At 47.6% G+C, this 57,671-nt stretch carries 48 protein-coding genes (2 of these 48 running past the window's edge); 21 read left to right on the forward strand and 27 right to left on the reverse strand.

Annotated elements, in window-relative coordinates:
- A protein-coding gene (locus tag GO755_RS26010) for a serine hydrolase domain-containing protein (RefSeq protein WP_157588231.1) crosses the window boundary here: on the reverse strand, window positions 1–381 show its 5' portion. 1,164 nt of this gene lie to the left of the window's left edge; the window shows 381 of its 1,545 coding nt (coding positions 1–381); the start codon lies at window positions 379–381; the stop codon falls past the left edge of the window.
- Between the two features lie 148 nt (window positions 382–529).
- Here GO755_RS26010 and GO755_RS26015 point away from each other — a divergent pair, with 148 nt between their 5' ends.
- Window positions 530–934: a BlaI/MecI/CopY family transcriptional regulator gene (locus tag GO755_RS26015; protein WP_157588232.1), complete on the forward strand. Its 405-nt coding sequence runs from the start codon at window positions 530–532 to the stop codon at window positions 932–934.
- 6 nt (window positions 935–940) lie between these two features.
- Window positions 941–2,785 (forward strand): M56 family metallopeptidase, encoded by a 1,845-nt coding sequence (locus GO755_RS26020; RefSeq protein WP_157588233.1) that lies wholly within the window; start codon window positions 941–943, stop codon window positions 2,783–2,785.
- Window positions 2,786–2,863: 78 nt separating this feature from the next.
- Here GO755_RS26020 and GO755_RS26025 read toward each other — a convergent pair whose 3' ends face one another.
- The 6 genes from GO755_RS26025 to GO755_RS26050 form a co-directional block, all read right to left on the reverse strand.
- A complete protein-coding gene (locus GO755_RS26025; RefSeq protein ID WP_157588234.1) occupies window positions 2,864–3,325 on the reverse strand; it encodes a VOC family protein in 462 nt (153 codons plus the stop codon).
- A gap of 91 nt (window positions 3,326–3,416) precedes the next feature.
- On the reverse strand, window positions 3,417–4,565 hold the full coding sequence (locus GO755_RS26030) for an Ig-like domain-containing protein (RefSeq protein ID WP_227687088.1): 1,149 nt from the start codon (window positions 4,563–4,565) through the stop codon (window positions 3,417–3,419).
- Window positions 4,522–5,634 (reverse strand): hypothetical protein, encoded by a 1,113-nt coding sequence (locus tag GO755_RS26035; protein WP_157588235.1) that lies wholly within the window; start codon window positions 5,632–5,634, stop codon window positions 4,522–4,524. The genes GO755_RS26030 and GO755_RS26035 overlap by 44 nt, the downstream gene beginning before the upstream one ends.
- A 94-nt stretch (window positions 5,635–5,728) precedes the next feature.
- Complete coding sequence (locus tag GO755_RS26040) at window positions 5,729–6,025, reverse strand: Dabb family protein (RefSeq protein WP_157588236.1); 297 nt, start codon at window positions 6,023–6,025, stop codon at window positions 5,729–5,731.
- A gap of 155 nt (window positions 6,026–6,180) precedes the next feature.
- The gene (locus GO755_RS26045) at window positions 6,181–6,756 is read right to left on the reverse strand and encodes a YceI family protein (protein WP_157588237.1); all 576 of its coding nucleotides are present in this window, start codon (window positions 6,754–6,756) and stop codon (window positions 6,181–6,183) included.
- Between the two features lie 54 nt (window positions 6,757–6,810).
- Complete coding sequence (locus GO755_RS26050; protein ID WP_157588238.1) at window positions 6,811–9,441, reverse strand: TonB-dependent receptor domain-containing protein; 2,631 nt, start codon at window positions 9,439–9,441, stop codon at window positions 6,811–6,813.
- A gap of 255 nt (window positions 9,442–9,696) precedes the next feature.
- Here GO755_RS26050 and GO755_RS26055 point away from each other — a divergent pair, with 255 nt between their 5' ends.
- From GO755_RS26055 to GO755_RS26100, 10 genes are all read left to right on the forward strand, one after another.
- The gene (locus GO755_RS26055; protein WP_157588239.1) at window positions 9,697–10,764 is read left to right on the forward strand and encodes a sensor histidine kinase; all 1,068 of its coding nucleotides are present in this window, start codon (window positions 9,697–9,699) and stop codon (window positions 10,762–10,764) included.
- The gene (locus GO755_RS26060) at window positions 10,761–11,522 is read left to right on the forward strand and encodes a LytR/AlgR family response regulator transcription factor (protein WP_157588240.1); all 762 of its coding nucleotides are present in this window, start codon (window positions 10,761–10,763) and stop codon (window positions 11,520–11,522) included. Before GO755_RS26055 ends, GO755_RS26060 begins: the two co-directional genes overlap by 4 nt.
- A gap of 191 nt (window positions 11,523–11,713) precedes the next feature.
- On the forward strand, window positions 11,714–12,817 hold the full coding sequence (locus tag GO755_RS26065) for a zinc-binding dehydrogenase (RefSeq protein ID WP_157588241.1): 1,104 nt from the start codon (window positions 11,714–11,716) through the stop codon (window positions 12,815–12,817).
- On the forward strand, window positions 12,817–13,629 hold the full coding sequence (locus GO755_RS26070; protein ID WP_157588242.1) for an alpha/beta hydrolase: 813 nt from the start codon (window positions 12,817–12,819) through the stop codon (window positions 13,627–13,629). The genes GO755_RS26065 and GO755_RS26070 overlap by 1 nt, the downstream gene beginning before the upstream one ends.
- Before the next feature lie 154 nt (window positions 13,630–13,783).
- Window positions 13,784–14,434, forward strand: a complete 651-nt coding sequence (locus GO755_RS26075) for a hypothetical protein (RefSeq protein WP_157588243.1) — start codon at window positions 13,784–13,786, stop codon at window positions 14,432–14,434.
- Window positions 14,435–14,447: 13 nt separating this feature from the next.
- The gene (locus GO755_RS26080) at window positions 14,448–15,161 is read left to right on the forward strand and encodes a hypothetical protein (RefSeq protein WP_157588244.1); all 714 of its coding nucleotides are present in this window, start codon (window positions 14,448–14,450) and stop codon (window positions 15,159–15,161) included.
- 140 nt (window positions 15,162–15,301) lie between these two features.
- Window positions 15,302–15,493, forward strand: a complete 192-nt coding sequence (locus tag GO755_RS26085) for a hypothetical protein (protein WP_157588245.1) — start codon at window positions 15,302–15,304, stop codon at window positions 15,491–15,493.
- 145 nt (window positions 15,494–15,638) lie between these two features.
- Complete coding sequence (locus GO755_RS26090; protein WP_157588246.1) at window positions 15,639–18,002, forward strand: TonB-dependent receptor; 2,364 nt, start codon at window positions 15,639–15,641, stop codon at window positions 18,000–18,002.
- Between the two features lie 13 nt (window positions 18,003–18,015).
- Window positions 18,016–19,212: a sialidase family protein gene (locus tag GO755_RS26095; protein WP_198174934.1), complete on the forward strand. Its 1,197-nt coding sequence runs from the start codon at window positions 18,016–18,018 to the stop codon at window positions 19,210–19,212.
- A gap of 18 nt (window positions 19,213–19,230) precedes the next feature.
- A complete protein-coding gene (locus GO755_RS26100; protein ID WP_157588248.1) occupies window positions 19,231–19,977 on the forward strand; it encodes a DUF5602 domain-containing protein in 747 nt (248 codons plus the stop codon).
- A gap of 126 nt (window positions 19,978–20,103) precedes the next feature.
- Here GO755_RS26100 and GO755_RS26105 read toward each other — a convergent pair whose 3' ends face one another.
- Both GO755_RS26105 and GO755_RS26110 read right to left on the reverse strand, forming a co-directional pair.
- A complete protein-coding gene (locus tag GO755_RS26105; protein WP_157588249.1) occupies window positions 20,104–21,375 on the reverse strand; it encodes a glycosyltransferase in 1,272 nt (423 codons plus the stop codon).
- Window positions 21,376–21,506: 131 nt separating this feature from the next.
- The gene (locus tag GO755_RS26110; protein ID WP_157588250.1) at window positions 21,507–21,998 is read right to left on the reverse strand and encodes a cupin domain-containing protein; all 492 of its coding nucleotides are present in this window, start codon (window positions 21,996–21,998) and stop codon (window positions 21,507–21,509) included.
- Window positions 21,999–22,340: 342 nt separating this feature from the next.
- Here GO755_RS26110 and GO755_RS26115 point away from each other — a divergent pair, with 342 nt between their 5' ends.
- Window positions 22,341–23,678 (forward strand): sensor histidine kinase, encoded by a 1,338-nt coding sequence (locus GO755_RS26115; protein ID WP_157588251.1) that lies wholly within the window; start codon window positions 22,341–22,343, stop codon window positions 23,676–23,678.
- A gap of 9 nt (window positions 23,679–23,687) precedes the next feature.
- On the opposite strand, the gene GO755_RS26120 is transcribed toward GO755_RS26115, so the two are convergent.
- From GO755_RS26120 to GO755_RS26135, 4 genes are all read right to left on the reverse strand, one after another.
- Entirely contained in the window at window positions 23,688–24,458 is a 771-nt protein-coding gene (locus GO755_RS26120) for an MBL fold metallo-hydrolase (RefSeq protein ID WP_157588252.1), read from the reverse strand.
- A gap of 51 nt (window positions 24,459–24,509) precedes the next feature.
- Window positions 24,510–27,698 (reverse strand): efflux RND transporter permease subunit, encoded by a 3,189-nt coding sequence (locus GO755_RS26125; protein ID WP_157588253.1) that lies wholly within the window; start codon window positions 27,696–27,698, stop codon window positions 24,510–24,512.
- Between the two features lie 92 nt (window positions 27,699–27,790).
- Window positions 27,791–28,963 (reverse strand): efflux RND transporter periplasmic adaptor subunit, encoded by a 1,173-nt coding sequence (locus GO755_RS26130; protein ID WP_157588315.1) that lies wholly within the window; start codon window positions 28,961–28,963, stop codon window positions 27,791–27,793.
- 104 nt (window positions 28,964–29,067) lie between these two features.
- Window positions 29,068–30,408 carry a TolC family protein gene (locus tag GO755_RS26135; RefSeq protein WP_157588254.1) on the reverse strand — a complete coding sequence of 447 codons (1,341 nt, stop codon included), beginning with the start codon at window positions 30,406–30,408 and terminating at the stop codon, window positions 29,068–29,070.
- Between the two features lie 456 nt (window positions 30,409–30,864).
- Between GO755_RS26135 and GO755_RS26140 the strand changes: the two genes are divergently transcribed.
- Complete coding sequence (locus tag GO755_RS26140) at window positions 30,865–32,604, forward strand: glutamine--tRNA ligase/YqeY domain fusion protein (protein WP_157588255.1); 1,740 nt, start codon at window positions 30,865–30,867, stop codon at window positions 32,602–32,604.
- A gap of 114 nt (window positions 32,605–32,718) precedes the next feature.
- Here GO755_RS26140 and GO755_RS26145 read toward each other — a convergent pair whose 3' ends face one another.
- The 5 genes from GO755_RS26145 to GO755_RS26165 all read right to left on the reverse strand — a co-directional run bounded on the left by GO755_RS26145 (window position 32,719) and on the right by GO755_RS26165 (window position 37,679).
- A complete protein-coding gene (locus GO755_RS26145) occupies window positions 32,719–33,159 on the reverse strand; it encodes a putative toxin-antitoxin system toxin component, PIN family (protein ID WP_157588256.1) in 441 nt (146 codons plus the stop codon).
- The gene (locus GO755_RS26150) at window positions 33,152–33,385 is read right to left on the reverse strand and encodes a hypothetical protein (protein WP_157588257.1); all 234 of its coding nucleotides are present in this window, start codon (window positions 33,383–33,385) and stop codon (window positions 33,152–33,154) included. The genes GO755_RS26145 and GO755_RS26150 overlap by 8 nt, the downstream gene beginning before the upstream one ends.
- A gap of 82 nt (window positions 33,386–33,467) precedes the next feature.
- Window positions 33,468–33,965, reverse strand: coding sequence for a YybH family protein (locus tag GO755_RS26155; RefSeq protein ID WP_157588258.1), 498 nt, complete (start codon window positions 33,963–33,965; stop codon window positions 33,468–33,470).
- A gap of 107 nt (window positions 33,966–34,072) precedes the next feature.
- Window positions 34,073–35,827, reverse strand: coding sequence for a M14 family zinc carboxypeptidase (locus GO755_RS26160; protein ID WP_157588259.1), 1,755 nt, complete (start codon window positions 35,825–35,827; stop codon window positions 34,073–34,075).
- A 271-nt stretch (window positions 35,828–36,098) separates the two neighbouring features.
- Window positions 36,099–37,679, reverse strand: coding sequence for an amidase family protein (locus GO755_RS26165; RefSeq protein ID WP_157588260.1), 1,581 nt, complete (start codon window positions 37,677–37,679; stop codon window positions 36,099–36,101).
- A 295-nt stretch (window positions 37,680–37,974) separates the two neighbouring features.
- Between GO755_RS26165 and GO755_RS26170 the strand changes: the two genes are divergently transcribed.
- From GO755_RS26170 to GO755_RS26185, 4 genes are all read left to right on the forward strand, one after another.
- On the forward strand, window positions 37,975–39,567 hold the full coding sequence (locus tag GO755_RS26170; protein WP_157588261.1) for a serine hydrolase domain-containing protein: 1,593 nt from the start codon (window positions 37,975–37,977) through the stop codon (window positions 39,565–39,567).
- A 244-nt stretch (window positions 39,568–39,811) separates the two neighbouring features.
- Window positions 39,812–40,594: an alpha/beta hydrolase gene (locus GO755_RS26175; RefSeq protein WP_157588262.1), complete on the forward strand. Its 783-nt coding sequence runs from the start codon at window positions 39,812–39,814 to the stop codon at window positions 40,592–40,594.
- A 277-nt stretch (window positions 40,595–40,871) separates the two neighbouring features.
- Entirely contained in the window at window positions 40,872–41,375 is a 504-nt protein-coding gene (locus GO755_RS26180) for a hypothetical protein (protein ID WP_157588263.1), read from the forward strand.
- Between the two features lie 41 nt (window positions 41,376–41,416).
- The gene (locus GO755_RS26185; RefSeq protein WP_157588264.1) at window positions 41,417–42,343 is read left to right on the forward strand and encodes a hypothetical protein; all 927 of its coding nucleotides are present in this window, start codon (window positions 41,417–41,419) and stop codon (window positions 42,341–42,343) included.
- Window positions 42,344–42,439: 96 nt separating this feature from the next.
- Here the strand turns inward: GO755_RS26185 and rhaM are convergent, their stop codons facing one another.
- The 4 genes from rhaM to GO755_RS26205 all read right to left on the reverse strand — a co-directional run bounded on the left by rhaM (window position 42,440) and on the right by GO755_RS26205 (window position 46,857).
- Window positions 42,440–42,754, reverse strand: a complete 315-nt coding sequence (rhaM, locus tag GO755_RS26190) for an L-rhamnose mutarotase (protein WP_157588265.1) — start codon at window positions 42,752–42,754, stop codon at window positions 42,440–42,442.
- A 96-nt stretch (window positions 42,755–42,850) separates the two neighbouring features.
- Window positions 42,851–44,002, reverse strand: coding sequence for a glycoside hydrolase family 88/105 protein (locus tag GO755_RS26195; RefSeq protein ID WP_157588266.1), 1,152 nt, complete (start codon window positions 44,000–44,002; stop codon window positions 42,851–42,853).
- Between the two features lie 93 nt (window positions 44,003–44,095).
- Window positions 44,096–45,499, reverse strand: coding sequence for an FGGY-family carbohydrate kinase (locus tag GO755_RS26200; RefSeq protein WP_157588267.1), 1,404 nt, complete (start codon window positions 45,497–45,499; stop codon window positions 44,096–44,098).
- 83 nt (window positions 45,500–45,582) lie between these two features.
- Entirely contained in the window at window positions 45,583–46,857 is a 1,275-nt protein-coding gene (locus GO755_RS26205; protein ID WP_157588268.1) for a TIM barrel protein, read from the reverse strand.
- Between the two features lie 139 nt (window positions 46,858–46,996).
- Here GO755_RS26205 and tnpA point away from each other — a divergent pair, with 139 nt between their 5' ends.
- Window positions 46,997–47,440, forward strand: a complete 444-nt coding sequence (gene tnpA / locus GO755_RS26210) for an IS200/IS605 family transposase (RefSeq protein ID WP_157588269.1) — start codon at window positions 46,997–46,999, stop codon at window positions 47,438–47,440.
- 140 nt (window positions 47,441–47,580) lie between these two features.
- Here the strand turns inward: tnpA and GO755_RS26215 are convergent, their stop codons facing one another.
- The gene (locus tag GO755_RS26215; protein ID WP_157588270.1) at window positions 47,581–49,686 is read right to left on the reverse strand and encodes a bifunctional aldolase/short-chain dehydrogenase; all 2,106 of its coding nucleotides are present in this window, start codon (window positions 49,684–49,686) and stop codon (window positions 47,581–47,583) included.
- 355 nt (window positions 49,687–50,041) lie between these two features.
- Here GO755_RS26215 and rhaT point away from each other — a divergent pair, with 355 nt between their 5' ends.
- The gene (gene rhaT / locus GO755_RS26220; RefSeq protein ID WP_157588271.1) at window positions 50,042–51,094 is read left to right on the forward strand and encodes an L-rhamnose/proton symporter RhaT; all 1,053 of its coding nucleotides are present in this window, start codon (window positions 50,042–50,044) and stop codon (window positions 51,092–51,094) included.
- Between the two features lie 282 nt (window positions 51,095–51,376).
- Window positions 51,377–52,126: a hypothetical protein gene (locus GO755_RS26225; RefSeq protein ID WP_157588272.1), complete on the forward strand. Its 750-nt coding sequence runs from the start codon at window positions 51,377–51,379 to the stop codon at window positions 52,124–52,126.
- A gap of 56 nt (window positions 52,127–52,182) precedes the next feature.
- Here GO755_RS26225 and metF read toward each other — a convergent pair whose 3' ends face one another.
- The 4 genes from metF to GO755_RS26245 all read right to left on the reverse strand — a co-directional run.
- Window positions 52,183–53,142, reverse strand: a complete 960-nt coding sequence (gene metF / locus GO755_RS26230) for a methylenetetrahydrofolate reductase [NAD(P)H] (protein ID WP_157588273.1) — start codon at window positions 53,140–53,142, stop codon at window positions 52,183–52,185.
- A gap of 36 nt (window positions 53,143–53,178) precedes the next feature.
- Window positions 53,179–54,033, reverse strand: a complete 855-nt coding sequence (locus GO755_RS26235) for a phosphatase PAP2 family protein (RefSeq protein ID WP_157588274.1) — start codon at window positions 54,031–54,033, stop codon at window positions 53,179–53,181.
- A 23-nt stretch (window positions 54,034–54,056) separates the two neighbouring features.
- A complete protein-coding gene (locus GO755_RS26240; protein ID WP_157588275.1) occupies window positions 54,057–57,392 on the reverse strand; it encodes a UvrD-helicase domain-containing protein in 3,336 nt (1,111 codons plus the stop codon).
- An 83-nt stretch (window positions 57,393–57,475) separates the two neighbouring features.
- Window positions 57,476–57,671 carry the 3' portion of a hypothetical protein gene (locus GO755_RS26245; RefSeq protein WP_157588276.1) on the reverse strand. It continues 335 nt past the right edge of the window, so only the last 196 of its 531 coding nucleotides appear in the window; its start codon lies beyond the right edge, outside the window; its stop codon occupies window positions 57,476–57,478.

Genomic DNA, 57,671 nt, shown 5'->3' on the forward strand with positions numbered 1-57,671 from the left:
GACAGCTGGATATGGAAAGTCAGGGAAGTAGACCGCAAAGGGGTCTTCCAGTTTTAGTTTCCCTCGTTGCACTAATTGTAAAACAGCAATAGCGGTAAACGGCTTGGACAGCGAAGCCAGATTAAAGTGGGTCGTATCGGTATTGGCGATGTGCTTGCCGAAATCAAGATATCCGAATGATTTTTTATAGATAACCTGCCCCTGCTCAGCCACCAATACACTCCCGTTTAGTAGCCGATGATCGGCTAGTGTTGTTAAAAATGAGTCGATGCGCGCTACCTTAGGATGCACGGCAGGCGTTGGACTCTGGGCAAACCCGGCCTGACATAAAATGACCAACATTAGGATTGCCAAGCTGCTGCGATTGATGATTCTGCGCATAGTATGTGTTTGTTAATACGTTAAAAATTTATGATCCTGGACACCTAAGTAAGAAAATATTCTTATGTTTAGTGCGTTGATATCCAGAAGGCAAGGCAAACATAAATAAATTTTCAAAAACATAAGAAATATTTCTTATGTTTGTTTCATGAAATCGACAAAAAAAGAAAAAGGTGATCATCCAGAGCCTACTAAATCGGAACTGGAGATCCTGCAGGTGCTCTGGGAATTTGGTCCGTCAACGGCACGCTTCGTGAACGATCACCTGAATCAGCATAACCGGAAGGTCATTTATATGTCTACGCTTAAGCTGATGCAGATCATGGTAGAAAAGGGCTTCCTCAAAAAGGACGAAAGCCAGATGAAGCACATTTACTGGGCAGCTGTAGAAGAGGGGAAAACGAAAGGATACCTGCTGGACCGAGTCGTGGACACGTTGTTCAACGGGTCGGCGGGTAGTTTGATGATGCAGTTACTAGGCAACAAAAAAATATCGCCAACCGAAATGGAGACGTTCCGGGAACTGATAAAAAAAATAGACCAAAAACAATAGACCAATATGGAAGCTCCATTTTTAACCCACTGGATTTCAGGGGCGCTACTAAATGCCATTTGCTGGACACTCATTCATTCGCTATGGATAGGCTTTCTGATTGCGGTGCTTACCGGAGGGGTAATCATCGGCACCCAAAAAGCGTCTTCCCGGCTCCGTTATCAGCTTTTGTGTAGTTGCCTGTTGCTGTTTGCCGGAACGATGAGTTTCGTTTTCTACCAGGAACTAACGACCTATCATTCAGGTCAGTCGGCAAATTACACGCCGACCGTACTAACGCCCGACTTTACAGCTGCTTTGGCGAAAGATAGTAGCACTGGGACTATTACCGAGGACTCTCCTATTCTTAGCCAGCTTACGGCGTTCATCAATCAACAGGCAGGTTGGATTTTTGCTATTTGGCTCCTGTTTTTTATCATCAAAAGCCTGAAATTAATCAGTGGCCTCTATTACGTTCATCGGATTCGGTATCATAAAGTCCATGCACCGACCGATGAGTGGGAACGTAAAGTACTGGACTTTAGTCGCGTTCTGGGCATTCAGCAGACAATCACACTGGTACAGTCAGAATTAGTGAATATACCAGTCACAGTTGGCGTATTAAAACCCGTAATTCTGTTGCCGATGGGTTTACTTTTCCAATTGCCGCCCGAACAGATCGATACGATTTTGTGGCATGAGCTGGCGCATATCTGGCGACGGGATTATCTGATCAACCTGCTGCAAAGTCTGGTGGAAATCGTGTTCTTTTTCAACCCAGGCTTATTGTGGCTATCGGCCTTGATTCGGGAAGAACGGGAGGTTTGTTGTGATGATGTCGTACTGGCCCATACCGCTCAGAAAACTAATTACCTGGAAGCTTTATTTGCCTTTCAAACCTATAGTGCTCAGCCTGCCGGATACACAATGGCGTTGGGTTTCGGGAATCAGCAGTTGATGAATCGATTAAAACGGATGGTTTCTCAGGAAAATAAGCGACTAAGTGTCGTTGAGAAAATCGTGCTGCTTTCAGGCCTACTTCTGCTGTCTGCCTTTGCCTTTACTCCTACCGTAACGCCACCGATTACGCAACAGGTGGTAACTCCAACAAAGGACGCCCCAGGGCAAAAGACTGCTAAATATGCAGCCACGCTGATTCAAAAAACGACCAATTCTAAACTGGCTAAAGTTCTCCATCCAGGCCAAGACCAACGAGTTAACGCACCCATCGTATCCAGTATACCAAGCGCAATACCGAAGGATACTGCCCGCATCTTCACTAGCATTCTGTTTGTGAATAACAACCACGATATGGCTAACCGGGAGATGATGGTACGTGACGACAAAGGGAATCGCTACCATCTAAAAATTGCCAATAATCAGTTACTCGCGCTGGAGGTAAATGGAGTTAACATTCCAGAAAATGAGCGAATTGAATACAGCGAGCTACTTCCTCAAATCGACCGATCAATCGCGGAAAAATCGCGGGCAAAGCAGGAAACGATTGCTGAGTTTAAAGCGAAGTCGATTGAGGATCGTCGGCAACAGCTTAGCCAATTGATACAGAGTAAACAGGCAAAAGCAAATAACCTCCAGAAGAAACTACCTCCGTTGCCCGACATTTCCAATGATCAGGAACGGGTACGCGGCATCATTGCCACGCTGGTACAGGAGAACGTCGTTACCGATCCGGCTACCGTCGATTGGTTTGGTTTAAGCGATGATGAGCTAGTCGTTAATGGCAACCGACAACCCGATGCACTACATAAAAAACTGAAAGCAGCTTACGGCATCAAGCCTCAATATGGGCTGTATTACGGCCCGGTAAAAATGGTGGGAACAGGCGTATTTCTGGATAAAGGCGATTTGTGAGACGATCTTGATCTGTCAACTAACTCAACAGCGCTGCAGAATACTGCAGCGCTGTTGAGTTAGTTGATAATAAGTTTCTTACGCTTCCTCTAACGCCTTAATATCGAGCTTAGACATTTTCATCATGGCAGCCATTGCCCGTTTAGCTTTTTCGGGGTCTTTGTTGCTTAACAAACTCCCCAGTTCCGAAGGTACAATTTGCCATGACACGCCGAATTTGTCTTTCAACCAGCCACAAGGGCCTTTTTCCCCTCCCTCAGAGAGTTTCTCCCAATACGTGTCTATTTCTTCCTGTGTTTCGCAATTGACGAAGAGCGAAATGCCGTCCGAAAACTTAAAATGAGGACCTCCATTCAAGGCCATAAACTCTTGCCCATCGAGCTGAAACGTGACCGACATAACGCTGCCCGCTGGTACAGGTGCACCCTCACCGTAATGGCTAATCCGGCCAATTTTTGAGTTTTTAAACAGGGAGGTGTAAAGGGTAGCCGCTTCTTCGGCCTGATTGTTAAAGGTTAGAAATGTCGTGATCTTTTGCATGTTGTTTACCGGTTGTTATTGAAACAAATTTACCGCAAATCGACGCCAGGCAAGGTGGGTAAAGACGACAAATGAAGGGTGGAATCCGACTTTAATACACGCTAAAGGCTAATTCAACAAAAGACCGCGACTTTTTTTGCAACTCCTTTCGGGTTATATCCCGATCGAATGGACGATTTAGATTATTACCGGCGAGGTCTTCCAATCGTCCCTCGATTCGCAGTCGATACTGCCCTTTTTGCCAGGCAGCATCTGGTTTAAACAAACTCAATTTTTCGTTATCCCCGATTTGCCAACTGCCTGAAACAGGTTTGCCAGTCTCATTAAAAACATGCAGTGTTTCGGCCAATAAACTGTAGTCGAGTGCTTCGCCAAAAGCTACTTCCAAGGGTTGCACACTTCCCGAGGCCGGTGGAGCTAACGCCCATTGTGCAGGAGCGGGCGATAAACTGTCCCGTTGAACTGCCAGAAATGATTTTGTCGTTGGTTTCGCCAACGTAGCGCCCTGCTGATCAGGCCAGGCGGACGAAACAACCAGCTGATATTGACTACCGGCCTGCAAGGGAGCGCCTAATCGTTTATTCGGCAATAAATCGCGCTTGATTCGTCCGGGGTCCAGCCAGAGAGTAAGTATCGTTCGATCTGCATTCCAAAGCTCGGGCTGGAGATCGAGGAAGACACCAGGCAGCGTATCCGCCTTGTTTTTTATCAACGAGACATAATTAAGAGATTGGCCTTCCCGCATAGGCCGGGAAAAATGGAGATAAATTTTCAGCAGGTTATCCGGCAACGAATCCTGAGATGGGTAAATAGCCAGTAATTTCGGATTGTCGCCCGACGACAGGGTTGGGATAGTCATTTCACTCAAACGCTGGTTTCTCAGCCAAACATCGTAGCGGAGCCCACGCGTGAACGGAATCAACGGCTCAAAAATAGCAACATCACCAGTCAGGCTGATCGTACCGGCAATGGCTGTCTCTTTACCAGCCAGCCGTACCGACAGCAATTGATTCAACGAATCGGCGGGAACAGTTTTCAGTAACGGGCTAGCAATAGAAATACCCGTAGCGCGCTTGTCGGCCCACTGGATTTTGATGCCCGTATCTTCTGCCTGGTGACAGGCAACAAACAGCCCACAAACAAAAAAAATCAGGCTATACGTCGCGTATAACCTGATTTGTCCTGATTGAAAATTTTTATAAATACCGCTCACTGGATGTCCAAAGATCAAGATTGCCATTGGAACGACGTTGTAGTAACACCATCCGCGAATCATCGAGTTTGTCCAGTTGAATCACGTTTGTCAACGGCAGGGAGACAAAATCTACCCCGGCTGTCGCAAAATTTTCTTCAACGGGCGTGGTTAGTGAGCCCTGGTAAGCTTCTATATTTTTGTATTTCACTTTAAATACCGGCCGACTCGAATTAGCCATCATTAAAAAGGAGTCGCTGCCTTTCTTCAGAATGACCATATCCAGGGGCTGATTGCCGCTACCCATTTCCGCAACAGTCCGGCCTTTTACGTGGCTTCCGGCCTTTAACTCATCAAGTGGAAACAGAACCAGTGGTGTGCAGGTGTAGCTGGCCAACAGGTATTTCTTGCCTTTAATTTCGGTTGTCGTAAACGTCTTGATTGGGGCCATTGTCTCGTATCTACCGTGCGCTGCATGGTAGATTTCGAGCGAAGCCTGATCCTGAGCGCTTGTAAATGGAAATGGAATGCTGCGGAATGTAGAGCCAAACTCCTGATTCGATAATCCACTCACCAATAGCTTGCCATCGGCAAAGCCCATGTCGGAAATGGACGCAATGCGCAAGGACTCTCCACGCCCGTCTTTGGCATCTTCAGCCGGGGCATTAGTTAAGGCCAGGGTCGAGAAGGGTACCTCTTTCAGGGAAACGGGTGTAAGTTTATCACCCTCTACTTTAAGCAGCACTGGCGTCCCATCGCTATGCTGAACAGCGCAATAGACATTTTTCGATTTCGGGTTAACGGCAATATCCTGAATCGTGATGTTCTTCACCTCAGTTCCTAACAGAGCGGCAATTTTCTGATCGATGTTTTTAACATCAACCTGACCAGGCTTTTCGACCGCGCTGGCATCTTTGGTATCGATGGCGAACACAGTGGCGCTCTTTCCGTCACCAATGAACAAGATTCCATCAGGACCAAAAGTCAGGGCGTTGATCGACTTAATGGCAGGTGTTCCAATCACCAATCCGTACTGATTTTTGGGTGATCGAGTCGTTGTAGCCAGCAATAAAAGGCCAGCAAAGCCAACGGCCAGTACAGAATATATTCTTTTCATGTTGGTAGAATTTAGTTTAAAGACCACGTTGATTAGGGAAACGAATGTAAGTATAATGTCCTGAATTTCAATCGAATTACCAAGAATTCCTGTACTAGTTCACTAACGGTTCATAATCTATTTCCAGAAAATCCTGCACTGACTTTATCCAATGCTCCTGCACAAAATGAACATGGCTTGGGTGATTGTTATACTGCTCATAAAGCTCCGCATTTTCGAACTCCATTGATAATCCAAAATCGAAGTTATTTTTTGGACTGATTTGCTTCATGCATTCAAATTTTTGCACACCGGGTATAGCTGTCAATTCCTTTACAGCATTGAAAAATGCCTGCTCTCCCAGCGAATCAACTTGATCCTTCAGTTTAAAAACAACCGTGTGTCGTATCATAAATACAGTTAAAATTGCTTTATCCAGAAGAGGAAAAAGGACGGTGTTTACTTATTCTGGCTTAACCTGACACGAGTGAATGCGCCCTATTGAATCAAAAAACGCCCTGACTTGATGCGACACAAATCAGGGCGTTTTTTCGTCATATTTGTTAATTACTGCTTGGTGAATTCGCCAGTAACTTTAAGTTCAATCTCATCGCTGACAACCACGACAGGAATCGTACCTACGCCAAAATCAGAGCGTTTCAGGGTACCTGTCACTTTAAAGCCAGCTTTTTCCTGCTCCTTGCCACCCATGCCTTTCGCCGTTATGGGACCATTCATCGTAACAGCCAGCGTTACGGGTTTCGTTACGCCGTGCATGGTCAGGTCGCCCGTTAGGCTGTATTGCTTGCCTTCTGTTTTCTTGAACGATGTGCTCTTGAATGTCAGCGTTGGAAATTTGGCAGCATCAAAGAAATCAGGGCTTTTCAGGTGGTTATCCCGGCGTTCGTTATCGGTACTGATGCTATTTACATCGGCAGAAAACGTAAAAACCGCGTCCGACAAATCGGCCTTTGCCGATGTAATTGAGGCATCGAAGGTTTTGAATTTACCATCTACTTCCGATAGTAGGTTGTGGGTAACGGTGAAGCCAACACCAGAGTGAGCTTTATCAACCGCCCAGGTTTGCGCATAGGAAGTTGAAAGGGTAATCAGGCAGGCAACGGTGAACAAAATTGATTTCATGTGTGATTGGAATTGGATTGGTGAAAATTGAATTTAAGCAATATAGTTAATTATTTATCTTGGACGACCACCCGCTGGGGCTGCCTGTTGCTGTCCACCGCCATCGCCACCACCTTCGCCACCTTTCACGTCGTCGTTACTGACCGACTTCTTCCGGCGTTGTTCTTCGAAGGTCATTTTGCCGATACGATAAGTGAACGTCACTTTCAGGTTCGCATTGTACAGGTGGTTAACGTTAACCTGCGAAAGCAGGGGAGAATTTAGCGTAGTACGCATCGTTACGCCGTTACCAGCGAAGTTTTCGGCTGCCAGACCAATGCTGCCCCGCTTACTGGCCAGATCCTTCCGAACACCCAGCGAGTACATATAGAAACTACCCATCGTCCCCTGTAACTGAGGGTTTGGTCCCCGGAAGAAGCTGAATACCTGCGCACTCCAGCCTTTATCGAGTTGTAACTGACTCATCAACCGACCGCCAATACTAACACCTGTGTTACTGATTGTTACAGTTTTACCATCGGCACCGGGTGTTGTTCCCTGCATGTATACGTAGTAGCCATCCAGACCACCATTGAGGCTCCATTTCGAGGTCAGGTTGGTATTGAAGAATACGTTAGCGCCAACGGTACGCTGCACACCAATATTCTGGAACGTCGTGATAATGGCTCCAGCCGGATAGCCCATCAGCGTGTCGGCAGGAATACGAACCTGGGTAATCGCGTTGTTGGTCAACCGTCCGAATACAGACGCGTTCAGGTACGTTTTCTTGATAGTCGTACTCAGACTTACCTCACCATTGTCGGTTAATTCAGGGCTCAGGTTTGGATTCCCAGTCATGATCATCAATGGGTTGGCTGTATTTACGTTCGGGTTCAATTGTTGCAGACCTGGACGTTGAATGCGTCGGTTGTAAGCCGCTTTGAGCGTGGTACCACCTTTCAACCCCTTCGATACGTTAATACTTGGCACAAGGTTGCTATAGGCAGGAATATTTAATGGAGTATTTTCATTTGCCGTAGCGGTAATGCTCGTGTGTTCGTAGCGTGTACCTACTTTAAAAGTGTATTTGCTGGGCGTTACATAGGTATACGAGATATAACCTGCGCCAATATTCTGGCTATACTTTAGCGAGCCTGCCGGATTGTTGGGATCTAAGGCAAGTTCGCTCGAACTACTTCCAACCAGGTACTGGTAACGACTATCTACCTGACGCATGATGGCCTTACCACCAAATTCCAGCAATTGATTTTTCCGGATCGGCGTTTGATAGTCGCTCTGAAGAGTTACCTCCTGGTTGGTATTGTTGTTCAGGTTCTGCTGACGCCCCGTTAAGGCTCCGGTGCTGTTGTTCAGCAGGTCGGCGTAAAAGTTGTTCGTCAACCCCGTGCGGCTATATTGAGTAGAAATGCTCCACTCCTGCTGCGGCTTGAACGTACGAATGTAATCCAGGTTCATATCGACCGAATTAGACAGATCTTTCCGGTTTACGTCCCGATTGGTCATACTCACCAGCGTCTCATTGGAAAAGGTGCTGGTCAACTGCTGCTGTTGCTGAACGAAATTCCGGGTACCGTAGCGAACGTTGGCCGACAGTGATTGATTCTTAGCCAGATCATAGTCGAATCCCAATGTATACTGACCAAATATTGGCTTATCAAAAGCTGTACCTGTCTGGTTAGTCCGCAACGCCTGTCCACCTACCAACGTTGTCTGATCTAAGGTTGACGAGGCATGGTTATACATAGCCCGACCAAAGCCACCAAGTGTAATGCCTAGTTTCCCCTGCCGATACGATCCGTTCAACCCTAGATTAGAAGCTCGTAAACCAGCTCCCGCATCTACGTTTAGGGTTAAGCCGTGTAGTGTATTCTTTTTGGTGACGATATTGATAATGCCAGCGGCACCTTCCGCATCGTATTTGGCTGAAGGGCTTGTGATCACCTCTACCGACTTAATCATGTCGGCGGGCAACTGTTTCAGTGCGTCGGCTACGTTGGCCGCTACAATTGTCGATGGTTTGTTATTGATCAGCACCCGAATGTTGGAGCTTCCCCGCAGGCTAACATTGCCATCCAGATCGACCGACAGCATCGGTACGCGCTTCAATACGTCCGAAGCATCGCCCCCTTTGGCTGTCATGTCTTTATCGGCATTGAAAACCAGGCGATCTACTTTCTCTTCGATGAGCGCTGCATTTCCCGTTACGACCACCTCGCCCAGCATGCGTACATCTGCCGGAAGTTTTACTGACCCAAGATTGAGATCTGTTCCTTTCGCAATGGTAAAGGATTTGGAGTCGCGGGTTTTGTAGCCAATGAATGAATATTGAAGCCGATATTCACCTGGTGCTAATTTAGCGAGTGAGAAACTTCCTTTCGCATCGGAGGTGGTACCATCGATAGGCTTATTGGTTTTTACATTCATAAGGGCAATCGTCGCAAACTCAACGGGTTTCCCAGACGTTGAATCGACCAGAATACCGGCGATCTTGCCATTGCCCTTCGGTGTGTCGTCTGCTACGCCGGTAAATTCGGCCTTTTTACGTCCATTGTCCTGCCCAAAGCCACCGGGACCGCCGGGGCCACCACCTGGAGGGCCACCAAATTGAGCGTATGCGGTCTGCGTATTTGTCAGACCACTCCAAAGACCAAGTGTTAGAAGTAGAAGTATGAGTTGCTTGCGCATTGGTATGTATAATTTCAGATTGATGGTTCAAAACAACAGCTGTTCGGTCAATCCAAAAAACGCAATAGACTGAGGGGTAGAAAACATCGGCAGATAGCCCATTTCAGCCGATGAATGGCTAAGTAGTTATACATGGTTAAAAATCGGACCATTCGTCGGTTAAACTAAGCAAGCTATCGGCAAAGTCGGGGGAACCAGCGATTGGCGGAAGCAGAATCAGAGATTTGCTGTAAACTTGTAGCTTTCCTGACGATTATGGCCGTTACTCTATTTTCCCGTCGTTACGTTCCTGTGCTAATCCACGTGCTGGGCTGGTTCCTAATGGGTTATCTCCTGTTTTTCTCCCAGTCGTTTAACTCCGAAATCCAGTTTCCCCGCCTTTTCTGGGTGAGGCAGTGTCTGTTTTTTGGCCTTATGGTGGGTATATTCTATTTGAACTCACAGCGACTGGTACCCCGTCTGCTTTTACAGGGACAAACCAGCCAATATATCCTGGCCTTACTCGCGGTGATCATCGTCGTTATTATACTGGTGGGTTGCGTTGAATTTGGGTTTGATTTATCCACGAAGATGCACCGGGCTTTTCATCCCGACGGTAAGGGGAAACCCAAACTATATGGCTGGCTACAGCCTACCCTGTTTACTATTTTCCTCGTTTTAGGGATCAGCACCAGCGTTGCGATGTTGCTAAAGTGGCAGGATGACGCCAACCTCCGAACAGCACTGGAACAGGCCAAAACAACTTCTGAGCTCTCGTTTTTAAAAGCCCAGATCAATCCGCACTTTTTCTTTAATACACTCAATAATATCTACGCGCTCACCCTGATCGATACCGAAACAGCCCGTGAAGCCATACACCGGCTCTCTCGAATGATGCGTTATGTGCTGTATGAAACCCAGTCGGGCACAACACTTTTGAGTAAAGAGCTCTCGTTCGTCAGCGATTATATTCAGCTCATGCAACTCCGGCTGACCGATAAGGTAAGTGTTACTCTCAATACACCAAGTCCGCTGCACGATCAGCCCATTGCGCCCATGCTCTTGCTGCCTTTCGTCGAGAATGCCTTCAAACATGGCGTCAGTGCGATGCACCCTAGCCGGATTCACATTGCCATTGAGCAAGAGCAGAATAAGTTGTTGCTCGATGTTCACAATACGTTGTTTGTTGAAAAAGCACCCTCGCTCGAAACAGGCAATGGCATTGGCTTAACCAATACCCGCCGACGGCTCGATCTGCTTTATCCCGATCAATACGAACTTCAGATCAATGAGCATACAGCCGCTGGCGAATACCATGTTCACCTAACCCTCGCCCTGTCATGACGCTTTCCTGCATTGCAGTTGATGATGAACCGCTGGCTCTTGGCCTGGTGTGTGCCTTTATTGAAAAAACGCCCTTCCTGCAATTGGCTGGCCGGTATAGCAGCGCCGTTGAAGCCTTGCAGGGTTTGATGAAGACCCCCGTAGACGTCATTTTCCTGGACATTCAAATGCCTGACCTGACGGGTCTGGAGCTCGCTCGCGTACTGGAACGCAGCAACCGGGGCACGCAAAATACCCGAATCATCTTCACCACCGCCTTCGATCAATTTGCCCTCGATGGCTTTCGGGTCGATGCGCTGGATTATCTGCTCAAACCGTTCAATTACGAAGAGTTTCTACGGGCAGCCAGTAAGGCCCGTAATTATTTCGAACTTATACAACGTCCTGATACATTGCCAGTTGCAGCCCCTACACCAGTCATCGTTGAAGTCGCCGATGACTACCTGTTCCTGAAAGTTGAGTATCAGTTAGTTCGCGTTGCGTACAGCGATATTTTGTACATCGAAGGGCTCAAAGACTATGTAAAAGTCTATCGACAGAGTGATCCCAACAAGCCGCTGCTGTCGTTAACGAGCCTGAAGACACTAGAAGAAAAACTACCAACCCGACAGTTTATGCGGGTGCATCGGTCATTTATTGTCGCTCTGGATCGGATCAACGCCGTTACACGCAACTCGGTACAAATCGGGTCGGCCATGATTCCGGTTAGCGATCAGTACAAAGACGTCTTCGGTCAATTCATCAGCCGCTGGCTGTAGTGGCGTGGCGCCTAGTGATGTCAGCTACTTATAGCTGGCAATTTAGGTTTCTCAAAACCTAAATTTTATGTACAATAGGTTTTGAGAAACCTATGTCAGCTACTTATAACCGACATCACGAGAAAATCAAAATCCACTCAGTAAAGTAGGAAGCAATTTGGCACTTCTTTCTGGTAGGTAAAGCTACTATTATGAAGGTTGAAGCCGCTATTGCTACCGGTGCTGGAAGTTTTCAAATTGATTTTATTGACGTAGGTGAGCCTCAGGGCGACGAAGTGCTGGTTGACATCAAAGCCGCCGGCATCTGCCATACCGACTTCGATTCGCTTTCGTGGGGGAAACCCATTGTTATGGGGCACGAAGGCGCGGGCGTTGTTCGTAGTGTTGGCCCGCTCGTTAGGAAAGTACAACCGGGCGATTCGGTTATTCTAAACTGGGCCATTCCCTGTGGCTATTGTTTTCAATGTCTGGAAGGAAATCAGCACATCTGCGAGGTAAATTCGCCGGTCACTTCCGGCAATAAAGCCAGTGGAGGCCATGCCGCGCTGGAACGCACAACCTACAAAGGCCAACCCATCGAACGATCGTTTAGCCTCGGCACTATGTCAGGAGCGACCGTTGTGCGGGAAGCGGCCATTGTGAAAACGAACGTTCCCATTCCTTTTCCATCAGCCGCTATTGTGGGTTGTGGTGTTATGACGGGCGTGGGTTCGGTCATGAATGCAGCTCAGGTAAAACCCGGCCGATCAGTTGTCGTGGTGGGCACTGGGGGCGTAGGCCTGAACGTGATTCAGGGAGCACGTATTTCCGGAGCTGGGATGATTATCGCAGTCGATGTCAATCCCAACCGACTGGAAATGGCCATTCGGTACGGAGCTACCCATACCATTCTCGCCGACCGGGCCGACAAAGGATTGTCCAAGGCGGTTAGTGAAGTTAAACAGCTAACCGGTGGACGAGGAGCAGATTACGCCTTCGAATGCACGGCCATCCCCGAACTTGGCGCCGTGCCGCTGGCAATGGTCCGAAACGCTGGAGTCGCCTGTCAGGTTAGCGGAATTGAACAGGAAATCAGCATCGATATGAACCTGTTCGAGTGGGACAAAATCTACATCAATCCCCTCTATGGCAAATGTCGGCCGGAAATCGATATTCCTATTTTGCTCAATCTATACCAGAAAGGCGATTTGATTCTGGATGATCTGGTTACCCGAACTTATTCCCTTCATCAACTCGACATCGCCTTCGACGACATGCTGAAGGGTCGCAATGCCAAAGGCGTACTGGTTTTCTGATGGCTTCAACGTTTCGAACAATCTCCATTTCCAATCCGGCTTATGAGCAGGATGGGCTGCGTTACATTACTGTCAAGACGCCGAATTTGACAGGGCGAGGGGACATAACAATCTGGCTGCCTGATCCTGAGTTGATTGGACAAGAACCTTTGCCGCTTGTCATTTTACTGCATGGCGTGTATGGCAGTCATTGGGCCTGGTCGCTGAAAGGCGGAGCACACCGAACGGCAGAGCGATTAATTCGGGAAGGTCGAATTCGCCCAATGATTCTGGCCATGCCTTCTGATGGTCTTTGGGGCGACGGCAGCGGCTATTTACCCCATAATGGGCTTGATTTTGAGCGCTGGATTATTGAGGATGTCCCCAACGCGGTACGAGAAGTGCTGCCTCCCGATCAGTTGACGAACTTCCCGGCGCACTTGTTTATCGCGGGTTTGTCGATGGGTGGTTTCGGGGCACTGCGACTAGCCGCTAAATATCCTGAGCGATTCCGGGCCGTTTGCGGAATGTCGTCGATTACACACGTCAATCAGTTGCCGCTTTTTGTGGAAGAACCGCTCAGCGAGTATCGGCAGACGAACTCAGTCGATGAATCTGTCCTTGATTTGATGATTCAGAATCGGGCGAAGTTGCCTTTTATCCGGTTCGACTGCGGTACGGAAGACTTGTTAATCGAACACAACCAAGCCTTACATCAGGGTTTATCGGAACAAGGCATTCCCCATCAATACGTTGAATATCCCGGCGGACACGAATGGCCATATTGGCAAGAGCACCTTGCCGATGCGTTGCTTTTTTTTAACGCATTGTAATGTGCACACACCATTTACCCATGCAGGACAAGTATTGATCAATTGGCATAATCAGTTCGTTATCAGCCCAAAACTGCGCCAATAAGCGATTTATAGTGATGATAGACTACAGGTAGTATTTGCCAGAAATGCTCTTTATTGGTTCGTTATGAACGTGAAGAAGCTCTACTATCTTTTGACGCTTTGTGTCTGTATTCCGTCGGCTATGCAAGCCCAGAGTAAAACGGATTTTTATCGTCTTTCTCATCAGCAACGTAGTGGTTTCGGGTTTCGAATGGGCCTTAACTACTCGCTGGCCACTGTCAGTGACTTTTATGTGAATAGTTCAACGCCTATCACAAGTCTGGGCGGAGTGCGGCCTAAAAGCAGTTATTATCTGGGCGGATTCTACTACAAAGAGCTAATTCCCAATCAATTAACATATCGACTAGAAGCTAACCTACAACAGAAAGGAGTTGGGTCTGTTGATCCTGTCGGGAAGCCTGTAATCAATGCCCGCTACTATTATCTCGGTGTCACGCCACTGATTGGCTTACAGTTATTCAACAAGTTAACTATTTACACAGGCCCTGAGCTAAATGTACTCGTTGCGAAAACAAACTCCTGGGGAAAGGGCTATCCACTTGAAATTGGATTGACAGCGCGGCTTTCGTACACAGTTGGCAAAATTGGCATCGAGGCCAGTTATTTCAGAGGATTTACCAGGTATGATCAATTAAAGGATTCCAGTCCATTTGGTGGTCCATTTGAATTTGATTTTTACAACCAGAATGCACAGCTAGGCTTGATTTATCATTGGCAATAATTTCTATACACACATGATACGACGACTGCTTATGCTCTGGTTTACGTCTGTAACAGTCTATGCGCAGACAATACCGCTTGCTCCCAATCGAATTTTTGATACCGGGAAAGACTCAACCAACGTACCGATTACTCCCGTTCTCAAATCAACTCGTCTCATAAAAGCAGGCCTTAATGTACCCTTGTTTCGACAAAGCACGTTTACGCCAAACTGGATTACAGCAGGTCTTGACGTTACGGCGGAACAAAAAATTACCAATGGGTTAACTTTAGTTGGCAGTCTCGAAAGTAATTACAGCTTCAGACGCGGATTACAACTTTACACACTGGAAATGCCGCTCGGTCTCCGGTATTACTTTTCGATTGGTAAACGGATGCGTCAACGAGCCGATCGGCATAGCTTTTTCAGCCATTATATAGGGTTTCAGACGTATAATGTTCTCTTCACAAATCTTCATTCTGATAATTCTCCGCAATATCGTTCCTCTTTAGAGCGCTATTATCGTGGTCAACTGGTTCGGTATAATACAAATGAGGGTATTCTCAACGAATCGTTTAACATGATGCAAAACGCTTATTTTCAGGTGGGCACCCAGCTTCAGCTAGGTCACAGTAAGTATCTGGATATAAATGCTGTTGTTCCGATTCCTGGCATAATCTATCATAAAACGGATTACACAATTTCTACGCCCGCTTATGTAAACATTAAATATGGGCTCTTCTGGTAGAGATGCCAGAAGCAATCAATCACAAATTTTACGTCATTCTCCCAACCACAGCAACCGTTTTGTGCACTGGATTGATTGTGCTCATTAGCCACTCAAACGGTTGCGCTGCTTTTACTAAATGAGCTGGATGCCTTTGACGAATGCAATCCAGTTCTTTTCCCCTACTACTGCTTCAGCATCTTCGTCAGCACCACTTCATATTCTTTGCTGGCTACGTTGTAACGGATGGCTTATTCGCCAGGGCAATCTTTACCCTATCCAGTTTACCAGCCGTTACAGGCTCAATTCGCCCCTTTTTCTTCAACCCATTTCCAGTCAAACTAGCTGTTTGACTGGTTGCAGGTGGGCTATATTCTCGATTTTACAGTTCACACAGCCAAACTTCCGTTTCATCTACTTTCCAGCTAGCGATTGGACAACCACCTCCCAACTTTGATCCCGTAAACAACATGCACCGAGTCAAACAGACCGATCAATATGAAATTTTTTACCTCTTTTTTTCTGCTTTTCTGTATAAACATACTGGTTCGGGGCCAGGTCGTTACGTATCAGGGGACGGTTATCGACGGGCAAACCAAAGAACCGATACCGGGCGCTACTATTCGTATAAAAGGCACTGCTACCGGAACAGTCACCGACGCCCAGGGGCACTTTTCGGTAACTGGGCAGCAGGCAACCGACAGTTTGATCATTAGCAGCATCGGTTATCAGGAACGTCGGGTTGCTTCATCGGGAAAATTAACCATTGCGCTGACGCCCCGAATTGAAGACCTTCAGCCTGTAGTGGTGACTGCCAGCCGCGAAGCTCAGGCTCGTTCAGAAGCGCCAATGGCCATTAGCCGCCTATCGTCGGGGTTGTTACAAGAAACCAAGCCTGTCAATCTCTACGAGGTCATCAACAAAACGCCGGGCGTGGTCATGCCGAACCTTGGCAATGAACAACACATGATGGGGATACGGCAACCCTTCAGTACCAACGCGTATTACCTCTACCTCGAAGATGGTTTACCGGTACGGCCGATGGGCATTTTCAACCACAACGCCCTCATTGAATTGAACAGCTTTTCGATCAGTTCGGTCGAGGTCGTCAAAGGGCCCGTATCATCGCTATATGGTCCCGAAGCGGTCGGTGGCGCGATCAATTTTCTGACGCATCGTCCTACAGCCGTGCCGGTTGTTCGGGTAGGCATTATGGGCGATAGCTGGGGGTACCGGCGCGCTCAGGCAGGGGCTGGTGGTATGTTAACCAAACGATTGGGTCTGTTTGCGGGCGCATCGGTGGCACGACAACGGAATAGCTGGCAGGCACAGAGTGATTTCGATAAGCTGTCGCTCAACGCACGCGCTGAATATGCGTTCTCCAACCAAACGCGCCTGACAGGAACAGTAGCCTATAATCAGTATCATTCCCAAACCGGAGGTAGTGTAGACAGCCTGGCGTATTACAGCCGTCAGTACGCAAGCACAACCGATTTCACCTACCGCGACGTCCTATCCTTACGGTCGAGACTGACACTGGAACACCGCTGGGCAACCAATAGTGAAACGTCTCTGACGGCCTTTTATCGGGATAACAGCCTGAAACAAAACCCAAACTATAGCATTCGCTGGAAATCAGGGGCGACGACAGCCACGGGTGAAATTAACGAAAACGCGTTCCACAGCATTGGTCTGATGGCGCAGCACAGCCAGCGTTTTTCCTGTATGGACAGCAGATTACTGGTGGGCGCCTTGTTCGACAATTCACCAACAACCTATTATGCTTACCAGACTGAATTACAGGCCACGCTACGACCTGATAAACGGTCGGTAGAGCGCTACGTTCAGGTACGCGAACTTCCCGATCAGTTCCTGAGTCGGTATGCGGCTACCATTCATAATCTGGCTGCTTATGCTCAATATGATTTCGCCCCTCTGCCGAATCTGCGCCTGTCGGCAGGTGTCCGATACGACCGAATGGCGTTTGATTACGAGAACTTTCTGGATAAAACGACAGGGACAAAAGATTACGATCAATTGACGCCTAAACTGGGATTGACCTACGATCTGGGACGGGATGCTGGTCTGTATGCAAACGTCAGTCGGGGATTTTCTCCACCGGGATTAACCGCTGTGTTCCGTAAAAATCCGAACGCCGTTATCGGTCAACCGCCTTTCTATTATAATCTCCAGTCGGCACAATTTACCAATCTGGAAGTTGGCGGTTGGGCATCGTTTCTCGGCCGAAAAGTCAATATCGACTGGGCTGTGTATCAGATGAATGGCACGAACGAACTGCTCAGCATTCGCCAGCCCGACAACTCGACCGACTACCAGAGCGCAGGCCGAACGCTTCATCGGGGTCTTGAATATAGCCTGACGTATAAGCCGACCAGTCAGTGGTTTTTCCGATTCGGAGGCACCAATGGCATCCATCGCTTTGTCGACTTTGCCCTCAGCAATCAACAGTCCGATGCGGTTCAGAATCTGGCTAATTACGACATGCCACAGGCTCCGCGCTGGGTAGCGAACACGGAGTTAACCTATAAGCCCAGTTGGGCGAAAGGGGCGCGGGTGGCTCTGGAATGGCAACGTATCGGACCCTGGTATCAGAACCAGATCAACACGGTTCTTTACGAGGATCGGGGAGCGTTTGGTGCACGTGGTGTTAGTGTGCTGAATCTGCGTACCGGCTACGTTTACAAAGCATTCGAAGTGTATGCAAACGTGCTAAATCTTACGAACGAGCTGTACGCCAACAACGCTACGCGAGGGAATGCAACTACCGACCGCACGACGTTCACACCAGCCGCACCCCGCACAGTTGTGGTCGGATTACAATACAATTTCACCGGCAACTAATTCTCCACCATCCATGAAAACACTCCTCTTACTGACCGCTCTGCTTGTTAGCAACCTAACCTTTGCTGCGAATCCTGTCGATTCATGCCTGGTAATGCCTAATGCATCGTTTCCGCGACTGATAACTGATGAACGAGGCAACCCCGTTTTAACCTGGATCGAGCGTAGTGAAAGCAGTCTGTCCCTGGTACACCGTATATCAACAGATGGCGGGCAAACATTCGGTGAGCCGACGCGCATAAGCCTACCTGCTACGACATCGGCCCACGGCGAAGATGTTCCGAAGTTAATTTTCAAAGGCGACGGTACGCGCATGGTGGTATTTAGCCTGCCCAAACCAACGTCAGACGCTCTTCGCGCAGGAAATCTGTTGTATAAACGCTCATCGGATCAGGGGAAAACCTGGAGTCAGGAACAACCCATACACCGCGATACAACTGCCGGAAAGAGCCATTCCTACGCCGAGCTGACTCGCCTGCCCAACGGCGAAGTTGGTCTGATCTGGCTGGATGAAAAATTAGCCAATCGCGAAGGGCGCACGGTCCGATTCACGCAGACAGTGGCCAGCGGTGGATTTGGGCCGGAGATTGTCGTAGACTCCAACGCCTGCCAGTGCTGCCGTCCCGGCATTGTTGTCGACAAAGAGGGGCGCATTTATCTAACCTACCGCGACTGGCTATCTGCCGAAACTGGGCTTGGAGCACGGGATATCAGCTACACCGTATCGACGGATGGTGGGCAGTCGTTCAGTCAGCCGACAGTGCTGGTTAACGATAATTGGCAGATCAATGCCTGTCCACATTCGGGACCGCAGTTGTTCGTTCAGGATGAAGCCGTTTATGCAACCTGGTATTCTGGTACCAGCAACCATGCGGGCATCCGTCTAGCCCGGCTGGACAAGTCGCAAACACCCGAATTAATTGCCGGGTCAAATCGGACGCATCCGCAGCTAACGGGCTGGCCCGATGGTCGATTGGCGATGGTTTGGGAGGAGTTGGTGGGCGAGGCCCCTGACGCTTATCGGCAAACAATGGTGCGAATCTATGCTGCCAATGGTGAGTTCCGGACAAAAGCGTTAACAGCAACCGGTGAGTTAACATCATTGCCCGTACTTCTACCAACGTCTACAGGTTTGCTGGTCGCCTATCAGGTTTGGCAGGGTCAGAGTACCAGCGTTTTAGTAAAGCGAGTTCCTTTTTTTCAACCATAAACAATCAAATACAATCCAATGAACCTGTTTGCACTGGCTATTGTAGCCGCCACGACCCTGATGGGGTCCAATGACACGCCTACGGGCGACAAGAAACCCGCCACCTCTATTCGGTATGGCGAATCGGTGAAAGCTGGAAACGGAACCCTACGTTCCTTTGTTCGGCTCGATGCCAAAGGAAATCCTGCCCAATTGGGGGTAGCCATTTCAGAGGCTACGCTGACAAGTTTACCTGCCGAAGACGCTTTCTGGGTGCTGACGATGCCAAAGGGAAGCGATAAAACTCAGGTACAGCACGTATCGTTCAACTGGATGCCGCATGGTCACGAACCAGATGGCGTGTACAACGTGCCTCATTTTGACTGTCACTTTTACTATACTTCGAATGAAGACCGGTTAGGCATCATCGAGAACGATCCTCGTTTTGCCAAAGATCCTGTCGGTGAGTATCTTCCAAAAGGATATGTAAAAGGTCCAGCGATTCCTCAAATGGGCGCCCACTGGCTTGACCCTACGAGTCCTGAGCTTAACGGCAAACCGTTTACCACGACCTTCATTTACGGAGCACTCGATGGCAAGGTGACTTTCCTGGAGTCGATGTTTACGCTTGACTTCCTGAAGAAAGTGCAGGACGAGCAACTATCAATAAAACAGCCAGAGAAAGTGGAAAAAGCTGGCCTCTACCCTGCTGATTATCGTTATGTGTATAATGCTGCCGAGAAGCAATATGAAGTGATTCTGGAAAACCTCCAGAACCGTCAGTAAATTTTTAAGTAAACATAGTGTCCACAGAGCGTACAAAGTTTTAATTATCACCCATTAAAACTTTGTACGCTCTGTGGACACTAATTTTGCGTTCTTACTCAACAATACTTTCCCATTCATAGGAGTTCATTCTGCATGAGCAGTAAAGTATTGTTCAATCTCGGTTATTGCATTTTCAAGTCCTTTTTCGCTTCGTATTTCCCGTCCAATTGCGCTGACATTTTTTTGAATTTTCTCTGACTGTATGTTTTGGATAGCAGCAATAAGTTTATCAGCATTTAGTTTTTTTAGTGGAATATGAATACCTAAGTTTCTTTTTTCAACTAGTTTTCCCCAGGTTGGCTGATCAGTATAAAACGAAATAATGATTACCGGCAATTCATTCCGCAACATGGCTGCCAACGTACCTGCTCCACCATGAAAAACACCAACTTTACATTTCGGCAATACCGTCTCGTGATTAACATATTTTGCAACAAACAACCTATCATGCTTTGGTAAATTATCAAATAACGACCAACCTGTACAAAATAAAATTCGTTCGTTGGTCTTTTCTAAAATTGTCGATAGGATGCCTGTTATTTTTCCAGTGTTACCAATTCCATTACTACCAAATCCAATATAGACAGGTTTCTCGCCATTTTGTAGCCAATCAGTCAGATCAGCGGGAGTCCTGTCTAAAAAATGGGCGTCTCTTTTTTGATTTGGCACCGTCAAAAAGCCTGTTATTTTATGATGCCTTTCCCAGTCTTTAGGCTGCGGAATAAGTGCTGGACTAAGGCAATACAAGTCCAATACTTTTTGTTTATCAATGTAATTGAGTAAGTTTTCAGTCAACACGTTTAAGCCTAATTCCTGTCGATATTCATTTGTGTCGTTTTTTATGATTTTCCAAAAGAAACGTTGAGCAATTTTATAAGTCAATTTATTATACCAGGGGAAGTCTAAAAAATCAAAATCGCCTAATGGGAATTCTTTTGTTGTCACAACAGGTGGCATAAAATAAGTCAAAGCCATTTTCTTATTCTGTTTTTCAGCAATGGCACTCACAATAGGAAGTGTCATGGCGTTGGCAATAATAAAATCGACTTTACTTATTGCTTCATAATAACTTTTTCGCAGAGGCTCTCTTGTGTCGTGAAGTACGTTAAAATAATACTGCATCAATTTTATGGGATTCTCCGACTGCACAATGGCTTGCCCTTCGCTTGAATTCATCATCGTTTCAGAATTTCCATAAAGAGGCTGAAAAGGAATAGCAAAACCTTCTACAAAATCGTTAAAGTCTTCGGTAGCCGAAATAGTAACCTGATGTCCTCTATCCATTAACCCCAAGGCTAAGGCAATATACGGTTGCAGATCGCCACGTGTACCGTACGTATAAATTCCGATATTCATTAATTCCCATCTGCTGGTTTAAAGTCTTTCACAATAGGGCATTTATCGCAGAAATATATCCATATTTCTCCCAAACAAGCGAAGGCAGACCATCTGGCCTGCCTTCGCTTGTTTAAGAATACGATTACGGTTTATGCTTCTATGCCGAATTCCTGAGCCAGCATTTTTGCTACCTGAATGGCTTCAGCAGAAGGTGGCCCTTGGGGAGCTGGGGGTAATACGGGCATTTGAGCGGGTTTAGCCTGGCTAGGATGGCGAAAAAAATTCTCAAAACCAGCAGGACTTATAGTTAGTATAGTTCTGGCGGTTTCCGTCAGTACCTGGAATGTGTGTGGGATACCTTTCGGCATCAGGACATAATCGCCCGCTTTGGCGATAAAAACATGTTCGCCAATCGTAAAGCGAATAGAACCTTCCAGCAGGTAGATAGCCTCATCTTCGCGAGTATGCGTATGCAGAGGTGGCTCAGCACCTGGTCGGGTCGTTACGTCAATCTGAGCAAATCGCCCGTTGGTCTGTTCGCCATCAACTAATACTTTCATCAAGGTTCCAGCGTACCAGAACGCATTTTCAACTGTGTTAGCCCGGTTCGTCAGGGGGGCCAGGGGTACTAATGTGTTCATTGTCTTGCGGTTTAAAAGAGTTGTTTGCTGCGTCGTTTATGACGGATCAAAATTGGCAATGAACCTATTCCTCTTCAATAGATGGATGGATGAAACGGTACTTTAGATGGATGAAATGCTAAACACGCTTCTTGCCTTGCAGTGTCCGTAATTCCGGAAATTTTTCTCATTTAAGAGGCTCACGACAGACTGGCAAGGGGAATTTTAGGAGATTGACGGTTCACCCCGCAACAATGACGCTTCACCAGGCGCTATTTCCGTTTTGTCGACCTTATAGTTGGTCTGAAAGCTCGAAATTGTCGACTTTTAAGCCATTTTTCTTAACCTATCGTAAGTTCTTTCATGACATTTGCTACCTGGAATCTGTTGTTCACAGGCATGGTCAGCTCCATTCTGTTACTAAATGTGGTACAGTGGAGCATTTACTGGGAGCGAATTTATGGTCTATACACCTTGTATATGCTCGCCTGGCTGGTCTACTTCAGCTTGAGGGTAGATGAAATCAATGAATACGTAACCGGAAACATTTGGTATTTTGTCCGGGCTACGGCGCCCATGCTTGCCTATTTTGTTTACTTCGATTTTGCCGATTCCCTGATTCAACTGCAAAATCGCCTGCCTGCCCTATTCCGGTTGTTTCGTCTGGCTAAAGCTATCATTTTGATTTATCTACTGCTGATGGGCGCGTTGTGTTTTGGCACAACCGACTGGCATGAAACGATTTACGAAACCGCACATACCGTGATGCGATTACTCATGGTTGCCCTGGCAACTTATGGAATCGTACGAATTAGACAACTGAAAGGTGTAGTCCCGCGCTACGTCGCTTTAGGTTCGGCGTTTTTACTCATTGGTGGCATCACGGCTATGGTATTATCAATGATGAATCAATCGCTAGAAAAACCGCAATTATTCCTCTCTGCGCCCTTAACATACCTGGAGTTTGGTATCCTTGCCGAGTTAATCTGCTTCACCTTAGTGTTGGGGTATCAACAGCGTCGGGGGGCTATCAAGAGTGCTATTATCGAGCAACGACTCGCCCGAGAGCGTGAACGCCACCAACGGGAACAGGTTGAAGCAGAACTGGTTACTGAAAAATTACAGCAGCAAATGTCGGCGATGCAGATGATGGCGTTACAGACGCAGTTGAACCCGCATTTCCTGTTCAATAGCCTCAACTCGCTTTCATCACTTATAGCCGACGAACCCGCTAAAGCTGTCCGATTTGTAGACGAGATGTCGAGCGTTTATCGGTACCTTCTTCGTACGAATAACCTTACACTCACGACCTTACAAATCGAACTGGTGTTTATCGACTCATACTATCACCTACTAAAAACGCGCTACGGAGCGGGCATTGAGTTAATCAAAACGGTCGACGATGCTTTTCTGATGTACAAATTACCTCCGCTAACCTTGCAATTATTGCTCGAAAACGCGGTGAAGCACAACATCGTCTCAACAGACCAACCTTTAGTAATTCGATTCGACACGAGTATCGACGGTTGGCTGACGGTGAGCAATACGCTCCAGCGAAAGGTGGTCAACCGTGTAAATTCAACCCAGAAAGGGCTGTTGAATATTCTCTCAAAATATCAGCTATTAGGGCAACTTCCCCCAAAGATGGAAGAAACCGCCAACGAGTTTATCGTGGCATTGCCGCTGATTGACCCTGATTAGAGAGGGTACTTATCCAGCCGTGATCGTAAACACCGGCGTTTCCTGAAATCGGGAAGCAACAATAAGCTTTGTGTTGCCCATGTGGGGCGTAAATAAATCGCTGGCCACTTGCGGACAATTGTTGTCTTTCGACAGGTGAGACAACAATACATGACTCATAAAATCAGGTTTGTGTGTCCTGAAAATTTCCAGTGCCTGCTGGTTGGACAGGTGTCCTTTACCACCCCGAATCCGTTGTTTGAGAAAATAGGGATAACGTCCATTGGCTAACAAATCATCGTCATAATTGGCTTCCAGAAAGGCAGCGTGGCATTGTTTGAAATGATGAATGAGGTGTTCACAGGGAGCGCCAATGTCGGTAAAAACACCTACGTTGGTATCCTTGTAAGAAATCAGAAAACTATGTGGATCATTAGCATCGTGCAACTTAGGAAAAGCGGTAACGCAGAGTTCACCAATCCAGACCGGTTCATACCCACGCAATGCCCGAAGTGGGAATAATTGTATGGGGAAACCTGAATTTTGCAACGTACCCGGTGTAATGAATACGGGCAACTGGTATTTTTTGGCGAGTTGGGGAATGCCCCGGATATGATCAGAATGTTCGTGAGAAACAAAAATAGCCTTCACTTTCTCCATCGATAACCCCAGACGAAGCATCCGCCGTTCGGTTTCTTTACAGGAGATTCCGGCATCGATTAAAACGGCTTCGCGGTCATTTCCAACATAATAGCAATTCCCGTTACTGCCCGAATTTAACGAAGTGATAAACAAATTCATGATAAACTAACAAGCTACATACTCTTTCTTCTACACGAAGATACGCCATTATTAGGCTTGGGCGGGCTTTTCTCCGCTCTCCGGCTTTTCTTTTTTTGCATTCGCCTTCAACGCTTCCAGCCCTTTCTTCCCATAAGCTAGCTTTGTAATAGCGATATATAAAACAGGCACCACGAAAATAGCGATCGAAGTAGCCGCCAGCATACCGCCTAACACCGTACGGCCAATGGTAGAGCGGGCAACGCCCCCTGCCCCACTCGCCAGCGCCAGTGGAAATACACCCAAAATGAACGCCAGAGAAGTCATCAGAATCGGGCGTAGTCGCAAGCGAACGGCTTCAATAGTCGATTCAAGCAAATCTTCGCCTTTATCGACGCGCTCCTTCGCAAATTCGACAATCAGAATGGCGTTTTTGGCCGCAAGACCAATCAGCGTAATCAGACCAATCTGGGCGTATACATTGTTCGTCAGGTACGGAAACAGAATAAGCGCCGTAATAGCCCCTAAAGCACCAATCGGCACCGAAAGCAACACGGAGAAAGGCACCGACCAGCTTTCGTACAAAGCCGCCAGGAACAGAAATACGAAACCAACCGACAGCATGAAAATATAAATCGAGCTGCTACCGGCATTGATTTCTTCGCGGCTCAGGCCCCCAAAATCATAAGCGTATCCGGCAGGTAGAACCTTGTCAGCTACTTCACGCAGGGCATCATTGGCCTGGCTACTACTAAAGCCCGGTTTGGCAACGCCGTTCAATTCGACAGACCGAAACAGGTTAAAGTGAGAAATCAGCGGGGCATTCTCAATCACACTCGTTTTAATAACCGTACTGATCGGCACCAATTGACCTGCACCATTTCGAACATAATATTGATTAAGTGCTTTTATATCATCTCGATACATCGTATCCGCCTGAGCAACGACCCGGAATTTTCGGCCATAAATAATGAAATCATTGACGTACTGACTCCCCAGTAAGGTCTGCATGGTTGTATAAACTGAGCTGACTGAAATACCCAGTTTTTTACACTTATCACGATCTACGTCGACACGATAAGCAGGCGACTTGGCCGTAAAGTAGGTAAAGGCCCGGCCAATTTCAGGGCGTTTGTTAGCCTCGGCCAGAAAATTCTGTACCACACCATCAAATGCCTGGACATCATCGTTGGTTTCCCGCTGCTGAATCTCAAACGTGAACCCCGACGATTGCCCAAGACCCGGAATAGCCGGTGGTTGCAAAACCTGCGGTCGGGCATCGTTCAAGCTAGACAGCGCTTTTTGTAGTTTAACCACTAATGAGTCGGCCTGTAAGTTGCGATCCTTCCGCTCGTCCCAGGGTTTTAAGGACATAAAGACCGTACCACTGTTTGATTTCGATGCGAATGTGACCGCATTCAAACCACCCAACGCGGCAAAGTGAGCGACATAAGGCTGCGCTTTCAGAATACTCATAATTTTATTGAGTACCACCAAACTCCGGGCAGTCGAAGCCGCTTCGGGAATTTCGTACGTTACAATCAGTCGCCCTTCATCTTCAGTCGGGATAAAGCCAGTTGGTTTGGCGCGGAATAATAAACCCGTACCGATATAGACCACAACAAGCCCCACAATAACCAGTGGAGTGGCTTTAATGAGTCGTTTTACGCCGTTTGAATAGGCATTCGTGAGTCGTTCAAACCACTGATTAAACTTATAAAATAACTTATCCAGGCCCTTTGCTTTTTCGTCGATATGCATTGGGCGAAGCAGCAGGGTACACAAAGCGGGCGTCAGCGACAGCGCGACAAAAGCCGAAATCAATACCGAAACGGCAATCGTAATGGCGAACTGCTGATACAATCGCCCGACGATTCCCGGAATAAATCCAACCGGCACAAACACAGCCGCCAGAATCAGGGCAATAGCAATAACCGGAGCCGAAATCTCGCGCATGGCTTCCATTGTAGCCTCTTTCGGTGACATGCCTTTATCGAGGTTAACCTGTACGGCCTCCACTACCACAATGGCATCATCGACCACAATCCCAATCGCCAATACAAACGCAAAGAGGGTTAGCGTATTAATGGTAAAACCAAGAGGGACAAACAACGCAAACGTACCAACAATTGATACCGGAATAGCCAATAACGTAATGAGTGTCGCCCGCCAGCTTTGCAGGAACAAAAACACAACTAAAATCACCAGTACCAGCGCTTCGAGCAGTGTTTGTACTACCTCCGAAATAGATACCTGAATAACCGAAACCGACTCAAACGGGACAACATATTCAATGTCTTTCGGAAATGTTTTTTTCAGGTTATCCATTGCCGAGTATACGCCTTCGGCAGTAGCCAGGGCATTGCTACCCGGCAACTGATAAACAAGCAGATAGGAAGCCCGCTTACCATCTACGAACGAGTTACTGGCATAGGAAAATTTACCCAACTGCACCCGCGCTACGTCTTCCAGATACACGAGTGAGCCTTTGGATGGATCGCTGCGAACAATAATCTTTTTAAACTCTTCCTCCTTACTCAGTCGACTATTGGTAAAGACAGAATATTCAAAGGCCTGAGAAGCTGGCTGAGGTGATGCTCCGACAGAACCGCCCGCCACCTGGAGGTTCTGCTCCTGTAAAGCGGCCACAACATCATCGGGTGTCATACCCAGTTGCGTTAATCGATCTGGTTTGAGCCAGATACGCATACTGAAATCATCGGCCCGGCTGAAAATATCGCCCACGCCCGGCACCCGCAACAAGGCATCCCGGATGTAAATGTTTGTATAGTTATCTAAAAACGAAACGTTGTGCGTTCCCTTCGGCGAATAGATGGCCACCAGCATAAACAGCGATGGATTTCGCTTACGAACGACAACGCCCAGACGGGTAACTTCCTGAGGTAATTGTGGCTGAGCAATACCAACACGGTTCTGCACATCCAGGGCCGCAATATTCACATCGGTACCCACCTTGAATGTCACGTTCATGGTCATCCGACCGTCGTTCGTGGCATTGGTCTGCACATAGTCCATACCGGGGGTACCATTCACCTGCGTTTCGATGGGTGTGGCCACGGTTTGTTCCACCGTTTGCGCATCAGCCCCCGTGTATGTACCAGTCACCTGCACCACAGGCGGAGTAATATCGGGATACTGACTAACGGGTAAACTTAATAAAGCCAGCACCCCCAGCGCAACAATCACAATGGATGCAACGATAGCAGTAACAGGCCGATTTATAAATATTTCTGCGAACATAATTTAAAGAGTGAAAGAGCGACCCGGTGAATGGGTGAGTTAACCAACGAGCCGAATGGTTCGGGCTTTCACTCATTCACCCTTTCGCTCATTTATTTTGCGGATGCTGTTTGCTTGCTACTGGAATCGCGTGGGGCACCGCCCTGTTGTTCAGGTTGACTAACGCGCACTTTGGCTCCGTCGCGGATTTTTTGTGTTCCTTCCGTGACGATCGTTTCGCCTTCGGTCAGACCGTTTTTGACGATTACTTTATCGTTGATTCGAGCGCCGAGGGTTACTTTTTTCTGACTAACCTTACTGCTGTCGCCTACCACAAATACGAAATACTCGCTCATTTGCTCGGTTACAGCCTGATATGGAATCAATAACTGAGGCTCACCTGAGCTATTTTTCACTCGTACATTGGCATTCAGACCCACTTTCAATTGTTTGTTGGCGTTTGGAAAGGCAATCCTGACACGCAACGTACCCGTTTGCGGATCAACAGCCCGGTCGATGATCCGCACCGAGCCAGGATATTTGTATTTACTTCCATTGGGCAGCATTAGCACCAACGTTGAGTCCCGCACTACATTGGCCTGGGTCTGCAATTTGATAAAACGCGGAATCTGGGTTTCATCGACCTGAACATCGGCCGCAATCGGGTTATCCGACGAGATCGTGTTAAGTGGCGTTGAACCGGGAGCTACAGCCGCGCCCAGTCGAACCTGAGAGATGCCAATCGTTCCGTCGAGTGGGGCATAAATGGTCGTGTATTTCAGGTTCGTTGCCACTTGCTGAATCGTGGCCTGAGAAGCTTCTACCTGCATTTTGGCCGCTTCCAGCGTAGCATTGGCATTATCGACCAGTTGTTTGGCAACGGCATCCTGCTGTGCCAGCGTATTATACCGATCTGCGTCTTTTTGCGCCCGGTTCAGGTTCGCTTTCTGAACGTTCAGGTTCGCTACAGCCTGGTCGTAGGAGGCTCGATATTGCTGAGGATCAATCGTATACAATTTTTGTCCCTTGCTCACATGCTGACCATCCTGAAAAAAGATACCCGTAATATTCCCGGCCACCTGCGGCTGGATCTCTACTTCGAGTAGAGCGGTCACAGTTGCGGGAAATTGATCATAATACGTTGCACTGCCTTTGGTCACCTTCACGGCCGATACGGCTGTGGGGGGCGGAGGAGCCTGTTGCTGTTCATTTTTTTTGCCGCCACAAGCGGTAAGTAACAAGGCCAGGAGAAATCCCGATATGGCCAGATTTATAGGGTGCTTCATGATGTTAATGGCACTTTTGTCATGCTGACGAAGGAAGCATCTTCGGTAACCAAATACGCTGATTGCTTTTCCCGAAGATGCTTCCTTCGTCAGCATGACAAAAATTAAAATTGGATCGCGCCTAACGCTCGTTGAACGTCTAACTTACTGATCAACACCTGATACAGCGCATTGAATACATTAAGCCGTGCGGTTCGAAGATCAGCTTCAGCGATGGTCACATCTAAATACGTTTTGATGCCCGAGCGATATTGCAGGTTAATAACCCGGTATACATCTTCGGCCAGTTGCTGATTTTCGACCAACGCCAGGTAGTTCGCCAGGTTGCCCTTGTAGTTGGCCAACGCTGTTGCATACTCGGCATCGACAGCGCTGGTTAAGGCGACTAAGTCCCAATTGAGCCGTTGAACCTGCAACTCCGCAATTTTTGTCTGATGAATACGACGCCCTCCCTGAAAAATGGGTAGCGCAAGTGTTAATCCGATCAACGAGTTCGGGAACGACAGGCTGTAGAGTTGCCCAAAGGAGCTATTTTGATATAACAAATTGTAGTTACCAAAAGCAGATACAGAGGGCAGATACGACCAGCGATTATAGCGGACATTGGCATCCAGCAATCGTCCCTGGGTTTGCAAAAGCTGGTATTCAATACGATTTTGGGGATTTACCAGCAGCATTGTATCCAGTGCAACTTCATTGGCCAACTGCAATGTATCGTACGAAACCGCCAACTGACTGTTAGGCGGATAGCCCATTAGCTGCTTGAGCGTCTGGTATTTTGCCCCAATTAAATCACGGTACTGTTTCCGTTGAGCCACGGAATTATTAAGGGCAATCTTCGCTCGCTGCGGGTCGGTTTTATCGACGATGCCACTCTGGTATTGGTTCGTAGCATCCTGTAAACTACGCTGCAACCGAGCAATGTCCTGACTCAGAATGTCGACCTGACGTTGCGTCAGAATCAGATCATAGAATGCTTTACTGACGTTTACAACTACGTCAATTTTATTTTTAACCGTCGTTTGCGTGGCCTGTGTGCGGTATACATCCGCCGTTCGACTGGCCAGTAAAACATCACGATTAAAAATACTCTGCGTTACTGAAAGTGAAGCTGTTGAGGTATTCGCGGCTCCCAGGCTCACCGGTTGTTTCTCACCTGTAGTGGCATTCGGGATGAGTGTTACAGGCAGTTTGAGGTAATGAAGCAGATTGTAGGAGGCACTAATTTGCGGATACCAGGCTGCCAGTGCACTTTGAACTGTACGTTCGGCAATGTCCTGATCGATAATCGACTGCCGAACAACAGGTTGGTGACCTAAAGCATACTGTATACAATCGGCTAGGTAAGCCTGTTTAGCTAATGAATCCGTTGTTTTCTGAGCTACTACATCAATCGACAAAAACCACCCAATCGCAAAAAGAAAGCCAATAAACGTTTTATTCATACATGAAACCCGTCTTTGGTAAATAGTCAACGGCGTGTACTACTTACAACTCGTTCGAGTGACCATTTTGTTCGTTCGTTTCTAAGAAATTAACGACTGGAGCTAGCTACCTAGGTAATTTTGCCGCTACGTATATCCGTAAAATAGCTTGTTATAGTGGTCTGATAATGACTAGTTTTCGAAGTCAACCTATAGTTCCTACCCTTGTTGTGACCTGAATGTTAAATTATTCTTAAATCTAAAAAACAGGTAAGGCCCATAACATCAGCTTGGCTCTTATTTTGGTATGACCCCGATGGGGTCGAATTTTTATAGCCACAATTTTTTCTATTCTGGTTATCCTAAATACACATACACCATACTATAAATCCCTTCGTTTCTGCTTTACCACAGTTTGAGTTTGCCAAAGCCGGGCAAAGACCGTAATTTTCGGACTATTTATCAGTACGCAACCACATGACTGAAGCAACCAAAGACTCCGACGAAGGGGTTACCAACGAAAATAGCACCGCTGGTGGCAGTGCTGGTAGCTCCCTCAATTTTATTGAACAAATCGTAGAAGAAGACCTGGCCTCTGGTAAAAACGGTGGACGTATTCATACGCGCTTTCCACCCGAACCAAACGGCTATCTACATATTGGCCACGCCAAATCCATTTGCCTGAATTTCGGACTGGCAGATAAGTACGGCGGGCAAACGAACCTTCGTTTCGATGACACGAATCCCGTTACAGAAGATACCGAATACGTCGATTCGATCAAGAACGATGTACGCTGGCTTGGCTTCAACTGGGAGAACGAATTTTACGCATCGGATTACTTCGACCAGATCTATCTGTTCGCGGAAACACTGATTCAGAAAGGGTTAGCGTACGTAGATGATTCAACCTCGGAGGAGATTGCCGCGCAGAAAGGTACACCTACCGAACCAGGGCGCCTGAGTCAGTACCGCGACCGGAGTGTCGATGAAAACCTCGATCTGTTCCGACGTATGAAAGCGGGTGAGTATCCCGATGGCGCGAAAGTATTGCGGGCAAAGGTCGACATGGCCTCACCGAATATGCAACTGCGCGATCCGATTATCTACCGCATCAAACACGCACATCACCATCGTACGGGCGACACCTGGTGTATCTACCCCATGTACGATTTCGCCCACGGACAATCCGACGCGATTGAGCACATTACGCACTCGCTCTGTACGCTGGAGTTCGAAGTGCACCGTCCTTTATACGATTGGTTTATCGACAAACTCAACATTTTCCCATCCCGACAAATTGAGTTTGCGCGGCTCAACCTGACCTATACGGTCATGAGCAAACGTAAACTAAAACAACTGGTAGAAGATGGTCACGTGACCGGTTGGGACGACCCTCGCATGCCGACTATTGCCGGTATTCGTCGGCGTGGATACACGCCAGCCAGCATCCGCGAGTTTGCCGACCGTATCGGGATTGCCAAACGGGATAACCTCATTGACGTAGGACTGCTGGAGTTTTGTCTGCGCGAAGAGTTGAACAAAACGACCCATCGCGTAATGGCTGTTTTAGATGAAAAGCCGCTGAAACTTGTCATCACGAATTACGAACTGAGCCGCGAGGAGATCATGCGGATCGAGAACAATCCCGAAGATGCGACGGCAGGCGAACGCGACGTACCGTTCAGTCGGGAGGTGTATATTGAGCGGGACGATTTCATGGAAAACCCACCGAAGAAATTCTTCCGATTGTTTCCGGGTGGTATGGTTCGGCTGAAAGGCGCGTACATCATCAAGTGTGATGAAGTCGTAAAAGACAACGCGGGCGAGATTATCGAGCTGCGTTGCTCTTACATTCCCGAAAGCCGTAGTGGTTCCGATACATCGGGGATCAATGTAAAAGGTACGATTCACTGGGTATCGGTGCCTCACGCAGTAGAAGCCGAAGTTCGTCTTTACGACCGCTTATTCTCGGTAGAAAACCCTGCCGCCGACGAACGTGAATTCCGGGAGTTACTGAATCCAAATTCGCTGGAAGTCGTGCGTGCTTTTGTCGAGCCCGCGTTGGTAGAAGCCGCCCGTTCGGGTGCACAATCCAACTTCCAGTTCATGCGCAAAGGCTACTTCATCCTCGACCAGGATTCCACTTCCGATCGGCCGGTATTTAACCGGACAGTAACGCTGAAAGACGGCTGGGCGAAGGAGCTGAAGAAGGGGTAATGGTTATTTATCTAAGATCTAGGGCCGATTACTTTCCCAAGTAAAACGGTCCTAGATTTTGTTATTTAACACTAATCCGATTGGGCGATAAAATAGCACAACAGAAAGTTCCTGTTATTCTGTTTTCAGTATATCCGGCAGTAATTCCAATATCTCAGGAAAGCGTAATATTTTTGTTTGGCCGTAGCCACCCAGAATAAGCAAGTCAGGATCACCCGTCAATAAATAATCAGCCCGAGCATCACGGCATAAGCTCAGCAAATAAAAATCATTTTCGTCCCGACCAACTTTAACCTTGGAAGTAACAAATACCTTTAAACTTAAGCTTGTAAATAGCGTCAGAAATTGATGAGTTATGGCTTCATCTATTCCCTTTTGTTGAAAGTAACTATGTCGAGGCAGGGCTTCAACTTCTGCTACTAGCTCATCAGCATAACAAATGTCAATTTGGTCGGCAACCTCAAGTAGCTCATAAAAATGGGTACGAGTTCGGCCTCCAATCAATACACTGGCTAATAGATTTGGATCAATAACAATTCGAGGCTTTTTACTCATTGCGGCCTGCTCGAATTTCAGCAAGAGCCTGATTTACGTCTTCCTGTGTATAATCGTCATTGTTTGGCAATGTTTTTAAAAAGGCTTTCATACCACCGATAGCTTCCTTTTTTGCCTGAACAGATGCCTGGTTCGGAATCAATTCAACAAAATTCAGGCTACGTAGGTAGGTCAGTAAGGCTTCAGCCTGTGGCTCATCTTCTACTCTTAATACGTATTCACTCATAGTATTGTCGGATGATTCACTAGTACGTTTATATCAAAAATACGATTTTTATAGTTCCCACATAGAGCAGACCCATTTCCTATCACTTCCCGCAAGCCGCACTTCCGGTACAGGCCAAACTCACAAATAATTCAGAGCGAATTTTCCAGCCTGCGTCTGTTCTACGCCACATGGCCAGGTAAACACCCGTGATCGTTTGAATACCGTCGGGGCGTTGGAAACGACCTGTCCAGTGGCCATTCTCGGCGGCAAGTGGGCTCGTTGTACTGATCTGGATACGATCCATAGTGCGAACGTACCCCATAAAGTTGGGGTCTTTAAACTGCACCGCTACGGATGCCAGCACCGAATCTCGGCCCGATACGTGTGATCCACTTCCCCGAGTCACTTCAATATCTGGCAACATCGTCTGCCCAAACGCAGTCAGGTCGCGGGCTTGAATAGCCTGATTTGACTGCGCTCGCAACGACTTGATCGCTGCTACATCCGCAGATTCGGAAGTCTTGTCAACCTGAGCAAACAGGTCAAGTGAAATCTGTGTCAGAACAACTAGCAGATAAGGGACTAAGGAGCGGTTCATCAGGTAAGTTTGTTTTTAATTTTTCTGACAGGATTAACGGGATAAGGCAGGATTTCCTTCTGCTAATTAATCCTGTTTTATCCCGTTAATCCTGTCAAAAAGAAAAATTACTTCAATCGGTAAACCGGATACCGGTTGTGTGTTTTTTCGTAGTAGGGCGTCTGGCGGTAAATGAAGTCCAGTTGGGCATCGGCGTTTTCGGCAAAGGCTTTGTCCGATGCTCGTTTCTCGTCCAGCTTTTTACGCAATGAGGGATCTTTCTTAAGGAGTTCAGCGGCAGTATCTTCAAAAATATAATCTGAGAAATACTCTTTCTGGTCGAGCGTGCTGTCGAAGAAATTCCAGGCGAAGAACGAATCGACACCCTGCGGTTCAAGAGTTTCAACGATATATCGATTCGTAGGTTGGTTGGCCAGAATAAGGTAATCGCCTTTGTAGAATTGTATCTGTTGTGTCTCCGACCGCACTTTCACTCCCGAATGAATATAATGCCCTTCGTAGGGTCGCTGCCCACTTTTATAGTCGGTGATGTAGTAGGCTGATACTGCCATCAACGTGTCTTTAGGCAAGGTCTGCAGTTTTACCCCATTTCGTTTTAGCAGGGTAATTACTTCCCACCAGGCTTGCGGAATAACATAGGCCCGTGGCTTGTCAACCTGCGCATCGACGGCAAATGTGTTCCAGTAAGGAATACGCTTTGTGAATGGTTTCGAGCGGTCATAATAGAGACGCTTCAAGCCCGATACTTCGCTGAGTTTGTAAGCAGCTGAGTATCCCAGAAAGGTAATTGAATCCGTTTTCGTACGATCCAGTTTATAGCTCAGCGGAAAGCTTGTCTGCTGACTAACTGCCTCGTTCGCTTTCTTCTGATTCGCTAGAATTGTTTGGGCATCTCGATCACATAACTGCATGACAGATTCATCGAACGCATAGGAAGCTTTCACCCGCGCAGGATAGTCTTTCCACATGTGCGTCTCCAACGTAAAACCGAAACAATTGAACAAAGTCGCGTAACCCGTTGAATAGCGGGGCGAATCGTTGTAGCCAATCAGGCCACTATCAGGCGTATCCGAAAAACTGTCTACATACGGAGCCGGGGGAAATCCCTTTGCGGTCAGAGTTTTGTCCAGTTCCGCCTGAAATGTTTTCACCATGTAGCTCGACACGGTCGGGTGGAGCTTGTCTTTCTGGGTCGCGAAATACGTGAGTATGTGTTGATAGTCAGCACCATCGCTGGTATGGTTATCAATAAACACCTGGGGCTTCAACGACTGATACATTACCTGAAACGCTTTGGTGTTTTCGGCCTCGGCTTTGATAAAATCGCGATTCAGATTCAGGTTGCGGGCGTTTCCCCGAAAGCCGTAAGATTCCGGTCCATTCTGGTTCACCCGCGATACTCCCCGATTCAATGCACCATCGATATTATACACCGGCACAATGGCCAGCAGTACATTTTTGGGTAGTTTGTTGGCCTTTAATAAATCCCGCGCCATCATCATGCAGGCATCGATACCTTCGAGTTCGCCAGGGTGAATCCCGTTGTTAATCAGCAGCGTTACGCGGTTGGGGCGAGACGAAAATTGTTTATCAGCGGCTAACAGAAACACATGGAGCGGTTTACCAATGTCGGTTTTCCCAACCTCTACGAGTTTCGCCTGATCGTATTGCCGGTCTAACTGCTGATACCAGCTTATGATCTGGGCATACGTCGCAGTCTGGTTCGTATTGCGTTCATAGGGTGTTACGTCCGATGGTTTGGTTTGTGCGAACAGGGACGTTGAACCAAGTCTAAGAAGTGAGCAACTGATAACGATAAGCCGTAGATAACAGTGATTGACGAACGGAAAGCCTAATTTCATGTATGATGTTTTCTAGCCGATAGGATTACCTATAGTTCTTTACTATAACAGACATTGGTTGAGAAATTCAGTGCGACCCCTTCAGGGTCGTATGTTTATAGTAAAAGCATACCTCTCTATAAACATACGACCCTGAAGGAATCGCACCAAATACGGCAACGAGATTCACAGATTTTACCATTCCCTAGGCCTGTGTCCTCACAGGCCCTTGACCGGATGGCAACGTTGGCTGACGCAAGAGTGGCCTGTGAGGACACAGGCCTAGGGAAGCCTACGTATGTGCAACTTTACGTTTTTTCTTCGGTAAAACTGGTGTGTTCGCCGGCGGCATTCGGTGGTGGGTAGCCTGTTCATAGGCATAACATAACTTCACGAGGGTGGGCTCACTAAACGGCCGACCAAAGAATTGTAAACCAGCTGGTAAGTTATCGTACGTAAAGCCCATTGGGACCGTAAAAGCAGGAAAGCCCGTTGGCGGAGAGAGTGCATTGTTGTTCGTTCCCGATGGCGTATTCAGATCACCAATGAGCCGGGGTGGGTAACTAAACGATGGATATACCAGCACATCAACCCCGGTTGAGTCCATCGCCCGAAGCAGCAGTTTCCGAAGCCGCTCGCGGAGTGCCATATTCTTTGCCCATCCTTTATGCGCTTCAGGCGCCAGTGTATCCTTATCTGAATCCAATAGCGTTTTTTCGATACTTGGGTGAAATTGTCTCGATTTGATAATGGATGTCAGGCTCTTATGTGGTGCATTGGGCCCTAAATTGGCCAGATATATATTGAAATCGCGCCGTAGTTGCGGAATGGTATCAGCCGATTTACTGATTGTATCCAGTTCAGGTACCCGAACCGAATCAACAACAATGGCACCGGCAGCGCGAAGTTCATCCAATGCTTTATTAAATAGAGCATACACTTGCGGGTCAGAATTTTTTGTGGTGCATAATTGCCGAAATACGCCAATGCGCGCCCCTTTCAGGCCATCTTTGTCTAGAAATTGTCGGTAAGACTGCGGAATTTTGCCCTCACTTCGTCGGGTTACAGTATCCGCTTTGTCGTAGCCAGCAATTACGTCGAGTACCCGAACAGCATCTTCTACTGTCCGACAAATGGGGCCACCTGTATCATTTGTCATCGCCAGTGGAGCAATACCGCTCCGGCTCACTAAGCCCAGCGTGGGTCGAAAACCAACCAGACTTTGGTGCGACGAAGGTCCTCGTATTGAACTACCGGTATCGGTTCCCAAGCCAATGGTTCCAAAATCGGCCGCTACGGCAGCCGCTGTACCCCCACTCGACCCAGCCGTCGTCCGTTTCGTATCGTACGGATTCCGTGAATAGCCGGGCAAAATAGAACTAACCGAAAAATTCCCCGATGTGGCAAATTCGGCCAGATTCGATTTGGCAATGATAATGGCTCCGGCTTCCCGAATTCGCTGAATTACAAACGCATCGTTGGGTGGAATAGACTTTTTCATTGCCAGCGTGCCATTGGTCGTTGGCATATCGAACGTATTGTAATTGTCTTTCACGATCACTGGGATTCCGTGCAGCGGCCCAACGAACTTGCCCGTCACTTTATAGAGGGAATCGAGCCGATGAGCTTCTGCCAACGCTTTGGGATTCACCATAATAATGGAATTCAAAAAAGGGCCCTGTTTGTCGTACGCATCAATACGATCCAGATAAAGTTGCACCAGTTGTTCAGCGGTCAGTTTACCCGACTGCATGGCATTATGAAGCTGGTCGATGGTGGCTTCGCGCAACTGTTTTGGCTTGAACGACTGGGCGTTGACGACTGAAACGAGAAGCAATAAATTGAGGAGAAGAGGGAGTACAAGTTTCTTCATTTTCACGACACGCAAAAGATATTAATTACGAATTAAGACTGAATAGCAGAATAAATTATCGAACAAGAATAGTTACACCAATTTTTGTCATAAAAATAAACCCAAATACAGAACAATTACCGAAGCCATCAAAAAGTACAACTTTTCATCATTTCCGTTTAATGAAGTTAAAGTGAGCATACCGTTTGACCTTACCCCGCCAAATCACGTATTTGCGTAAGATTGTTAAGTGTTTCAGGTTCAAGGTTTATTGAACCTGAAACTAGTTAAAGCCTGAAACCTAGAACTTTACATCATGAACCTCAATCGCAGAGATTTTCTCCAGCAACTTGGCTTCGGTGCCGCTGGTTTGGCTATTGCCTCTACCCTACCCAACACAGGTTGGGCTTTACCAACCAAAACGGGCAAACTTCCCCGCAGTTTACCTGAAGCTCAGGGCGTTGCTCCTGGCGGCCTGCTTGATTTTATCAATACTGCAGAAGCCCAAAAGCTAAATATTCACAGTATGATGGTGCTTCGGCATGGGCAGGTTGTGGCAGAGGGCTGGTGGGCACCGTATGCCCCTCAGTACATTCATACGCTCTATTCGCTGAGCAAGAGCTTTACCTCGTCGGCTGTCGGGATGGCTGTTGACGAAAAGCGATTAACCGTTGAGGATAAGGTTGTTTCGTTCTTTCCTAAAGACGTGCCTGCCACTATCAGTGTGAATCTGGCTGCTATGCGGGTGAAGGATCTACTAACCATGTCGACAGGGCATGATAAGGACACAACACCTGCGTTACGGGGCGGTACTGACAACAACTGGGTTAAATCATTCCTGGCCCAACCCGTCGATCATGAACCGGGCACATTCTACATGTACAACAGTGGTGCCACGTATATGCTTTCGGCCATTGTGCAGAAGCTAACGGGGCAAACCATACTCGAATATCTGAAACCACGTTTATTCGGGCCACTGGGTATTGAAGGCATGGATTGGGAGGTCGATCCCAATGGCATAAATACCGGTGGCTGGGGTCTGCGGATAAAGACGGAAGATATTGCCAAGTTCGGACAACTCTACTTACAAAAGGGCACATGGAATGGAAAACGGCTGATTTCTGAAGCATGGATTCATGACGCTACCCGCAAGGAAGTAGATTCGAAGGGAGGTAAAGGCGATGCCAGTGTAAACGACTGGATTCAAGGGTATGGGTATCAGTTCTGGCGATGCCGCAACGACGCTTATCGGGCCGATGGTGCGTTCGGTCAATTCTGCGTTGTGCTACCCAAAGAAGACGCCCTGATAGCCATCACTGCCGAATCAGCGAATACCCAGGGGATTCTCGATGCGATCTGGAATCACATTCTGCCAGCCCTTCGGGGAACGGGCCTACCCGCCGATAAAATGAAACAGGCAGCATTAGCGCAAAAGCTGACAACCCTGACGCTAACACCAAGCGTTTCGCAGGCGACCTCGTCGGTACAAGCCAAAATAAGCGGCAAGACGTATACAGTCGCCGACAATTCGTTACACGTGAAAGATGTTTCCCTGACATTCGGCAAGGATGGCTGCATATTCAAACTTCAGGACAACGAGGGTGCTCATCAGGTATTGTGTGGTGTTGGTCGCTGGCGGGATAGTACGACTACTTTCTCAGTAGCGCCACTTTCCTTAACACCAACGCCCGTTCCAAATGGTCCTAACCGACAGGTGGCTGGTAGTGGTGGCTGGCAGGATGAAAATACGTTTGTCATGACCTGGCGATTTATTGAAACCGCCCACTACGAAGTAGTAACCTGCCGGTTTGGTGCCGACGGTGTTCAGGTGGAATTTCAAAATAGCATAAGCATCCTCACGAAAGGAAAAGACAAACGCCCTGTGCTGGAAGGAAAAGCCGTGGCGTAATCTATTGTCATTGGTTGACATGTTAACCACGAAGGCACCGAGAACACTAAGATTGTTAATTCAACTTGGTGTTCTCGGTGCCTTCGTGGTTAATAACTTTGCCTTAATGCTTACACTCCAGTACGATTTTAACTTCGGTTAAACTTGTTGTCCGCTGGCTTAGTGAACTTTGGTCCGTTCATAGTTTCGACTGTGAGTTAACTAGATCAGGTCAAACGTATCACTTCTTTTTCACGACACAAGTATGAAAGTCAGCACCACAAAAACCGTTGTTTTTATTACAGGAGCCTTTGTCTCCTCAGCCTGCTGGAACGACTGGAAAGCCTATTTTGAACGCAAAGGTTATACTTGCTATGCTCCTTCCTGGCCCCACAAAGACGCACTGGCAGCCACCTTGCGGCTGCAACATCCAGATGCCCGTATAGCCGCCAATGGTCTGGCAAGCGTGACCGATTTCTTTGCTGATTTTGTTCAGAAACTCCCCGAAAAGCCAATTCTGATTGGACATTCCTTTGGTGGTCTGATGACTCAACTCCTGTTGCAACGAGATCTGGCAGCGGCTGGTATAGCTATTGATTCTGGCCCACCCCAGTTTTTACTTACAACCAAATTTTCTTTCGCAAAATCAATCTACAAAGCATTTGGCTTTTTCACGGACGTAAACAAACCCTATTTGATGTCCTTCAAAGATTGGCAGTATGCCTTCACCAACGGCCTACCACTGGAAGAACAAAAAGCAAGTTATGAAGCGCTATTGCTTCCCGAAAGCAAGCGACTTTTCCGGGAAGCACTGACCAGCGTAGCTCACGTAGATTATAAAAAGCCACACGCTCCTCTATTATTTACGGCTGGCAGCAACGATCATATCGTGCCAGCCTCGCTCAACTATAGCAATTATAAAAAATACAAAGACAAAAATTCGGTAACAGATTTTAAAGAATTTGAAGGCCGAACTCACTTTGTTCTAGGGCAGAAGAACTGGCAGGAGGTAGCCGATTATTGTTTAAACTGGATTGCCCAACATTGAGTATTAAGGGCGATCGATTCACGTAGTACAAAATCTGATGTGGCCGGGCAAAACAATGTTTTGCCCGGCCATTCTTTTTTGAAATCAATCTTACCGACAAGAAACGCTCTACCGTTTTATCACTCGTTTGTACCAACTCATCACAAGCTTTTGTCGGTTGACCAGGCTGAGCCTCGGAGAAGCCTCAATGAACGACCAACTTTGTCCAGTCAATCAGGCAATTCAAATGATAGCTGTCAAACGCAACCTCTTTTTCAACTGTAAACAACAATAGACAATGAACCGCTTTACTACCTCAATCCTGGCTGTGATGGCCACTCTAACGCTAACAATCTCGTCTTGTAAGAAAGACAATGGCGCTGTTCAGCCCACGACCGACAATAGCCTTGCTTTTGTTGGCAAAAATCTGATGATGACCTCCTTCCAGGTTAATCCAGCTATTGACCTCGACGGCGACGGTAAACTCGATTCCGACCTAACGGTTTTCCTCCGTGCCTGCGACAAAGACAACACCATTATTTTCGAGAAGAATGGAACGATGTCTGGCAGCAATGGCCAACTCTCCTGCTCCGACGATGAGTCAGACCCTTCGACTGTAAAACCTAGCCACTGGACGTATAATGAACAGACGAAAACCATTCATATCGTGGAAGACGGTGACCCAACCGATGTTTCGGATTGGAAAGTGGTAGAAGCATCGGCTAGTGGGCTGAAAGTCGAGCTATCGGTCACCGAGCCTACCAAGTCGTACACGACCATCATGACCTGGAAGGCGCTATAAGTCGCTCAGTCATTTGGTTGAACCTTCCTCTTTTTAACATCATGAAATCACGTAAACAAATTACTCTTCTCACACTGGTTGTCAGCTATTTGTTTGTAGCTGCCCGTTCTGGCGACGTAATGACCGAACTAAGTATTCAGGCAGGTAAACTCCGGCAGGATGTTTTACTAAATCTAAAAGAAGAAAAGTGGTTCTTTTTCAACGCAACGGCCTCTATGCGGCAGATGGCTCGTCGGCTTCCTGAATCGTCTCGTGTAGCAACAGTACATGCTTTAGGAAAAGTTGTTCGGGCTTACGTTGAGTCGCCAATGTTTAAACAGGAATGGCTTCAGGATGTACGAACGTATTACCCTTATGATGAGTCGTATACCGAAGAGGGGCTTACTAAACAAAAGCAGGCCAGTGAAATTGAAAAAGCTGCACAGAAAACACAAATAGCCGCTTTGGATCAAGCTTTTGCTCAAATGGACCCAGCCATGCTGCAACTAGGCGTTCGGGCACAATTGTCGCAGGAAGAACAGGAATTGGCTTCTTTATCGGGCAGCGAGCGGACAAGTAAGGGGCAACAGATTGCAGCGCTAAAAAAGATGCTGAATCTACCTCCGGCGGAATTTAAGAAGCAGTACCTGGCTTCAATCAAAGAGCAGGCTCAGAGCAACATAAACCAATCGAATGCTCCGGCGACTTTAGATAAAGAACAATTGATTTATCAACGGAAGCAGAAAGCTGAGTTCGACGCTCACGCCGATTTTCGTCCGCTCCTCAAAAAACGACTGCAGGACTTTATCGCTCTGACTGAAACTGTTGATTTTGAAGCTCGTCTGATACCAATGGGTTACAAACAGGAGTTCGCCAATCCACTTTATCAGCGCAAACCTGCCGAGTGGAAATTCCTGTACCGACTGGGGAAAGAACCCGTAGCTGAAGCTCGTCTATTTGCGCAGCAGTGGCTGGCAGACTTGCATTAATTGTACTTTTTGTTTCCACTGAGTCTTTTGCTTGAAGGGTGTTCGATACGCCATATCCTAAAGGTATAGCGCATTGAACACCCTTCAAGCAAAAGACTATTCCTGATGAAAAACTCGCTCCAGCGGAACGGCAACCGGCGAATTATCGGGATTTGTCTCCATCAAATCAGCCATGTAAGCCCACCATTTCTTCATAATGGGTAGCTTGGGCAAGTCAGCAGTGGTGTGGTTGGCAACTCGTTTCTGAACGGCAAATAGAGTTCCCGTAGCTCGGTCGAGAAAAATCGAGTAATCACGAACGCCTGCGTCGATCAGGGTCGCTGTTAGCTCCGGCCATATTTCGTCGTGACGGCGTTGATACTCAGCCTCAACACCGGGTTTCAATTTCATTGTAAAGGCGACTTCTTCCATACGTATCTATTATTGAAGCGCGAATGGCGCGGGGTAAAAATCCAAATTATCAATGAAGATCTGCTCAATCCCCGTCAGCTGAGATCTAATTAAAATTTAACGTTTCAGTTTACACAACTCCGTTCCAGCCAGTAGAAAACAACCGAGCCCATAGTCCTCGAAATCGGGCTTGCTATCATAGGTTACAGGCTGGCCCTCTTTGGGTTCTTTGCCCGTTCCCTGCACGTAGCCTAAGAAGCCGTTCGGATGAACGGAATCAGTAGCCATCGCATTCCAGGCTTTAGCAATAATAGGGCGATATGTTTTACTATCGAGTAACCCATGATTAATGCCCCAGGCCATGCCGTAAACAAACAAGGCCGTTCCCGTGAGTTCTTTACCGCCATAGTTGTTTGGATCATGTAAGCTCACGTTCCAGTATCCATCTGGGCGTTGAAGAGGAACTAGTGCCTTCATCATTTCCAGGTACGTTTTTTCGTACTCGTCCCGGTGCGGGGCGTCTTTCGGCATAATGTCGAGCACCCGAACTAAAGCGGCCACAACCCAACCATTCCCCCGCGACCAATAACAATCCTGCCCATTGGGTTCTTTGTAAGGGGGCACAAAATCCTTATCACGCCACCACAAATGATCCTCAGGATTATACAGACCGTTGCCGCCATGTTTGGTTTTCGAGTAGTTGTAAATCTGGTACATCTTCTCGAAATAGGCAGTCGCACTCTCGCTATGGTCTTTTTCCAGTACGCCTAATTGGGCAAACACCGGCATGGCCATCTGCAACGCATCGATCCAGTTCCAATCATCAATTTTATCGCTTTTCAGCATCCCATTGATCGACGCTTTGATGTCGTGAAGACGCTCAGGCTTGTGGTCGATGAGGTACAAATCAATATAGGTTTGTCCACAACACTGATCGTCGGCATTACGGGAGTTTATGCCACTTCGGAGACCCCAGTGGTGCTTTTCACCCCACTCAACGGCATAATCGTAATACGCTTTCCTTTTATCGATTCCGTATAACGCCATCAGACCCTCGTAATACACCGCCCGTGTCCAGATGTTGCTGGGACGGGTTTTGTTGGTCACGATTTCCTTACCGGGATCGGGCCAGGTCTTCATAAAATAATCGTTCGCCAACGTCATTTTGGCGATAATCTCCTTTCTATCAGGAAGTTTCTGCGCCTGTACGGTCAAGCTTACTAAAAAAAACAGTAGTAACATCCGGCTGACCGAGTGTCTGATTGTCATAGCAGATTGGGGGAGGCTTAAGTTTCAGCCCGGTCGTCAGATTGGTTCTATCCCATCTCAGGAAGCACTCCGACGACCGGTTGAAACATCAAATCAATGCGCAACGGCGTGAGCAGTGTACTTCTTTAACTCAACGCAATCACCGGGTAGTGGGTAGGAATTCCAGTGCTGATGTATGGCCAAGGCAGCTCCCAGCGCCGACGCCTGCGCAACCGATGCCGCATAGACTTCGATAGTCGGGAAAGCCGTTGCCAGCAGATTCATGTAGATCGGATTTTTACCAAAACCACCATCGACAAAAATGCGCTTCACGGGCGAGCCCTCTAGAACTAAATTAGTCGAAATCAGTTGCTGCGATATAATGTCGAGAATAAGTTGATGGTAGGCTTCTTCGTAGGTTACGAAATCAGCAAGATTCCGTTGTCCAAACAGTGATCCTTTCATCGAAAGAAGCTGGTTTCCCTTCGCATCCTGTTCGGTGGTCACCTGGCTCGCCTGATGGCGCAACTGATCAATAGTGGTCGGATTGTATGCCACTTGCTTGTACTGACTAACCGGCACATTGAAATGCTCAGCCAACCGTTTGACCTGCTGCTCATGCTCGTAACCCGCAAATAAGCGGGCCGCTTTCACGGGTTGGCCTTTGTAATGCATGAAGTTAAGGCAGTCGTACTGCAATTCTTCCGGTGTCAGTGGGCGACTGTTAAAAGGGTTCATGCTTACACACCAGGTTCCGGTCGAAATCAGCACAAAGGGCTCCTGAAACGAAGACAGGTAGGGAATTAGAGCGGATGAACTATCGTGAAGTCCAACGCCAACTTGTAAGCTATCATCACCCAAGACCGTCAGGCGAGCAGAATCAGAAGCAACTATGGGAGCCAAACGGGTGTCGAGTTGTTCATCCGTAACCCACTGATGATAGGCTTGCCGATCAAAGTCCCAGAGCATGGTATGACACCCGATGCTGGTTAGATCGGAGACGGCCCAGCCGCTAATCACATGACTAACGTACTGGGGCAGATGCAAAGCAAAGGCTAGTTTGTTAAAGAGATCAGGCTGCTCATATTTGAGCCGGTACAACTGTAGGCCCGAGTTCAAACTACCCAGCGAAGGCGACGCCGTTTGCCGGGTTAGCGTAGACTCCCCTCCGTAGGCACTGAAAAGCTGATTCAGTAAGTGATCAGGATATGCTTTGAGATAGTTGTATAAAGGCGCAAGCGGTTGACCGGTTTGATCGATATACACCAGGCTGGCTCCATAAGCCGAAACATTTACCGCCTTAACAAGGAAATCAGGCAAAGCCACTACTTCCGTCAGTAACGTAGTGATCCAGTTCGTGAGCCGGTTCAGGTCATCGCAGAGGTCACCATCCTCATCGGTTATCTCGTCAAACTGTTCCGATTTTTCCCAGACGATTCGATACTGTTCGTCGAAGAGAAATAGCTTTTTATTGGTCTTACCAATGTCGAAAATGGCAATGACGGGAAGTCTTTCCATATATGATGTAGGTGCGTTATGTATGATGTATGATATAGGATGTATAATCGTGGCCGTACATACATCCTATATCATACATCATTTTACAGTCCCGTTGCTACTGTTTTGGCACCCCGTTCACCGATGAGTTGCTGGCGGATATTCAGTTGTCGATACAAACCCAGTGGATTCAGTGCAGCACCTGCCCGGCGACGAGCTTCGGCTACTAATGGGCGCACATCTGTCCGGAATGCATCCTGCAAAATTTCCTGAGCACGTACCGGATCGTTGGCTTCACGGGCCTCTTCGAGCGCAGCCCGATCTACCAATAAAGCCTGCGCATAAGCCAGTTGAATCGCTTCTACCGATTGCAGAAGGTCTTCGAGGGGATCTTTTACGTTGTGACTGGCATCAATCATCCAGCCAAGGTCTTTGGCATGATTCATTCCCCGAGCATCCAGACCATCGACCAATTCGGTAAAGATCAGGAATAGTTGGTAAGGTTTAATGCTACCTGCGGTCAGGTCGTCGTCGCCGTATTTGGAGTCGTTGAAGTGGAATCCACCCAGCTTACCCTGATGCAACAGAATCGCCACAATTTGTTCGATGTTGGCGTTGGGCAGATGGTGTCCTAAATCTACGAGCGTGTACGCTTTCGGGCCAAGTTTGTTGGCGTACAGAAAACTGCTACCCCAATCGCCGACGGTCATCGAATAGAAATTCGGTTCAAAAGCTTTGTACTCTACAAATAGCTTCCAGTCGTTGGGGAGAGCGGCATAGATTTCTTCCAGGCTCGACAGCGTACGATCAAAAGCTTTACGGAAATTGAGTTGACCAGGAAAGCAAGAACCATCTGACAACCAGACCGTCAGCGCATCTGAACCCAGTGCCACTCCATGCCGAATAACCTCAATGTTATGGTCGATAGCCTGCTGCCGAATAGCCGGATCTGTATGTTGAAGCGATCCAAACTTGTAGCTCAATGGCTGATCAGGTTGATCCTGGAACGTATTAGAGTTCACGGCGTCGAACCGTAATCCGTGCTTGGCAGCGAGTTGCTTGATCGCCAGTGGATCGGTAGGGATATCCCAGGGAATGTGCAGTGAGATAGCCCCACTAGCGCGGTTCAGGGCATGTAGCAAGCCTACATCAGCAATTTTCTCTTCCAGCGAACGAGGCTCGCCCCCACCCGGAAAACGACCAAAGCGCGTGCCGCCTGTGCCCAATGCCCAACTTGGAATAGCAATCTGAAAATCAATCAGTTTCTGAATAATCGGTTCAGCCGTAGCGACCTCCTGAGTCCAGTACGACAGTTTCCGCTGGTGGCCTTCCAACTGCGACTGGTTAAACTCGGCAATATGTTCGGGTTCGAGTTGCATAAAGGTTAAAGGTTTATGTATCCATTTTATGGATTTTCAGTCATATTTTCCAATCATCAGCCCACACATTTATGTGTGGGATTAAAAGTCAATTATTCGCCATTCATTAACCGTTTTAACGGTTTTTACTAATTCCACCATGAGCCATTCCAAATCCAAAATCTGGGTTCACGCGGTTTTCGCAACTAAAGATCGGCAACCGCTGATTACACCTATCATTCGCCCTACGGTGCATTCCGAACTACGAAATCAACTTATCACCATGGCTTGTTTTGTTGATTGTATTGGCGGGGTGACCGACCATGTTCATCTTTTGTTTCTGCTCAATCCTAAAAAATCAATGGCTGACGTGGTTAAGCAAATCAAAGGCGGAAGTTCACATATGTTTAATCAGACAAAATTGACAGCGACGCATTTTGCATGGCAAATTGGCTATGGTGCGTTTTCGGTTAGTGAATCACATGTACCACGCGTTCGGGCATATATTTTAAATCAAGAGGAACATCACCGTAATGTAACATTTATGGATGAGTACCGCCGATTTATGGTTCATTATGGATTGCCCGTTGATGAAATAGGATAGTCCCGAAAACCGTTGAAACGGTTAAAAATGATGCACAAAATTCTGTTGATTAAACCCACAAATAAATTTGTGGGCTGATAGTTTTGTGGTGTCGGTTTGAAGAAACCGACACCACAAAAACCGTAAACCATATTCCTATTTTACCGTACAAACGCCATTGCTACACCACCGTCTACGTTCAGGACGTTGCCCGTAGATTTGGCTAGTAGACCGTTTGTAAACGCTAAACAGGCATTGGCAATATCATCGGGAAGAATGATTTCGTTCAGCAATGTCCGTTTGGCATAATAGGCAGGAAGTTCGGCCACCGTTATGCCGTACGCTTTTGCACGGCCTTCTGCCCAGGCACCCGCCCAGATTTTCGAGTCGGAAATGACGGCGTCAGGATTCACTACGTTTACCCGGATGTGATCCTTACCTAATTCGGCTGCATTCAACCGGCTCAGGTGCAATTGAGCCGCTTTAGCTGAGCCATAACCGGCGTTATTTGGTCCCGACACCAGGGCATTTTTACTGACAATGTTCAGGACATCGCCACCCAGTTTCTGTTTCCGCATCACCTCAACAGCTTTCTGCGTCACTAAAAACTGACCTTTCACCAACACGTCGTACAGCAAATCCCAGTCTTTTTCGGTGTGCTCTTCGATGGGTTTGGAAATGCTCAATCCCGCGCAATTGACCACGATATCGACTCCTCCGAAAGCCAGTGCAGCCGTATCAAACGTAGCGGAAATTGTGTCGGCTTTCGTTACGTCCAACTGATCGGCCGCATAGGCATCTTTGCCATATTGTTTCAGGAACTCGTCTTTTGCCCCTGCCAGTCGGTCAGCGTCGTTATCATTGATCACAACAACAGCACCTTCGGCTAGAAATTTCTTGGCGATAGCCTTCCCGATGCCACCCGCACTACCCGTAATCAGGGCAATTTTACCCGACAATGGTTTCGGTTTCGGCATCCGTTGAAGTTTTGCCTCTTCAAGTAACCAGTATTCAATGTCGAAGGCTTCCTGTTCGGGCAGACCTACATAGTCTGACACGGCTTCGGCGCCCTTCATTACGTTGATGGCGTTGGTATAAAATTCTGCGGCTACCCGCGCCGTCTGCTTGTCTTTAGCAAAGGTGAACATACCTACCGCTGGCCACAGCAACACCACCGGATTTGGGTCACGGATAGCTGGGCTGTTCTCGTGTTTACAACGTTCGTAATAAGCGGTATAGTCGGCCCGGTAATCTTCAAACGCTTTTTCCAGATAGGCAATGCTGCCTTCACCTGCCAACTGAGCGGGGTCCAATACCAATGGACGAATTTTGGTACGCAGAAAGTGGTCAGGGCAGCTTGTACCCAAACGAGCCAGACGAGGCAGATCATTTGAGTTCACGAATTCCAGCACGCGTGCGTCGTCGGTGAAGTGGCCAATCATCTGGCGATGGCCTGAAGCCAGACCACGAAGAACCGGCATCAGCGCAGCGGCCTGTTTTTTGCGGGTATCGGCATCCGTGTTCTCCAGCGCCTGCCCACCAAATACTGGCCGTTTTTTGCCATAATTTTGATTCAGGAATTCAGACGCCTGCTCAATCACTTCGAGCGTATTCATATACGACTCGTAAGACGTATCACCCCAAGTAAATAAACCGTGGCCACCCAGAATAATACCACGTAGATTTGGGTTTTTCTGGATCGCTTCTTCCAGTTTCAGACCGAGGTCAAAACCAGGGCGCTGCCAGGGAATCCAGGCCATTTTATCGCCCCAAATTTGGTGCATAATGGCCTCTCCATCACGACTGGCGGCAATCGCAATCAGCGCATCAGGGTGAAGGTGATCAATATGTTTGTACGGCAACAGGCCATGTAGGGGCGTATCAATTGAAGGGGCGGCACATTTAGGATCGAAGAGACAGTGGTCGAACAGGCCAACCATTTCATCCTCAAACGCCAGCCCCCGGTAGCGACTTTTCAACGCATGCAGGCGCTCAACATACAGATTCGCACAGCCTTTTTTGGTCAATGTTCCAATATCACCACCGGAACCTTTTACCCACATTACCTCGACAGGCTCGCCGGTAAGCGGATTGGTTTCCATTAACTTAACGGATGTATTTCCCCCGGCATAGTTCGTCAGGCGTAGATCGGCCCCGAGCAGATTGGAACGATAAATAAACAAAGCCACTTCGTCACCGGCCAGCTCTGCCGCCTTTTGCTCATCCCAGAGATAGCTAACGTAGTTGAACGCTTGCGTTGTATTCATAAAAAGATAAATAAGTAGTATCCGACAGTAATCTTGTTTTGTACAAAGTACGTTAGGCTAATTTTCTCCTGCTTCATGTACTCTCCTGTTATAATCACATTATAACGGCAAAATACCTGAATGATTTTTGCCAGTCCAGATGGGCGAATATACAGGAGAGAACAGGTAGGTTTTAGCAACTAACAAGGATAAATTTGAAAATTATGCCGGGGCTACCCACACAGTACTAATTTTCCCTCACGCATTTATCATTCATCATTTATAATTAGAAAATAGTGGCTGTAATCTTGGGTGTAGTATTTCATGCACCGGGCAGTTACCAAAGCTTTAAAACAGTATTGTAATTGATTTCTTTATGCAAGTTCTGATTGGCATCATTTACCACACGATTGGTGGCGGTTTTTCGGGCAGCTTTTACATGCCCTTCAATAAAGTGAAAGGGTGGGCCTGGGAAAGCTTCTGGATTGTTGGCGGCCTTTTTTCCTGGCTTATTGTACCTCCCCTGGCGGCCTATTTAACCATCCCCGATTTTGCAGCCATCATTGCCTCGGCAGATATGAATGTTAAGATGCTCACGTTCGTATTTGGTTTGCTATGGGGCATCGGTGGGCTGACGTATGGTCTGGGCGTTCGCTATCTAGGCATGTCGCTCGGGAATTCAGTCGTGTTAGGATTCAGCTCGGCTTTCGGAGCACTGGTACCTTCCATCTATTATAATCTCAACCCCGTTAAAGGAAAAGTCTCGTTTACCGATATGCTGGGCTCAAGTGGGGGGCAGCTGGTATTGCTGGGCGTACTCGTTTGCCTGATCGGAATTGCAATCTCGGGTAAAGCTGGTATGATGAAGGAAGCTGAACTTTCTGAAGCCGAGAAGAAAGCGTCTGTCAAAGAGTTCAGCCTTGTGAAGGGCCTGATCATTGCCGTGATCTCCGGTATTCTGAGTGCCTTCTTCAACTATGGCATCGAAGCGGGCAAACCCCTGGCCGATCAGGCTGTTTTGCAAGGTTGCAATCCCTTGTTTCAGAACAACGTAACCTACGTGGTCGTATTATGGGGCGGACTGACCACTAACTTTTTGTGGTGCATGTACTTAAACGCCAAGAATAAAACCTTCGGCAATTACACCGATACCCGGACGCCAATTCTGGCCAATGTGCTTTTTTCGGCAACCGCTGGTACCATGTGGTTTCTCCAGTTTTTCTTCTACGGAATGGGTGAAAGTAAGCTGGGCAATGGTGCCAGTTCCTGGATTACGCACATGGCCACCATCATCCTGACCGCGAACATTTGGGGCTTGTATCTGAAGGAGTGGTCGGGAGTGTCGGCGGCTACCTTTCGCACCTTCGTCACCGGCATTGTTGTGATTCTTATTGCAATTGTACTGGTGGGAATCGGCAATTCTCTTTGAGCAGAGAATGAACCCATCAGTACTACCTCCAGGCAGGTAATCATCGGAATCGGGAATTACCTGGCTGCGTAAAATCACGACACCCAACGAACAGAAGCCGGTCAGAGCAATGGATAAATTTGCTTTGACTGGCTTCTGTTCGTTGGTCCCTTTGGCTAAATTGCAGCTCAGCAACTGGCAGACAAGGAGAATAGATTAAAAACTCATTAAATTGCCGACCTTTACGACATGTAAACTGCGAATGGTTGTGCCATTCATCCCTCAAACGTTAAAAACGCTCCTATGAAAAAAAGAGACAAATTAGGCCTCATTCACAAGTACTATCCTAATGCCGTAACCTCAATCGATGGCATCAATACGCTCATTGATTTTGTAGAAGAAAACCTGGATCTGGAACCAGCGCAAATTATGTTCGCCGATAGCATCTGTAGCGATGACGTTAACAGTATTCAATATCCAGCCCGAGCTCAGGAGTTTTTAGGCCCGTTTAAATTAGGAGGCTTGGATGGGTTTCCTTTCACAGGATTAACCGGTATGGCCGCCTTCGCCAGTCACGTTCCCGACGATGGGGCTGTATTTGTTTATTACGGTCCACATATCGGCGTCTCCGCCGAAGGAGTTCTTGGTGAAATTCACCGGCATGGCCAACAAATAACCTCCAGTTGCTGTGGAGCGGCCAAAGGAGCGCTGAATAAGCTTAAAAATAATGCCATTACTGAAGGGGATGTCAAGGATATCGACTATCAGATGAATACGCTTGAGCAAATTCTTTTCAGACAAAAAGACCGAATCCTAAAATCGGATATTCCACTTTACGAAGCCACAGAAGTAATCTATGAGGCCATTGATGAGCGCATTCAGGAACTCGTTGCTCAAACGAAGTACAATTGCAAATACATTATCCTGCTAGGTACCATTCACATCAATAGCGATAGCGACATCGGTTCGTTTACTGCCGTTAAACGCTTCGATGTCATTGACATAGCCCTTGGGCACAGACAAAATTACTTAGCACAACGCTACTTCGCCTGATGCCGTTTTAGCCAGCTTCCATCGGATAGTCATTCTGACTATTCGATGGTTATTTTCTAGAATACTTCCCGGGCAATTTTCATTACGTTATCGGCCTTGCCCATGGTGTAAAAATGCAGTACTGGAGCGCCAGCTGCTGTAAGTTCACGACACTGTTGAATACACCACTCCACCCCCACCTGCCGGGCCTGTTGGTCGTTTTCACAAGCTTCTACCGCTTTTACGAGATCTTCGGGTAGCTCGAGGTGAAAAAGTTTGGGTAAAATCTGGAGTTGTTTGCGGGTGCTAAGCGGTTTCAATCCCGGAATAATCGGCACTGTAATACCTTCCTGTCGGCACCGATCAGCGAATGACAGGAATTTCTGATTATCGAAAAACATCTGCGTTACAATGTAGTCAGCCCCTTTATCGATTTTCTGTTTGAGGTAATGAAAATCAATATCGTGGTCGATAGCTTCAAAATGTTTTTCGGGATAAGCTGCCACACCGATACAGAAGTTACTGGGAGCCAGCGCCGTATCTTCTTCATGCAGGTAAATTCCACGATTCATATTTGCTACTTGCTCGACTAGTTCGCTGGCATACATATAGCCATTCTCTTTAGCCTTAAACGTTGTAAAGGGTTTGGCCGGATCGCCCCGAAGCACCAGTGCATTGTCGATACCGAGGTAGTGCAAATCGATCAGAAAGTCTTCCGTTTCTTCACGGGAAAAGCCGCCACAGAGCACATGTGGTACGGGATCAACGCCAAACCGGTGCATAATAGCCGAACAGATCCCTACCGTGCCAGGTCGTTTCCGCGTCACAATTTTCTGGATGGTTCCGTCGGGTAAAGGCCGTTCAATGTATTCTTCGCGATGATAGGTAACATCAATGAAAGGCGGCTTAAACTCCATCAGCGGCTCAATATTGTCGAGCAGATTCTTCAGATTATCTCCTTTTATTGGGGGAATTACTTCAATCGAAAAAATGGGTTTGCCGTTTGCAGCCTTGATATGATCGGTAATTTTAGTCATTAGTCAAATAAACACTTGCGCGTAGACAGGTCAAAGTTAACGCGAAAACACAGCCAGACTCACGTAAATTCCATTGGCAGTTCCATTGCTCCAGGGTTGCACATCGAGTCGGCGCCCAAGGTCTGTTTTATTTTTCACTTCGTGCAGCTTGGGAATCCCCCATCCCACCAGTGAACCAAACGCAGCCCCGGCCAGCAGGTCGGAAGGATAATGCAGCCCCCCTTCAAAACGTAGTACAGACGTAGCTGTAGCCAGTCCGAGCGAACCAATCCAAACAACAGGCTTCAACTTTGACTGGGGGAAATAATGACGAAAGACTTCACTTGTGAAAACTGCCGTCGCAAACGCATTCGTAGCATGACCCGAGAAAAACGATTGCCGGGCATCACGAGTCAGTTTTTCGTCTAAAGGAGTTGAGGGATTGTAAACAAATGGGCGGGTTCGTTGGGTTACACCCTTTATCGTTCGTTCGACACCATTTGCCAGCAGCAGCGTTTCGATATACATCACGGCCACTGTTTTAAAATCCTGCCGCATTGGTTTTGTACCAATTGCAAGTAAGCCAGCCAGAGCTACGTTACCCGCCAACGTAACATTACTTAGCTGATCGGCCGACGATGACCAGCGATAAACCGCCTTCCTATCCAGAGCATTAATATCGTCTGGACTAAGCGTACTGATTTCCGCCTGCGTAAGTGGATCAATACTATGGTTAAGGGCTAATGATGCCCCCAGGGTTACTATCCCAGCGCCCAGCAATGTGATTTCCCGACTCGTCTTTAATTGATAAGGGGATTGCGCAAATGAAATGATGAATGATGAATGATAAATGATGAATGAAATGATAGCTATATAGCTCTTTGAATAAACTAACTGTTGAAAATACATCATATATCAGCTATAATACATAGATTTTACTGTACCCGCACCACTTGTGGCACATCGGCAAGATACACCAACCTTCCCTCAACTTCAGGGTAACCCATATCCCTATACAAATTTGTGAAATAACGTAACGTATCAATTGGATTGCCCTTCCTGGGTGCTTCAATACCTGGCATCGACTCGTACTGCACCAGAACGATGTGCCCATCGGGGAAATGGACAACTCGATGAGGTGCGCCATGCATCCGTTTGCTACTCAGAATAGTCCGGTCGGTATCAATTCGGAGTGTTGCATCAAATAGGGTGGCCAAGTCTGGATGCGATACAATAGCCAATAAACTAAGTTTTAATACTTCACATTCGATCTTACGAATCAACCCTTCGCTCACGAGTTGACGAAGTACTGTATCAATGGCATCGGGGCCTTTAATCAGGCTCAGAGCTGCTAAAAGTTTTCGATCCCGCTCGCGGGTGCGCTCAAAAGTTGCAACATCGAACATACGATCAGCCTGCCGACGTAGTTGCATATCCTGCCCCCGATTTCCACTCACGACATCGTCCAGAAAAATCTCATCGATCTCTTCGTCCAGTTGATGATGTGATATAACCTCTGCGCACAAGCTGATTTCGTAGCTAAGTCGGCTATTTTCCCAGGCACAACCGCAATTGCGGGCTACTTCACTGTCGCGCAGGAAGGCATGCAGCCAGTAGCTAACATCTTTCTGGTTGCCCACTTTATCGAAATCAGATGCCTTCGCGATGATGTACAGACGATCTGTGGGGCGCGTGAAAGCCACGTACAACAGATTCATATTTTCGATGAATGTGCGTGTCAGCTCTTCTTCATATTGAGCAGCCACCGACGCAGGCGCACTACGTAGTTTGCTGGTTGTGTTGGCCGGTGCCGATAGAAGCCGGGGAAGCTTTCCGAGGCCACTTCCATTATCATGCGAAAGCGGATCGGCGCGAATCTCGGCTAGGTCGAGCCAGATGGTGCTATCATTTATCGGCTCAACCCGCCAGTTGGCAAAGGGAATGATCACCACCGGAAATTCCAGCCCCTTCGATTTGTGAATCGTTTGAATACTGACTGCATTCCGCGCATTGCCTTCTACTGAAATTTTCTGGCGAACGCTGTCCCAATACACCAGAAAATCGCTCAGGTGGCCACTACGTTTCTGATTGAATGTCAGCACTTCATCTAAAAACCGAAACAGAAACGGGTTGTGTTCTGCCTGATTGAATAGGCCAAACTGAGCTGTTAGGCGCTCAGCTAATTCGTACGGATTTAGTTGCCCCAGTGCATACGGATCGAGCGGATAGCCTTCTACGGCCAGGTAATCATAGACAGCAGAAATGTCGTCCTCGGCCACGTTACGAAGTTTCTCGGTCAACGTATCGTCGGGAAAAATCCCTTGCACAACCCGGTGAAATAAGTACAGCAGCTCATAACGTAGCACTCGTAGGTCAGGGCGTTGAAGGACCCGCATAAGCGTAACGAGCCATTTGACCGGATCTGAAAATTCCAGCGATAGCGAATCGGCCGATACGAGCGGAATCTGACGAGCATTCAATTCATTGGCGAGTGCTCTGGCGTGCGATTTTTTACGACATAAGATGGCAATATCTTTGTAATGATACCCCTCCGCCAACGACCTCTCCAGATGCGCAATGGTCGTTTCGAGCATCCGTGTGGTTAGGTCTTTCCCGAGTTCGTCGTCCTTGTCTACAAAGTCTAATTGAACGTGGCCCGCCTTGTTCGCTTTCGGTTGCGCTTTCTGATGGAACTGCTGCTCAGCATCGAATACATCGGTCAATTTCGGGTGCTGATACTCAAACTGGCGCGCGACGAACTCAAAAAAGTCATTATTAAAGCGCACAATTGGTTCTGCACTACGCCAATTGGTATCCAGTATTTCCGGTTTTAGATGCCCATCGAGCATGCCAATACGGTCGGCCGTCCAGGAGCTGGGATTATGCGCCACTTTCAGACTGTCCAGATCCTGTCGATGCAGGGCTACGATCTGGTCCATATCGCCCCCCCGGAAGCGGTAAATTGCCTGCTTACCATCGCCCACGGCCAGATTGAAATGCGCGGCCCCGAGAGAGTTTTCGATGAGCGGGAGTAAGTTGGCAAACTGTAAGCGGGAGGTATCCTGAAATTCGTCGATCAGAATGTGGTTATACTTCGTACCCAGTCGCTCATACAGAAACGGCACTGGCTCCGATGCGACAATACCCAAAATCTTCTTGTTGAACTCTGAAATATGCACCCGCCCGTCTTTCTGAAGCAGGTCATCGAACTCCACACGTATTTGTTTCAACAGCGCCAGCTTCTGCAAATGCGGCAACAGACAATCGAACAAATTTACCTCCCGACTACTCTCCGTTCGGATAGCCTCGATCTGATCAAAACAGTTGCACAGCTCTTCTGCAATGCTATCAATGGCGCCTGTTATAGGAAGCGGTGTTTTGGGCAAATACCAGTCGCCCTCAATCTGCTTACGGTGTGTAGCTGTCGGCTCTTTCTCAAAATTGGTAAAGGCAATGGTCTTAAAATAAGCTGCAATACTATTTTTCTTGCCCTTAAAATCTTCTTCGCTAAGTCCTTTGCTGGTAATCAATGACCAGGCTCGCTGACCCTGATCAATAATAGACGTTTCTACCTGCCGATTATACTCCATCAATTGAAGCCGAATGGCACGTAACGCACCCGGTGACAGCTCCTGAGCGGCATTGACGGCATCGTAAAACTGGTCGGAGGTTAGGTTGCGGCCGAATTCTTTGAGCAGTTCGGGCAGTTGATTCCAGCTTTTTCCTTCTGTAGCAGCATGAGTGTAGTATTCACTCAGAATGGCCGTTATCTCCTCCATTTCCTCTGTCCCTGCCTTCTCAATCAGATTATCGATCGCGAGTTCGAGGATTTCGTCGGTTTCCATCTCCACCTCAAATGAATAGGGCAACCCGAGTTCATCGGTAAATGCCATTACCACGCGCTGTGTAAACGAATCAATCGTTGTGACGCTAAAATCAGCGTATCGATGGAGAATAGTTTTGAAAACAGAAGCCGCTTTTTTGCGTAAGTCAGCCTTAGCAATCTCAAATGAACCGGTATGAAGTGGTGTGCCATACAAGTCAACGACCAATTCATCCAGTAGAGGAAGTTCTTTCGTTCCGGCAATGTCGGAGAGTCGTTCCAGAATCCGGTTCTTCATCTCATTGGCGGCTGCGTTCGTAAACGTCACCGCCAGAATATGCCGAAAATAGTCATCCTTCGCTCCCGGCCGAAGCGCCAGTTTCAGGTACTCTTTGGTAAGCGTATATGTCTTACCCGACCCTGCCGAAGAACTGTATATTTTGAACATGGAAGCGAGGAGCGAGGAGCGAGGAGCGAGGAGTTGCTGGCGCTCCAGCATTCTCACTCCTAATTCCTCGCTCCTACTACCTTTTAAAAATTATACCGTAACCCTACTCCTGTATTCAAATTCAGGAAGAATGGGGCCTGGAGTAGTTCGACGTAAGCACCTGTTTCCAAAAAAAACGAGTACGGTTTTCCAGTCGGAAAATATTCCAGACCAGCAATACCCGAGCCGCCTAAAGACAACGCGTTTTCGTATTCCCCATTCAATCGGGGCGGATAATAC

It is taken from the genome of Spirosoma arboris, from assembly GCF_009754945.1.
GTDB lineage: Bacteria > Bacteroidota > Bacteroidia > Cytophagales > Spirosomataceae > Spirosoma > Spirosoma arboris.

Bases quoted from the DNA above. Each gene is read 5' to 3' on its own strand.
- GO755_RS26015 (WP_157588232.1), top strand. From the start codon at position 530: ATGAAATCGACAAAAAAAGAAAAAGGTGATCATCCAGAGCCTACTAAA.
- GO755_RS26020 (WP_157588233.1), top strand. From the start codon at position 941: ATGGAAGCTCCATTTTTAACCCACTGGATTTCAGGGGCGCTACTAAAT.
- GO755_RS26025 (WP_157588234.1), bottom strand. From the start codon at position 3,325: ATGCAAAAGATCACGACATTTCTAACCTTTAACAATCAGGCCGAAGAA.
- GO755_RS26030 (WP_227687088.1), bottom strand. From the start codon at position 4,565: ATGGCAATCTTGATCTTTGGACATCCAGTGAGCGGTATTTATAAAAAT.
- GO755_RS26035 (WP_157588235.1), bottom strand. From the start codon at position 5,634: ATGAAAAGAATATATTCTGTACTGGCCGTTGGCTTTGCTGGCCTTTTA.
- GO755_RS26040 (WP_157588236.1), bottom strand. From the start codon at position 6,025: ATGATACGACACACGGTTGTTTTTAAACTGAAGGATCAAGTTGATTCG.
- GO755_RS26045 (WP_157588237.1), bottom strand. From the start codon at position 6,756: ATGAAATCAATTTTGTTCACCGTTGCCTGCCTGATTACCCTTTCAACT.
- GO755_RS26050 (WP_157588238.1), bottom strand. From the start codon at position 9,441: ATGCGCAAGCAACTCATACTTCTACTTCTAACACTTGGTCTTTGGAGT.
- GO755_RS26055 (WP_157588239.1), top strand. From the start codon at position 9,697: ATGGCCGTTACTCTATTTTCCCGTCGTTACGTTCCTGTGCTAATCCAC.
- GO755_RS26060 (WP_157588240.1), top strand. From the start codon at position 10,761: ATGACGCTTTCCTGCATTGCAGTTGATGATGAACCGCTGGCTCTTGGC.
- GO755_RS26065 (WP_157588241.1), top strand. From the start codon at position 11,714: ATGAAGGTTGAAGCCGCTATTGCTACCGGTGCTGGAAGTTTTCAAATT.
- GO755_RS26070 (WP_157588242.1), top strand. From the start codon at position 12,817: ATGGCTTCAACGTTTCGAACAATCTCCATTTCCAATCCGGCTTATGAG.
- GO755_RS26080 (WP_157588244.1), top strand. From the start codon at position 14,448: ATGATACGACGACTGCTTATGCTCTGGTTTACGTCTGTAACAGTCTAT.
- GO755_RS26085 (WP_157588245.1), top strand. From the start codon at position 15,302: ATGCAATCCAGTTCTTTTCCCCTACTACTGCTTCAGCATCTTCGTCAG.
- GO755_RS26090 (WP_157588246.1), top strand. From the start codon at position 15,639: ATGAAATTTTTTACCTCTTTTTTTCTGCTTTTCTGTATAAACATACTG.
- GO755_RS26095 (WP_198174934.1), top strand. From the start codon at position 18,016: ATGAAAACACTCCTCTTACTGACCGCTCTGCTTGTTAGCAACCTAACC.
- GO755_RS26100 (WP_157588248.1), top strand. From the start codon at position 19,231: ATGAACCTGTTTGCACTGGCTATTGTAGCCGCCACGACCCTGATGGGG.
- GO755_RS26105 (WP_157588249.1), bottom strand. From the start codon at position 21,375: ATGAATATCGGAATTTATACGTACGGTACACGTGGCGATCTGCAACCG.
- GO755_RS26110 (WP_157588250.1), bottom strand. From the start codon at position 21,998: ATGAACACATTAGTACCCCTGGCCCCCCTGACGAACCGGGCTAACACA.
- GO755_RS26115 (WP_157588251.1), top strand. From the start codon at position 22,341: ATGACATTTGCTACCTGGAATCTGTTGTTCACAGGCATGGTCAGCTCC.
- GO755_RS26120 (WP_157588252.1), bottom strand. From the start codon at position 24,458: ATGAATTTGTTTATCACTTCGTTAAATTCGGGCAGTAACGGGAATTGC.
- GO755_RS26125 (WP_157588253.1), bottom strand. From the start codon at position 27,698: ATGTTCGCAGAAATATTTATAAATCGGCCTGTTACTGCTATCGTTGCA.
- GO755_RS26130 (WP_157588315.1), bottom strand. From the start codon at position 28,963: ATGAAGCACCCTATAAATCTGGCCATATCGGGATTTCTCCTGGCCTTG.
- GO755_RS26135 (WP_157588254.1), bottom strand. From the start codon at position 30,408: ATGAATAAAACGTTTATTGGCTTTCTTTTTGCGATTGGGTGGTTTTTG.
- GO755_RS26140 (WP_157588255.1), top strand. From the start codon at position 30,865: ATGACTGAAGCAACCAAAGACTCCGACGAAGGGGTTACCAACGAAAAT.
- GO755_RS26145 (WP_157588256.1), bottom strand. From the start codon at position 33,159: ATGAGTAAAAAGCCTCGAATTGTTATTGATCCAAATCTATTAGCCAGT.
- GO755_RS26150 (WP_157588257.1), bottom strand. From the start codon at position 33,385: ATGAGTGAATACGTATTAAGAGTAGAAGATGAGCCACAGGCTGAAGCC.
- GO755_RS26155 (WP_157588258.1), bottom strand. From the start codon at position 33,965: ATGAACCGCTCCTTAGTCCCTTATCTGCTAGTTGTTCTGACACAGATT.
- GO755_RS26160 (WP_157588259.1), bottom strand. From the start codon at position 35,827: ATGAAATTAGGCTTTCCGTTCGTCAATCACTGTTATCTACGGCTTATC.
- GO755_RS26165 (WP_157588260.1), bottom strand. From the start codon at position 37,679: ATGAAGAAACTTGTACTCCCTCTTCTCCTCAATTTATTGCTTCTCGTT.
- GO755_RS26170 (WP_157588261.1), top strand. From the start codon at position 37,975: ATGAACCTCAATCGCAGAGATTTTCTCCAGCAACTTGGCTTCGGTGCC.
- GO755_RS26175 (WP_157588262.1), top strand. From the start codon at position 39,812: ATGAAAGTCAGCACCACAAAAACCGTTGTTTTTATTACAGGAGCCTTT.
- GO755_RS26180 (WP_157588263.1), top strand. From the start codon at position 40,872: ATGAACCGCTTTACTACCTCAATCCTGGCTGTGATGGCCACTCTAACG.
- GO755_RS26185 (WP_157588264.1), top strand. From the start codon at position 41,417: ATGAAATCACGTAAACAAATTACTCTTCTCACACTGGTTGTCAGCTAT.
- rhaM (WP_157588265.1), bottom strand. From the start codon at position 42,754: ATGGAAGAAGTCGCCTTTACAATGAAATTGAAACCCGGTGTTGAGGCT.
- GO755_RS26195 (WP_157588266.1), bottom strand. From the start codon at position 44,002: ATGACAATCAGACACTCGGTCAGCCGGATGTTACTACTGTTTTTTTTA.
- GO755_RS26200 (WP_157588267.1), bottom strand. From the start codon at position 45,499: ATGGAAAGACTTCCCGTCATTGCCATTTTCGACATTGGTAAGACCAAT.
- GO755_RS26205 (WP_157588268.1), bottom strand. From the start codon at position 46,857: ATGCAACTCGAACCCGAACATATTGCCGAGTTTAACCAGTCGCAGTTG.
- tnpA (WP_157588269.1), top strand. From the start codon at position 46,997: ATGAGCCATTCCAAATCCAAAATCTGGGTTCACGCGGTTTTCGCAACT.
- GO755_RS26215 (WP_157588270.1), bottom strand. From the start codon at position 49,686: ATGAATACAACGCAAGCGTTCAACTACGTTAGCTATCTCTGGGATGAG.
- rhaT (WP_157588271.1), top strand. From the start codon at position 50,042: ATGCAAGTTCTGATTGGCATCATTTACCACACGATTGGTGGCGGTTTT.
- GO755_RS26225 (WP_157588272.1), top strand. From the start codon at position 51,377: ATGAAAAAAAGAGACAAATTAGGCCTCATTCACAAGTACTATCCTAAT.
- metF (WP_157588273.1), bottom strand. From the start codon at position 53,142: ATGACTAAAATTACCGATCATATCAAGGCTGCAAACGGCAAACCCATT.
- GO755_RS26235 (WP_157588274.1), bottom strand. From the start codon at position 54,033: ATGATGTATTTTCAACAGTTAGTTTATTCAAAGAGCTATATAGCTATC.
- GO755_RS26240 (WP_157588275.1), bottom strand. From the start codon at position 57,392: ATGTTCAAAATATACAGTTCTTCGGCAGGGTCGGGTAAGACATATACG.